Below are 57671 nucleotides of genomic sequence, written 5' to 3'. Positions count from 1 at the left end.
CATGAATATCCCCATCGTGGGCATGAGCCGCAATCCCGAATCGTTGTTGGCCAAATACTCCACCGTTCATATCAAGGTCTGGGTAGACCATGAGGCATGTCCGCTGAACCTTGCGCCAACCTCATCCACCACAGCGGCACTTGTTATGGGCGATGCGTTGGCCATTGCGCTGATGCAAGTGCGCGACTTCCGGCCACACGACTTCGCTCACTTCCACCCCGGTGGCGAGCTTGGCAAGCGACTGCTTACCACTGCTGAAGACGTGATGCATACCGACGACTTGCCCATTATTCCTGAGGAAATGCATCTTGGCGATGCCATTATAGAGGTATCCAGAGGAAAGCTGGGACTGGGTGTGTCGTTGGACGACAGGCGACACGTGACGGGCATCATCACCGACGGAGACATCCGGCGCGCCATGGAGAGATGGCAGGCTGAGTTTTTCAACCATACCGTGGCCGACATCATGACGCGTGAGCCGAAGATGGTGAGATTGAATACTAAGATTACCGAAATACAGCGCATTATGCATAAGTACAAAATACACTCAGTGCTCGTGTGCGATGACCGGATGGAGTTCCGTGGCATTGTGGACAGCTATGCCACAACATTGTTAAACCAATAAAAATGCAGTTTATCCATAAGGCTCACCTCTTATTATTATTTATATCTTTCAGTGTCGGGGCAGTGGCCCAGACGAGCGACTCGCTCATTGTGGATCATCTTGAGGAGTGTGGTGTTACGTTCTCTCATGATAACAGTGTGACCTTGCTGATTGACGGGCAGGAGAAGTTTGACGATATGTTTGAGGCCATCCGACAAGCCAAGTCATCGGTGCATCTCGAATATTTCAATTTCCGCAACGACTCCATAGCCGGACTGCTGTTCGACATCTTGGCCGACAAGGTCAAGGAGGGGGTTGAGGTGCGCGCACTGTACGATGCCTTTGGCAACATGAGCAACAACAAACCGTTAAAGAAAAGACACCTCCGCGATATCAGGAGCAGGGGCATTGAAATCCACGAGTTCGACCCGCTGTGCTTTCCCTGGATAAACCATGTTTTCTCGCGCGACCATCGGAAGATTGTGGTCATCGATGGGAAGATAGCCTATACAGGAGGCATGAATGTGGCCGACTACTATATCACAGGTACGCCGCAAGTGGGCGAGTGGCACGATATACACTGCCGCATACAGGGTACGGAGGTGAACACGCTCCAGGGCATATTCATCGACACTTGGAACAAGGTGACCGGGCAGAATCTACATGGTGCAAAATATTTCCGGGGATTGGGCGACGACAGCTATTTCAACAACCTCAAGCCGGATACGTCGGCCACTGCCGGCCATAAGACCGTGGGTATTATCAACCGCGAACCCCGCAAAACCAACAAGGTGATTCGTGAGTTTTATACCAATGCCATACGTTTTGCCCAGGACAGTATTCGTATTATCAATCCATACTTTACGCTAAACCGACCCATCAAGAACGCTTTGAGACAGGCCGTGAAGCGTGGAGTGAAGGTGGACATTATGCTCAGTGTTCGCAGCGATATTCCGCTAACGCCCGACTGCGGCTTCTACAATGCTCATAAGTTGATGAAGCATGGCTGCAATATCTGGATGTACAAACCTGGATTTCATCACAGCAAGGTAATTATGGTAGACGGGAAATTTTGTACTGTCGGGTCGGCTAATCTCAATGCGCGTAGTCTTTCGTGGGATTATGAGGAAAACGCTGTGATTATCGACCCACACACCACGGCCGAACTCAACAATCTTTTTGACCATGAGAAGAAAGACTGCTTCCTGCTGACGAAGGAACGATGGAATAAATGGCGGAGTCCGTTCAAGAAGTTTGTTGGTTGGGTGGGGCATCTTATCTCGCCGTTCCTGTAAGACGAGGGCGCGTCCAGTTGTTAATATCAGCATTTCGTTCGGCTTTTTCAATGAATTTACGTAAGTTTGCAACATGTTATTTCTCATATTACAAACGCTATGAAGCTCATCTATTTTGTAGTGTCCCTTTTGCTGACACCCATGGTTTTAAATGCACAGACAAGGCAGGAATACAATCTGAAAGCTTGGTCGTTTTCGCGCGATAGCATTCACTGGCAGCAAGTGACGGTGCCTCACGATTGGGCTATAAGCGGGCCCTTTGACAAGAAATGGGACCTGCAAGTGGTGGCCATTGAGCAGAACGGTGAGAAAGAAAAGAGTGAGAAGTCGGGGCGGTCGGGAGCGCTGCCCTGGATAGGCAAGGGCTATTATTCCACGGTTGTCAATGTGGGTAAGGTCGGTGACAAACGTGCCATATTGGAGTTTGACGGTGCCATGGCGGAGCCGACGGTATATGTCAATGGGCGTCGTGCAGGATACTGGGCATACGGCTACACGCCATTTCGGTTGGATATCACGCCTTACCTCAAAAACGGCGATAACAAGATAGACGTGAGTCTGCAAAATGTGGAAGAAAGTAGTCGCTGGTATCCTGGTGCGGGGATATACAGACCAGTAAAACTGGTGATGACTCCTCCGGTAGCCATCGACCCATGGGGTACCTATTTCCGCACATTATCGGTCGGCAAAGAGGAAGCAAAGATAGCTGTCGATACCCGACTGAGAGGATATGAGGGTCAGAAAAACTTGGCAGTAGAGGTGAGGGTGTATCATCCAAAGGGATATGTGGAGCGCGCTTTCCATGCATCGGTGGGAGAGAATGGGTTGGTACACGATGAGATCACACTTCACAATCCGCGTCTATGGTCGCCCGAGACACCCCATATATATAAGGTGGAAACCTGCCTTTATCAAGACAATAAACTGATAGATAGGACTGTTTTGAAAACCGGTGTGCGTACGGTTACAGTAGATTCGATACATGGCTTCCGGCTGAACGGTGTGTCACGGAAGATCAAAGGTGTGTGCCTGCACCACGACCTCGGCCCCTTGGGGACTGCGGTCAATAAGGCTGCATTGATACGTCAGATGAAACAACTCAAGGATATGGGGGCCGACGCCATACGTACGGCTCACAACATGCCTTCACAAATGCAGATGGAGGTTTACGATTCGCTTGGCATGATGGTCATGCCCGAGAGCTTTGACATGTGGATTTATCCGAAATGCAAAAACGGATATGCTCGATTCTTCCAGGAATGGCACGAGCGGGACATCACCAATCTGGTGTTGGCCAATCGCAACCACCCTTCGGTGGTGATGTGGTCTATAGGCAATGAGATTCCCGAACAATGGAGTGAGCAGGGACGTGACATTTCCAAGCAGTTGCAGGAGCACTGCCATCGACTTGACCCTTCGGTGCCTGTAACGCAGGGTATGGATCGTGCTGAGGCTGCCTTGAAGTCTGGTTTTGCTCAAGTTATGGACGTTCCGGGATTTAATTACCGCGTCTATAAATATGATAGAAACATGAAGAGTCTTCCACAGGGGTTCTTGCTTGGTGCGGAAACGGCATCAACGGTGAGCTCGCGCGGTATATACAAATTTCCGGTGACGTTCCGAGTGACCAAGGCTGGGGCTGATGGACAGGTATCGAGTTATGATACGGAGTGGTGTTCATGGAGCAATCTGCCCGAGGAGGACTTTATAGCCGATGAGGATAAGTCTTACACCATTGGACAGTTTGTGTGGACTGGCTACGACTATCTGGGTGAACCAACTCCCTACGATGAATATTGGCCAAGCCGAAGTAGCTATTTTGGTATTATGGATTTGGCCGGATTGCCCAAGGATCGGTTTTATCTCTATCGGTCGGTATGGAACAAGGAGAAACATACTCTGCACATCTTGCCCCATTGGACGTGGCCCGAGCGTAAGGGAAAGGTGACTCCTGTGTTTGTATATACGGATTATCCCGAGGCCGAACTCTTCGTAAACGGCGAGTCACAGGGACGGATACGAAAGGCCTTTGGGTTGCGGGTTGACGATCAGAACCCCTCAACCGGAGTGCTTGCCAAGCAACGTGCACGCAGATACAGGCTCATGTGGGACAATGTGATTTATCAACCGGGAGAGCTAAAGGTGGTGGCATACGATGCACAAGGCATGCCGGCAGCAGAACAGAGAGTGGAAACAGCAGGAGAACCCGCAGCTATTAAGTTGGAAGCTGACCGACAAACGATCCATGCAAACGGCGAAGACTTGTGTTTTATCACGGTGAGTCTGGTGGATGATAAGGGTGTTGAGCTTCCCCGTGCCACCAACGACATTGTGGTGAATGTTACGGGAAACGCCACATTCAGGGCGATGTGTAATGGCGATGCCACCTCCTTGGAATCGTTTGTCAAGCCACAAATGAAACTATTCAGCGGCAAACTCGTTGTCGTGGTGCAGGCTGGCACACAACCAGGAAATGCAGATGTCGAGGTGAGTGCACCGCAGTTGGGACTGAAAAAGCGAATAACCATTGCAACACAATGATGGGATGTGGATTCGAAACCTTCATCATTTGTCAATGCTATGGCGCTTCTGCGTGTTTAGTTTCTTAGGCCATAATGGGCAAGGAGATCATGACGGCCTGTTTGTTAGGCCAGTCATGGAGTTTTATTTTTTTGTAATTGGATAAATAATCGATGAATCGGAACACCACACAATTTCCAGAACGCCGTGCAGAGTCTGCCGAAGCGCCTGTTGTTGGTAAGGAAACGACAGAAGAAACGACGCCTTGGTTTGCCCTCCGTCTCTTTTCCAGCCGCCAGGAGGAGATAGCCAAGATGCTGGAGAATGAGGGCCTTGAGGTGTTTATCCCCATGGAATATGTGGATGTTGAGGATCGAAGAAACCATGTGAAACGCGTGTTACGCCCCGTGGTGCGTAACCTTTTGTTTATCAAGAAAACGGTTTGTCAGAAGATAATGCGCGGTATCATTGCGGCATTGCCCTATCGGGTGAGCATAATAAGGAAGACACCGGGCAGCATTGATTATTATGAGATTCCCGCCCGGGAGATGTTTGAGTTCAGGGCGATGTGTAATCCCGAGATTCTTGCGAGAAAATTTCTTAGTGAAGCACAGGCGAAACTCAAGGCCGGAACCCCCGTTATGGTTACTCATGGTCCCTTGAAAGGGCTACAGGGTAAGCTCGTTCGTTCGAACAAACAGTACTACCTTTTGAAAGAAGTTCCAGGTATAGGAGTGATGCTCAAGGTTACGAAATGGTGCTGCAAGCCTTTGTTGTAAATTCGTACATGTTTTCCTGGGGTGGGGACATGTAAATATGAGCACATGTCCCCTCCTCGGGTTACCTCAACTTACTGATGAAATGACGTAGTTTTGAAACGTCTTTTATGCCTGGTTCTGTCTCAAAGCCGCTGTTCAAGTTGATTCCTGCAAACTGAGGATGACGGAGGTTAAGAATACGATCTGCATCTTCCGGTCCGATATGGCCGCTTAATAAAAAGGGCGTTGTTCCATCGTATTGCTCAAGCAACTGCCAATCGGTTTGCTCTCGGGAGTCGCCTGGCACTTCGTGTGACATGTCAAACATGAACATATCAACGCTTCCCTCGTAATTCTTATAGGAGGATAGATCAGACACGGAGGTAATGTGCAAGGTCTTGATGAATTTGATATCAGGTGAAATGTCAGGCACAAGCGTGCTCTTGAGGTTTTCTATCATCGTTCGATTCTCGCTGCCCTGAAGCTGAATATAGTCGAGAGCATAATTGTAAACACGGGTTACGATGGTTTGTGGCATTTCATCCACAAACACGCCAACGCGATTGAGCTGCGCGATCTGGTCTGCTGAAGACTGCGAATTGTCTTTCCCAGTGACCTTTTTCAAACGCTCTTTGCTGTAATCGGGAATGATCCCGGCCTGCGACGAAATCATGTAGACATAACGGGGGCTGTCTTTATGAAAGTCAAACCCCATCATGTCTATTCCCAGTTTTGTCACTTCGCGAATGTTGTCGGCATCGCGCATGCCACATACTTTGATAATCATTTTCTCTTGTTTTGGAACTATTCAATACGAAGAAGAGGCTGAGTTTACCTTTCCATTTCAAGACTTGCCCATATAAACGGGCCGACACCTTTGGCATCGTTGTCGCGGATAGGTTCGCTCATGTAATAGTCGAAGGAGCCGTCGCGTCTGAAGTTGGGCTTCTTCACGTATGGGCCGGGAGCCGGTCCCAATCCACTCACTGAACAACACTTGGTGAGTGAGATGGTTTTATCGGCATTCACCTTGATAAACTCTTTGATGATCCCGAGGTATGCCTTTATGCCGGCTTCCCTAAAACTCTGGTCGAGATAGCCCAGGCGTGACCCTTTGAGCAGACAATAGGCAAACATTGATGAACAGGTGGACTCCAAATAGTTGCGGTCGTCGGTAACATCGAGCACGTCATACCATACACCTGTTTCTTTGTCCTGATACTTTACAACCTGTGTCATTGCCTTTTGAAACAAATCGATAATCTCATGGCGACGGGCGTAATCTTGCGGCAGCGCATCAAGCACTTCTATCATGGCCATGGTGTACCATCCCAACGCGCGCCCCCAGGTGTGTTTGCTTTTGCCTGTGGCCTTGTCAGCCCAGAACGCAGTGTGGGTCTCATCCCATGCGTGTTTCCACAGTCCGGTCTTGTCATCAAATGTTCGGAAGTCAGTTTTGGTGATCTGATCGACAGCATCAGGCCAATATTTCCTTTCGGCTTTCTTTTGTCCTTTCAGGGCGGGGGCAGCCATTGTGTAGAAGGGTAGTCCCATGTAGATACCGTCAAGCCATACCTGGTTGGCATAGATGGCCTTGTGCCACCACACGCCTTCCTTGGTGCGTGGCTGCTTTTCCAATTGCTTGAACAAGGTTTTGAGAGCCTTCTGAAGATTTTTTTGAGGCTCCATCTGGTTCATGCGGTAGATGAAACGGGCCGTGCGAACGTTGTCGAGATTAAAGTCCTCATATTTATATCCGGTGATGTTACCCTTTTCGTCAATCATCTTGGCAGGATAAGTTTTCAGATAATCCAGGATCTTTTCGTTCTTGTAAGCCAAATAAGTGTCGAGCATGCTTTCCAGTTCGATGCCCATTACATAGCTCCATTTGGGTTTCTTGGAGAAGTCGAGCAAATAGCTTTCGGGCACACGCTTCATCTCTGAGGCCACCATCCATTCGGAGAAGTTTTTGTAGGGGCGATCGGCTTCGTTCAGAACAAGGGATCCGTTGATGAAAAGGTTGTCAAACTTGATGTCTCGGGTCTTGCCGCTGATACTTACCGGAGCCTTGGAAACGCCGTCGAACTTACAGTTCTTGACCGTGATATCATATACATTTTCGATATTGTTCAGTCCAATGATTTGTACACCATATTTGCTCTCCTTACTCGTTACGTTCTCCATATATACCTTGCGCACAGTCGGCTCGAAGCCTCTGTAGCATTCCTCACGGGGCTCGTAGTCGAGATTGATGCGCAACACGGCCTCGTTGCATTGACCTACAGTGACATTGCGCATGTTGATGTTCTCGATGAGTCCACCACGGCAATTGTTGGTCTTGATGCGCAACACGCGATCGAGATGGGGTGAGTCCATGTAGCAATCTTCAGCAAAGACATTCCGGCAGCCACCCGAAATCTCCGAACCAATGACCACACCGCCATGGCCATCGGCCATCTTGCAGTTTCGGATAATAATATTTTGGGAGGGCTTGTTCCATAAGCGCCCATCGTTGTTACGACCACTCTTAATGGCGATACAGTCGTCGCCCGTATCGAATGTGCAGTTCTGAATCAGCACGCCGTCACAAGCTTCTGGGTCGCAGCCGTCGCCATTAGGACCATCATTTTGCACAAACACACCGTCTACGGTGATGTTTTTAGACAGTAGAGGATGGATCACCCAGAAAGGCGAGTTCACCAAATGCAGGTCTTTGATGAGAATGCCATCGCTCTCCACAAAGTTGACCAGCTGCGAACGCAGTCCCTTACCCATGCCAAACTTGCGTTGGTCCCACGGCACATCATTCTCGGCATATTTCAAGAGCTGGGCACGTGAGCCGAGGTTTTGAGCCTCTTTGGTTTCGCCTTTTACAAACCCGTATCGGGGCGCCCCACACATCGGCCACCATGTCTGTTTGCTTCCGTTACCATCGATCGTTCCCTTGCCCGTCAGTGCAACGTCGGTTGCCTGATAGGCATAGATACATGGCGAATAGTTCCAGCATCCAATACCTTCCCATGATGTCTTGACCAATGGGTACAACTCGGGTTCGAAGGCGAACTTCAGGGTTGCGCCTTCTTCCACCACCAAGTTAACATGGCTCTGCATGCGTATGGCTCCGGTGAGCCATTCACCACGAGGCACCACGATGCGCCCCCCGCCTTTTTTGGAACACATGAGAATGGCACGGTTGATCGCTTTCTGGTTTTTGGCAGCCGATGCCTTTGGTGAAGCACCAAATTGTGTAATCGAGTATTCGCGATCGGCAAATTGCGGCATGCGGATGCTCTGTTCAATCTGTTTGTACATCGCCTCATCCCACGATTGAGCTAAAGCGAACAGTGGCAGAAACAGTGCCACCAGCAATGTCGATAATTGTTTCATACTAATTAAGATTCGTTTATTTGTTTGTTTTAATGGATGTTTTTAGAGAGAAAGGCAGGTCCATTATCTTCGCAGACAGAGCCTGCCAGTATTACTACTAAACAAAAAGGGGCTTACAGCCCTATATTGATGTGTACAAAGGTAAGGAACATTTTTTAGAAAAGAAGATTGAAAATGTTAAAAAACAATTCGTTCCTAAACAAGATGATGATAATCTTACTCCATTGAAACTCAACTGCCCCTGTCGCACTGTTGGCCAAGCTGGATTATGCGGCAAGATAGGCCGTAGCTGTTGACAATGCCCGATTTACACAAAAATGATAGGCCATTGGACAGATTTACAAGTTTTATTTAAATACAAGTACTATATTTGTACTGTAAAACCTTCACGAATAAAATAAACTAAAATGGTTAAGACAATGTACTTATTGGGCGGGGTTTCGCTGATCCCCACGGCTGCCATGTCACAGCGCCCTAACATCATCTACGTGATGACTGATCAGCAAACGGCAACAGCGATGAGTTGTGCTGGAAACAAAGAACTGGCCACTCCTACGATGGACAAACTGGCTGGTCATGGCGTACGTTTTGAGAATGCTTATTGTGTGCTCCCACTTAGTGGACCTTCTCGTTCGTCTATGTTCACAGGCTATATGCCGAGTGAGATAGGCATGCAGGAGAACGAGACGCCCCTGCCTGATTCTCTGCGCAACCGCACCTTGGGCAATATGATGAAAGATGCTGGGTATGACTGTGCGTATGCCGGAAAATGGCATGTCAACACAAATTCGCTGCCAGACAAGGAAGCTTTTGGATTCAAGAATCTTCACGGCCATGATGACAATGGGTTGGCAGAATCTGTAGTCAATTATATGCGGAACAGGGATCGAAAGAAACCGTTCTTTCTTGTGGCCTCGTTCAATTCTCCGCACGGAATATGTGAGTATGCCCGTCACCAGAATCCTCCTTTCGGTGAGATTACCGAGCTCGACATCAACAAATGTCCGCAACTGCCATCTAATTTCCATGTGAATCCGTATGACGCTACAGCCTTGGCCTATGAAAAGGTTCAGAACCACCGGCTGTATCCCTCATTGGATTATACGCCTGATGACTGGCGCCGATATCTCAATGCCTATTATAGGCTGACGGAACAGACAGATAGCGAGATAGGCAAAATAGTCGATGAGATAGATCGGCAGAAGCTTTGGGACAACACCGTCATTATCTTCACTTCCGACCATGGCGACGGCGCCGCTCAACACCAATGGAACCAAAAAACCGTGCTCTATGAGAGTGTGGTCAACATTCCCTACATCATATGTTTGCCAAAGGGTAAAAATGCCGGTCGGGTGATGCCACAACTCGTCAGCAACGGCATTGACCTGATGCCAACCGTGTGTGATTTTGCGGGTATCGAGATTCCTGCTCACTGCAAGGGGCAGAGTGTAAGGGCTTTGGCAGAGCAAGGTGAGGCCAAGGCTCCCGGACGTGACTATGTGGTTTCAGAGACGGTTTTTGCACAAACGGCCGGCACTATCGGTTGGATGGTACGCACGAAGAAGTTCAAGTATGTGCTCTATGATACCGGCAGATACCGTGAACAACTCTATGATATGGAGAATGATCGCGGGGAGATGCGCAATCTTGCTTTAGATGCACGATATCAGGAGGTTGTCAAGACCCATCGTAAGCTTCTTGCTGAATGGATGAAAGCTCATCCCTCAAGGCTCACCAGAATGAAAAATAAATATATACCGAAGGATTAAGGAGGCATCAGAGAGGGTTAATTATCTTGACAAAACGCCTTCTCATTTTCGTTTATTCGAAAACCAGTTAGTCTTCGCTCGAAATACGCAAAAAATGCGGCATACTGCAAATATCTGACTGTCAGTGGCTTTTAAAATAACGCTTCTTTTTTGCTATTTCTCCGCCTGCGATTGAATATCGAATGGCATCACGGAAAAGGCCCAACCGCACGGCGGTTGGGCCTTTTCCGCGCTGCCACTAAGGCTTAACCGCACAACGATCAAGCTCCTATCGCAGCAACCTGACGCATTTGGCGCATGCCAAGCTTGATTACGCCGAGAAAAGATGGCGTTTTTTTTCTCTATATGTCTCGAAAATCTTGACCCCAAAACGGTATTTATATTTAACTATTTTCGAAGGTGCAGATATTCACATCGTCACAACTTCATGCCATGTATAGCCTTCCTATGAGAGTGGGACGGTCACATAGCCTTGCTCGAATGCTGAGTCGTTACATTTTGGGCAACTATTGTTAAAAAACGCATTTTACTGCTAAAATATTTGTTTTATTCAAAAATAAAACTTATATTTGCTACAGTTTTTCGATGGTTTCGCAATGTTTTTTGTTAGCGAAATCTATCCCTCGAGGTTGGTAGCATCCTGCACCAACCTCTTTTGTTGCTCAGCTCTGAAAAATAATATGCCCTGAGACCTATTTATCAAAATTTTTAGCTAAGTTTGCATACAGAGTGATGATAGCTTTTGTAATCATATTGACCGTTTGGGCCATCATTTTAATTACGGCCTTTGTATTGATCTCATTGTGGAAGAAGAATCACAATGCAGAGCGAGGACTCTATGAACGTACCCAGGAAGATAACAAGGTGAGTGTGGACGATGCGTTGAGAGCGTTGAACTGTGATGTGAAATGGGAGCATAGCGAGGAGGATCTCGTCGCAAGCTATCGATACCAAAGCGGTCAATTCAATATCCGACTTGAGAAAAACTCGCCCTACGTACGCCTGCTTTATTTGTTCTTCTTTGATGCTGAACTGGACAGATTAGAATTGGTGCGCACTGTGTGTAATCAGTGTAACCTGAATACGGAGACCTGTCGTTTGGTTTATTCGGTGAACGAGGGCAATGGCACGGTGGATGTGCATATTGTGAACGCCTTGTTGATGGGTGACAACATGGCTAAGGATGTTTTGGTACGGGCTATGAGCAACATCTTTCACTGGCAACATGTGTTTGTGATGCGATACAACGCACTGAGCGATGCGAATAAGAATGCTTTCAATCATGATGTTGAAATGCGGGACGCAGCATGGAAGCGAGAGCTCTTTTTGATACGCGAGCAAGAGATTGTTCATCAGGAAGATGGTCCGGAGTGGCATGAGCAACGCGCTGAACCCTTGCGGTTACACCAATTGCTGACCTCTGCCATGGGACTTGCAGATATTGTTCCTGCTCGGTTTGTGTTGACGTGCAATGATCAGGTGACGGTGATTGAAAGTGTGGACGAAATTCTTGATTATAAAATATCATCGCCATTGATTGATGATGATAGGTTTGCGAATACGTCTGCGTCTGCCTTGCTGAGTTACTATGACCCGCGCAATCCGGTCATGTTGCGCCAACTCATGATTTGCTTTGAGCAACAGGAGAAAACGGACGAAACTTTATACTATCGTGTCACGTTAGCCCTGACTCCGCCACCCATAAGCAAAACGATTGGTTTCAACGACTTGCAACGGCAAAGGCTCTCCACCAGTATCTTGTTGGGACACGACCTGATTCCTGCTGACAAACGTCTGGCTAAATTCAGATATATTTGGAAAGAGGCTCTGGCCAAACAAAAGAGCGGCAGGGAGAATGAACTCACCGATGATGAAAGGCTGCTGTGCGAGTTGCAGAACACGGGTCATGGGCACGACTTACTGCGTGGCAAGGCATTATTTGAGCAGAAGCGTTTTTATGAAAGTGTGCTTATTTTGGAGAATATCTTCCGGCAGTTGCAGTCTTCGTTTGATGAAATGGGAACAGCAACCCGCGAGGCATTCATAGAAATATGTTATTTGGTGGGTGCTTGCTACACGCATCTGCACCAATATTACAGGGCGAACTATTACCTCCAACTCACCCTACCAGCTCGCCGGATTACATATATGCAGACATTCATCAATTGTCTGGTCAACGGTCATGACTTTCGGGCTATGACTTTCATCGATTCATTTCTGCATGAGTTATCCCCAGTGGTGGGCGAGGATGGCTTGGAAAATAGTATGGCTGAGATGCATGAGATAATATCGTTTGTGGGATTTCTGAAGCGACGGAAGGCATATTTGCTGGTCAGATCGGAACGATATGACGAGGCTGAAAAATTATTAAAACAGCTTCTCGACGACCCTGCCAACACTGATTTCGCATTGAAGGAGTTGGCCTATATTCAAAGGAAGAAAATGAAATAAGCAGAAAGTGCTCGTAATAGTTCATGTTCCTATGAGGTAAAGCTAAGTTGATATGACATACATGCATTGGGGATGGGGAGTCATCTATGGCCTGATAGTCGTAGGTGTCATGATAAAGGTGCTGCTCGACAACCGACAACCTGCCAAGACGATGGCATGGATATTGGTGTTGTGGTTTCTCCCTTTATTTGGCCTGATACTTTATATATTTTTCGGCCAGAACACAAGGAAGGAAAGGATGATCAGTCAGGGTTCACTCGACCAGTTAACCAAACGTTCAATGACCGGGTTTGTAGAGCAACAGAATCTTCGTCTGCCCAAGTCACATCAACCGCTGATGCATCTTTTTAAAAACCAGAACATGGCCTTGCCGTTTAAGAACAGCGAGGTGGAAATATTTACCGATGGCTATCAATTTTTCCCTGCACTACTGTATGAGATACTCAAGGCACAGCATCATATACATCTTCTATCCTATATTTTCAACGATGACGAATTAGGCAATCTTGTAGCCGATGCTCTGATTGACAAGGCGCGCGAGGGTGTCGAGGTTCGAGTGATTTATGATGATGTTGGGTGCTGGCGGGTGAGCGGGTCTTTTTTTGAACGTATGCGGAATGGCGGAGTAGATGTGCATGCCTTCATGCCAGTGAAGTTTCCGGCATTTACTTCGAAAGTAAACTATAGGAACCACCGCAAGTTGATTGTGATCGACGGTCAGGTAGGATTTATTGGAGGTTTCAACATTGCCACACGATATGTCAAGGGAACAAAGAAACAAAAGTGGCGTGATACCCATTTGCTGGTAAGGGGAGGGGCTGTGTATGGCATACAGCGGGCCTTCTTGGTGGACTGGTACTTTGTAGACCGCACGCTGATAACGTCAAGAGCATATTATCCGGAACAAGATTCGCGTATTAATAATAATTGCTTGGCACAAGTGGTGACGAGCAGTCCCATTTCTCCTTGGCCCGACATCATGCAGGGTTATGTTCGGGTGCTGTTCGAAGCCCGTCGATATGTTTATATGGAAAGCCCCTATTTTCTGCCCAAGGAGCCGGTTATGTTTGCGCTGCGAACAGCTGCTTTGACAGGAGTAGACGTCAGGCTGATGATTCCCAAGAGAGGAGACTCAAGGATTGTGGAGTGGGCAAGTACCTCCTACGTCATGGAGACCATTGGGGCTGGGGTTAAGGTTTATCTTTATAAAGATGGATTTAATCATTCCAAATTGCTTGTCAGCGACGACTGCATATCCACCTGTGGCAGCACCAACATCGATGCGCGGAGCTTTGAACATAATTTCGAATCGAATATTTTTTTCTACGACGAGGCGATGGCACTACGAATGAAGAAGGTTTTTCTTGACGACATGCAGCATTGTGTTCTTATCGACGAAATAAGAAAAGTAAAAAACCGTTCGTTTTTAAGGCGGTTGTGGGAAAGCGTGTTAAGAGTTGTCAGTCCGTTATTATAGTTCTTGAAAGTTTCCGGAGCTCATTTGGATATACAGTCATGTCACTCCTCTTCTCCAATGACCATGTTTTTCACTGCGGTGGGTCTGAAGATACTAAAGTTCACGCTGCCATATTTTCGGTGTTCCATGAAGTTAGGGTGGTTGCTGAAATCAAGTTGCTTGCCATGCTCAACAACAAGGAAACCGTTGTCTTTCAGCAGACCGTTTTCAATGATGAGGTCAGGGATCGTGGGCAACTGTTCCAGCGCATAGGGAGGATCGGCAAAAATGAAATCGAACAACCGGTGACATGATTTCAAAAATTTAAAGACATCACCTTTAACCAAAATGTTTTGGGCTGTTCCGAGTTTTTGCATACATTGACTGATAAAACGCACATGGTCTCTGTCAGCTTCCACGCTCACGACAGAGGAGCATCCGCGTGATAACAACTCGAGTGAAATACTGCCTGTTCCTGCAAACAGGTCGAGTGCTTCAATGCCTTCAAAGTCAATATATCCTTTCATCACATTGAAGATACTTTCCTTTGCGAAATCGGTCGTTGGGCGAGCCTTGAAGGTGCGAGGTATCTCGAAATGACGCCCTTTGTATTTTCCTGTAATGATTCTCATGTCTGTCTTACTTTGAAATCATTGGTTTTATTTAATTTATCTATATCGATCAACCAAGATATAATGTGAGCAAATCCATTGTGATGCCCTGTATTTTTGTCATTGGCGCACGGTTAAAGTCGGCAGAGGGGTTAATCACGGTTACTTTTCTCAGATGAGCCAACAGTTGTTCAACCAACGCCTCGCGGTCTATGATGTCGCCAGAAAGATAGAGCTCGTCTTTTTGTTGGTCGAGTGCCAGTTCTCTCCATACAAAGAGGATGAAATAAAGTGCATCTTTTGCATGTTTCACATCATATCGATTACTGAAAACAAAGCGGTTGCGCTCAAAACTAAACAGTTCCAGCTGGTGGTCATGAAAATGAGCATAGAGCTTTCTGCGGATGCCAATAAAGCTTCGTTGATGCATGTAGCGCCACACGGGTAGCATCAAAGTCGTGATTTTGATATCTGAATAGTGATCCTCGACTACAAGCTTCAGGTCTTTGTTGATTGCAAAAAGAGCCACCGCATTCAGGTCGGGCAAGACGTTACTCATCATACTGCATCCTTCCGTGTCTGGGAAACTGTGCATGTATAGAGTCTCGCAGTTTTTCTCGTCATATTCCTCAATTGGCAACAGCAGTACGGGAGCGTTCACCAATACCCTTGCACGGGTGGTCGGGTGTTGCAACAGGTCTTCTGTCTTGAATGCCTCACGTAAATTGGCAGAGATAGAAACACCACTTTTAATGGTGTAGGGTCTGAAAATCAACTGGTCTTCAGATTGCTTGTCAGCGATGGCAAAAGCCAACGAGCCTTTGCTTACGCGAATGGTCATACGCGGCAACTTACTGTAATTCATAATCTCCAATTCATATTTTATAACGGGTAAAGGGTCAAGGTTGAGAGCTATTCCCAGTTGCCTGCATTACTGTTTGGCTCGGCAATGTCACCAATCTTGAGTCCCGGAAATTGGCCGGAGGAATTGGCCTTCTCTATCAGTTCTGCTATGGCATTGGTATCAAGCCCATATAGATATTCTTCATAGCCGGCACTGCATTCCATCAGTGGAATGTTTTTTCCGCTTTTCCCAATGACCACAGATGTGGTGAGTGTGAACTCTTTGTTGTCTGAAAAAGGAATGTATCTTGCTGAATCAGGAAGCAGGCGAGCTTTGACCAGGGAGTCCATGCAATGTGTATATGTACCGCGAGAAGCCATGTATTTTTCCTCGGCGCCCCTGATCATCACCAACCGGCGTTTCACAGCTTCTTCTCTTCGAGTCTGTTCCGTTCTAAATTCCATTGGACTGTAGATGCTCAGAAAACAGAGTGCTACTAATACCAGTACACACGCTGCCAAAAGATATTTATTTCTGAGATTACACCTCATTTCTCGCGTTTTATTGTTAACTTTGTCTCATAGGCAAGACAGATCTGCGTTGCAAAGATACTAAAAACTCAATAGATAACCCCAGATGTAGCTGGTCTTTAACAAAACATAATTCATCTTCTTCCACTTCATTTCCAATGACACAAGCAGAGTTTATCAATTATATCAGAAAAGAATTTGATAGGATTCCCACGGCGGATCAACAGGAGGCCATGGAGACCTTTGCACGTTTCCTGGCCGACCGCAGCGATCGGGTGGTGATGATACTTCGGGGTTCTGCGGGAACTGGAAAGACTACTTTGGCTGGAGCTATGGTTCGCACGCTCCACCGCTTGGGACAGAAGCTCACACTGATGGCACCCACTGGTCGCGCTGCAAAGGTGTTCTCACTGACCAGTGGTCTGCCAGCTCATACCATTCATCGACGCATTTATCGGGAAAAGTCGTACCAGGGACTTGATGGCCAGTTCAACCTGAACAACAATCTATATCGGAACATGCTCTTCGTGGTAGATGAGGCTTCTATGGTGAGCAATATTCCCTCGTATGATAGCTCGTTTGGTTCAGGCAGCTTGCTCGACGACCTCATGCAATATGTCTACAGTGGCGACAATTGCCGCTTATTGCTGATTGGCGACTGTGCACAGCTTCCTCCGGTTGGTGAGAAGGAGGCTCCGGCACTTAGCGCAGGGATTATTGAGGGTTACGGCATGAGGGTGTATCAATGCGATTTGAACGAGGTGTTGCGTCAGGAGCGCGACTCCGGCATTCTCTATAATGCAACCTATATTCGGCAACTCATCACGCATGACATGGCTACTGAACTGCCAAAGATAAGATTTCGAGGATTTGACGATATTGAGATGATATCGGGCACTGAACTTATTGATAGCTTGGAGTCGAGTTATAGCCAAGCCGGACTTGACGAAACGATAGTGGTCACACGTTCAAACAAACATGCCAACGTTTATAATCAGGGCATTCGCAGTAGGGTTCTCGACCGTGAAGAGATGTTGTGCCCGGGTGATATGCTGATGATTGTGCGTAACAATTATTTCTGGACTGAGCAGATCAAGCATGAGGAGCACTCTTCTGTGCCTGGAGGACAGCAACTCGACAACACCCCATCCTTCCTTGCCAACGGTGACCGTGCTAAGGTGTTGCGTGTATGGAATGAGCGTGAGTTCTATGGTTTTCACTTTGCTGACGTGTGGCTTCAGTTCCCCGACTACGACAACTTTGAAATGCAAGCCACGATTATTCTTGACTCGCTTACCACTGATGCTCCGGCACTCACTCGGGAAGAGAACGAGAAGTTATTTATCAATGTGATGGAAGATTATGCAGACTTACCCACAAAGGCAGAGCGACTGAAAGCCTTGCGTAAGGACATCCATTTCAATGCCCTGCAGGTGAAGTTTGCTTACGCGGTGACATGCCACAAAGCGCAGGGCGGACAGTGGCAGTATGTGTATGTTGACCAAGGTTATATGACGGCCGACATGCTCACCCCCGACTATATTCATTGGCTCTACACGGCTTTTACACGTGCCACCGACAAACTTTTCCTGGTGAACTGGCCCGAAGTTCAGATTGCAGAAGGACAATCCTGATTCCGAAGGCAGCGGCGACACTTCTGCCAACAATATACAGATACAAGCATCCCATTGCTTTTCGGGCAATGGGATGCAATATTCGATAATCTTCCCTGGCTTTTCTATTTTCCCATGTTGCAGACGGGCTGAGGCTTTAATTCCTTAAAGAAGTCGTTACCCTTGTCGTCCACGAGGATGAAAGCTGGGAAATCCTCAACCTTTATCTTCCAAATAGCCTCCATGCCGAGCTCAGGATATTCCACGCATTCAATGCTTTTAATGCTGCTCTGCGATAGAACGGCAGCCACGCCACCAATGGTTCCTAAATAGAATCCACCGTGTTTGCGACAGGCATCGGTCACTGTTTGGGTGCGGTTGCCCTTGGCAATCATCACGAGCGAGCCGCCATGCTGCTGGAACTCGTCTACGTAGGGATCCATGCGGTTGGCCGTTGTGGGTCCCATGGAGCCGCAGGGGAATCCTTCAGGAGTTTTGGCAGGACCGGCGTAGAGCACAGGATGATCCTTGAAATACTGTGGTAATTCTTCGCCGGCATCAAGTCTGGCCTTAAGCTTGGCGTGAGCGATGTCGCGTGCCACGATGATTGTTCCCTTGAGGCTCACGCGAGTAGACACGGGATATTTGGTGAGCTCGGAGCGCACAGAGTCCATGCCCTTGTCGAGATCAATCTCAATTCCCTTGGTGCCTTCGCCCGGCTTGCGGTATTCTTCCGGTATCAGTTCTGTTGGGTTGCTGTCCATTTTTTCCAGCCAAATGCCGTCCTTGTTGATTTTCCCCTTAATGTTGCGGTCGGCCGAGCAGCTCACGCCCATGCCGATGGGGCAGCTGGCACCATGGCGTGGCAGGCGGATGACGCGGATGTCGTGGGCAAGATATTTGCCGCCGAACTGCGCACCAAGTCCGATTTTCTGTGCTTCGACAAGAAGTTTCTTCTCTAATTCTGTGTCGCGGAAAGCGCGCCCGGTCTCATCTCCGGTGGTGGGCAACTCGTCATAGTATTTTACGGAGCCGAGTTTCACGGTGAGGAGATTCTTTTCGGGTGATGTGCCACCAATGACAAAGCAGATGTGATAGGGTGGGCAGGCAGCTGTGCCGAGACTCTTCATCTTTTCTACGAGGAAAGGCAGGAGTGTTGCCTCGTTCTGAATGGTGGCTTTGGTCATGGGGTAGAAGTACGTCTTGTTGGCTGAACCGCCACCTTTGGCTACCATCACGAATCTGTATTCATCACCCTCGGTAGCTTCAATGTCAATTTGTGCAGGCAGATTGCAACGGGTGTTCACCTCGTCATACATGTTCAGGGGAGCATTCTGCGAATAGCGTAGGCTCTCTTGTGTGAATGTGTTAAACACGCCTAAGCTTAGAGCTTCCTCGTCATTGAAGTCTGTCCATACGCGTTGTCCCTTTTCACCATGGATGATAGCGGTTCCCGTGTCCTGGCAGAAAGGCAACACACCCTTGCAGGCTGTCTCTGCATTACGCAGGAACTGAAGGGCTACATACTTGTCGTTTTCGGAAGCCTCGGGGTCTTTCAGAATGGAGGCCACTTGCTCATTGTGCTCGCGACGGAGCATGAATTCCACGTCGTGGAAACCTTGCTGAGCAAGCAGTGTGAGTGCTTCGGGTGCGACTTTGAGGATGGTTTTACCCTCAAACGCTGTAGTGCTCACGCCTTCCTTGCTCAGTAGACGATACTCGGTTTTGTCCTTGCCCACCTGGAACATGGGCGCATACTTAAATTCTACTGGATTTGCCATAATATAATGTTTCTGTAATGATGTTGTCAGTTTTTTCTATGTTATAAACTTGGGGGTGTTGTCATTTGTTGATGGGCTTAGTAGCCGAAAATCTCCTTGGTCGATACGCGGCGGATCGGTGCTATTTTCTCCAAGGCTTTCATGTCGAGACTCTTTTCGTCGCCGAGAATCAAATACTTGTAAGGTTTGTTTGCGATTCGTTCGGATGCAAATTTTACAAGGTCGTCGATCGTCAGCGCAGGGAGTTGATCGTATATTCTCTGGGCAATGTCGTAGTTCAGCCCTAAATCTTGTGCTCTCATGTAATAGTTGAGTACGTTGAAACGCGTGGTCCGACTGGTCGACAGCGATTTCAGTAAGCTTTGCTTGGCAAGGTCAAAGCCTGCCTGTCGTTTGGGCATGTTGTTGATCAGGCTTTTAAATTCGCCTACGCAATCCATCATCTTGTCGCTTTGCGTGATAATAAAAGTGCGGAAATCCTCTGTATCCTTCAGTCGCTTGGGTTCGTTATACCTTGCAGCAGCCGAATAGGCAAGACCGCGTGCCTCACGCATTTCCTGGAATACGATCGCATTCATGCCACCTCCGAAATATTCGTTGAACAAAGCGTTGATGGCAGCATTTTGAGGCGACCATGTGCGGTTCTCGTTATGATATTGCACCATATAGATGTTCTTGGCATCGTATGGCGCTAACAGCACTTCCGTCTTGGGTGTGGTCTGCGCCTTGTACTCCACGCTGTTCGTCGGCTTGGAAGTCACGACGTTTTTCTTTCTTGGGTATGTCTTCCTGACGATCGATGCCAAATCTTTTTCTGCCGTCGGTCCATAATACATGATGGTCATGGGGTTGAGGTGCCGCACGTTTCTCAATACTCGAAGTAAGGCGTTGCCGTCAGTTTTATTCAGCTGTGCTGCTGTCATAAAATTGAGTGTGGGACTCGCTGCTCCATAAATGCCATAGTTTTGCAATGCGGAGAAGTTTTCCCTTTGGTTTTGCTTTTTGTCCTCGCGATCCTTCAATATAAGACTCACCACATTATTATATTCTGTCTTGCTAATCCTTGCATTCTCCATTAGGTTGGCAAACAACCTCAGTGCAGCAGGCATGTTCTCGTTGAGGCCGCTCAGGGCAAAGCGAGTGTGGTTTCTGTCCACCCTCACGCTGAAGTCACATGCCAGGCTATAGAAAGCTTCCTTCACATCCGAGGATTTCATCTTAGCCGTGCCTGCATAGTCGAGCAGGGTTTGAGCGACATCAAGGCGGTTGTCGTTTTCGTGTCCCACGGGGAAGTCAAACTCTAAGTTGAAAAGATCGTCGCTGGTGTTTTCCTTGTACAGCATCTGTGTGTTGACATCCAGACTGCTCTTGCTCATGTCCTTGCTGAAGTCTACAAAGCGAGGCTCAATAGGTGTGGGTTTGGTATTGACAATTTCTTTCAGGAAATCACTTTGCATGTCGTTGTTGGTAGGAATAGGCGTGATGGCCGGCTTGTCTATCTTCTTGATACTTGTGTCGGTGCCCTGCTTCTTGTACACCAATACATAGTTGTTACTCAAATGCCGGTTGGCAAAGGCCACCACCTGCTCCTTGGTCATTTTCGAGATACGGGCAAGGGCATGCACTTGGTCTTCCCATTTTTGGTCGTTGATAAAGGCATCAACAAACTTGTCTGCCCGCGATTTGTTGTTCTGTAGCGAACGATAATACGCCAGCTTCATGTTGTTTACCACGGATTGCAACAGATTGTCGCCAAAATCTCCTTTCCTGAATTTCTCAATTTCAGCAAGAAGCAAATTCTTCACAGCCTCGGTAGTCTGTCCCTGTTTGGGCATGCCCACCAAGACGAGTTGCCCATAGTCGTGCATTCCCTCATAGAAAGCTTCAGAACCCTGTATCTTCATGGGCATATTCAGGTTGACATCGAACAGTCCGGCCTTTCCGTTCTGCAGCATGTCGGCAATCACGCGGAGTGTGTCGGCCTGGTAGCTGGCGGCTCCCCGGGTTCTCCATCCCATCATCACGTATTCGGCCTCCTGACCTATGACTGTTGTGTCCACGGGCTGGGTGCTGTCGGCAATGGGTGCGTATTCTGGTCGGGAAAGACTATTGTCTTTCTTCCAATCCCCAAAATATTTATTGATAATATCCATCACCTTGTCCGGATCGAAATCGCCCGCCATGCAGATAGCGATGTTGTTGGGCACGTAGTAGCGGTTGTAGTAGTTCTTGATGTTAACAATCGAGGGATTTTTCAAATGTTCCTGCGTGCCAATGGTGGTTTGCGTGCCGTAGGGGTGTTTGGGGTAGAGTTTCTTGTTGAGGGCTGCCCACGATTTCCGTATGTCGTTGGTCAGTCCGATGTTATATTCTTCGTACACCGCTTCCAACTCTGTATGGAATCCGCGGATAACCATATTCTTGAAACGATCGCTTTGAATCTTAGCCCAGGTCTCTATCTCGTTGGACGGGATGTCCTCCACGTAGCAGGTCACATCGTTGGATGTATAGGCGTTGCTCCCTTCCGACCCGATAGACGACATCAGCTTGTCATATTCGTTCGGGATGTTGTATTGTGCGGCCAACTGCGATATGGAATCTATCTCATGGTAGGCTTTCTTCCTGGCTTGGGGGTCCGTGAGCAGGCGGTAACGTTCATATCGGTTTTGTATGGAGTCGAGCAGGGGTGCTTCTGCCTGAACGTTGCTCGATCCAAAATGTGTGGTGCCCTTAAACATGAGGTGCTCCAAATAGTGAGCTAGCCCTGTGGTTTCGGCCGGGTCGTTGCGCGAGCCTGTCCGCACGGCGATATAGGTTTGCAGACGTGGCTTCTCCTTGTTGACAGACAGATACACCTTCAGTCCGTTGTCCAAGGTATAGATTCGGGTTTGCATGGGGTCGCCCTCCACCGATTCATATTGATAAGCTTGCGCTGTTGTACTCGTTGCGAGCACCGTGGCCATGGCAGCCAAAAAGATTTTTATTTTCATTGTTGCTTGTAATGAATACCGTTTTTATTCTTAGTTCTAATCTTCGTAGTCCACTTCGTGGTCGAGACTGTTTACAAAATTATCGAACACGTCTTGTTCAACGTCTCCCATCTCAAATTCCCTCTCGGCATCTTTGCGAATCTCTGCTATCCATGATCGCCGGGCAGAGATATAGTCTTTCTTGATTCTGGCGGCATCTTCCTCGGTCAACTCGGTCAATCCATAATAGTCGAGAATCAACCTGTAGGTCCAAGCCCATTGGTAAGCACGATAGTTTTGGTCGATTTCCACAAATCGTTCGACAATCTTGTCCACCGTGTCGAGCGTGCCGTTCTTGATGTCCTGGATGATGCGCTGTTCCTCGGTGTCAGGCAGCAACAATCCCGACAGGTCGTTCCAGTCGCCCAATCCGATGTCGGTTGTTGGCGGTACGACGCTGTCATAGCGTTTGCGCACGCGCTTGAGCACTGCTCCCATGTAGATGCGCAGGGCAATGTCGTAGTATTTTATTCCTTTTTTCAGTGATGATCCTCTGATCACATATTCGTGGAAGTTATAGCTTGAAACGTCTTCACCCGATGCGGCACGAAGATCTTCGAGAATTTTCTTTCCCTTGATAATCTCGCCGACTGAGAATGGCGACAGCCAGTCCAGGTTCACGATGCTCTTTTGTGAAGTTTTCGGGCGCAGGTCGCGCTTGGGCCATTTCTGAATGTCGCGATACAGCCCCACTGTCGTTATGTTTCGTCCCGGCGAGAGGTACATCGTGTCTCCGTATGCAACGAGATAGGAGAAGGGCAGGCTGCGCGTGTTGGGGTGGTGCATCAGCTTACCAAAGCACACGCTGAACGTGCCGATGGTGGCCGGCATCAGCACGTAGGCCCCACTCGCGGTTTTGGTGCCCCGTTCCAGAGTTCCCCAATGCATGGGTCCCATTTTGTAGGCATGGTTGGAGAAGTTGGTGGCCGACCCCGCATTGTAGAAGCTGAACATGCAGCCAATGAGCAATGAACTCTTGTGGTGACTGGCTGAGAACGGGCCGCAGAAGGCAGCACATGCCTCGCCGTTGCTCATGTAGCTGTTGGCAAAGAACACACTGCCCGATGCCGTAAAGCCATTGCTGATGTGGCAAGCCTCGCCCACGAAGCAGTCTTGCATCTTCACCGAATTGACGATGGACGAGCCGTCGCAGATGATGGAGTTTTCACAGATGACTCCCGTGCCGATATATACGCTGGCGTCTGGAGAGCCTATAATGGTGGTGTCGCTCAGGCGGGCCGCACCGTTAACCTCGCAGTCATCGCTGATAACCGTGTTGGTTATCTCCTTGGTGTTTACAATCTTCACGCGGCTGCCTATGGTTCCCCTGTCCGGACTTGTGGTCGCAATTTCTTCGCGGATGATGCGGCGGATGGCCTTCTTGAGTTCCTTGTCGTGGAAATGTTTCACCATGAACGAGGCAAATTGGCTGTTCAATCCCTTGAACAGCACCACATTGCCATCGCCCACCTCGTTGAGCACCGACACGAGGTTGCCCTCTCCGAATGTAGCTCCCTCGGTGGTCTCGATAGTCGAAATGTTGGAGATGAGGCAATCGTCACCAATGGTGTAGTTGTTGATGTAGTTGCCTATGTTCTCGATGAGACAGTTGTCGCCAATGGTTACATTGCGCAGGGTGGCATTGTTGATGCCCGAGTGTTTGAAGAAGTCCTTGGTCACCTCAACGTTTTTCTCGAAGGCACCGATATTGACCTCGCCGTAGAGCATGACCCTGTGCATATAGTTGGGCTTGAAGTCTTCGGCCACATGGACGTTGCTCCAGTCTTCGGCCCAGCAGCTACGGTCTTCAAGCGTGATGATTTCCTTGTCAGTAAGATTTCTGTATTCCATTTTCATAAAGAGCTAACGTTTCTGTATTCTATTTTTTTATTAATCCACCATTGGATACAGAAAGTCGTTGTAGGGATATTTCTGTACATGCAGCATGCGCACCTGGCGATAGAGCGTATTGCGAAACTCGTCGATGTTATCTTTATTCTTGGCAGAGATGAACAGGCAGTTCTCATCGAGTTTGGCCATCCAGGTTTTCTGAAGGTCGTCAAGCGAGAGGTTTTCCTTGGTCTCAGGTGTAAGGTCGTCAGGCTCTTTCTCCACCCATTGATAGTTGTCCGTCTTGTTGAAGACCACGATCTGGGGTTTGTCAGAGCATCCGAGGTCTTTCAGCGTCTCGTTCACCACACTGATCTGCTCCTCGAAGTCGGGGTGCGAGATATCTACCACGTGCAGCAACAGGTCGGCCTCGCGCACCTCATCGAGCGTCGACTTGAATGAGTCTACCAGGTCGGTGGGCAGTTTCCGGATAAAGCCTACGGTGTCGGCCAGCAGGAACGGCAGGTTCCCGATGACCACCTTACGCACGGTGGTATCGAGCGTGGCAAAAAGCTTGTTCTCGGCAAACACGTCGCTCTTGGACAGCAGGTTCATGATGGTGGACTTGCCCACGTTGGTGTAGCCCACAAGAGCCACGCGAATGAGCCGTCCGCGGTTTTTTCGCTGCGTGGCCTTCTGCTTGTCAATGTCGACAAGGCGCTGCTTCAGCAACGTGATGCGTTGCAGGATAATACGGCGGTCCATCTCCAGCTGGGTTTCGCCCGGGCCGCGGAGTCCCACCGAACCGTTGCCCGATCCGCCACCCTGACGTTCGAGGTGAGTCCACAGGCGTTGCAGTCGGGGCAGCATGTATCGGTATTGCGCCAGTTCCACCTGCGTCTTGGCATTGGCTGTTTGTGCACGCATGGCAAAAATATCAAGGATGAGCGATGTGCGGTCGAGTATTTTCACCTTCAGTTCGGCTTCGATGTTGCGCAGCTGTCTGGCCGACAGTTCATCGTCGAAGATCACCATACCCACTTCGCGTTCATTGTCTTCCTCTTCTTGTATATATTGTTTGATTTCTGCAAGTTTCCCTTTACCCACATAGGTCGTCTGGTTTACCCCTCCTACTTTTTGCGTGAATCTTTTCACGGTAACGGCTCCTGCGGTGTCTGCCAGAAATTCCAGTTCGTCAAGATACTCCTTGGTTCTGGCCTCGTTTTGCTGGGGAGTAACGAGTCCCACGAGAACGGCGGTTTCGGCCTTGGCCTCGGAAATCACAAATTCCTTCATCTAATACGGTATTATATCTATAGTTGTGGTGATCATCTATGCACCTCACCATCAGTGCAAAGATACTGAAAAGATTGGAATATATGGGTTAGGGCATGCGCTTTTTTAATACAACTTTATTTTTTCATTCTTAATAGTATGGCGCCCATACTTTCTTTGAGTTGTTGATTCGTGTCTGGAAATCGTCATCGATTCAAGTTCACGGGTAAGCTGTCTTGGTATTTCGGAATCACGACTTTAGCGTGTTGCAGGTCGAATTAGAAATCTCTCGTAAACGTTTTCGTTGTTTTTCGTCGAAAAGCTATAACAATTTTTGACATGCACTGGTTTAATCCTTATCTTTGCAATATTATTAGAAATAATGAGCAAATGTGATTTCTAAAGATCATAACTACATAAAGACAAATTGCTAAAACATTCGAGAAGTGAAAAGGTCGCCTGGACGTGATGTCCGGGCGACTTTGCATATATAGGTGTTTGGGCAAGGCTTGCACTTGCCTTGCAGCGCTCGGCACTGTATGTGCAAGCCATTTTCCTTACACCTTTCAGCTTTCGCCGTGTCGTATCGCGTTCGGCGTACGCGCGTCTGTCGGTTGCCAGACGCTTGTCTTTCGGCCGTGAAGCACTTGTCCGTCGGCCGCGATACGCTAAACATGAACTCCTATGATGACATCTTTCCTTGCTTTATGCGCTCCGGGCCTTCCCCGCGACAGTGTGGGTTGCATGATGTTTGGGCGGAATCTTTCACAGCTTGAGTGCTGAAATGTGACTATGTGAGCATTTCAAAAAAGAAAACGTGGCTTTTAATTGTACCTTTGATACTTTTTTGTATATTTGCAAACGATATAACCAAATTTATCAGATCAACCGGATTAACCCCATTTCTCGAAAATACCTAATTTGTTCGTATTGAAAGAATTACGGAATGAAAACCTGTCATGAAGAAAACATTTATCCTATCACTCTCTATGATGGTTGCCTTGTCATCATGGGCAACAGAAAAGAATTTTGCCTCGCCCAACGGAAAATTGGTTGTTACCGTGTCTGACGACGGTGGAAGGGCAACTTACCAACTAACTTACGACGGCAAGCAAATGCTTGGTACATCATCGCTCGGCCTGAAGACCAATATCGGTGATTTCACGCAGGGGCTCACCATGACGGTGAAGACGGATGAAGAGTTCACCAATAAATACTCGATGACGCGAACCAAGACATCCCGAGTGGAGCAGCAGGCACGGCGGGTTACGCTGTCGTTTACCAATAAGAAGGAACGAACGATAGAGGTCGATTTCTATATTGCTAACAATGACGTGGCTTATCGCTACCGGCTCCTTCGCCCCAAGCAGAATAATCCCAAGTGTGCTGTGATCTATGGTGAGGTCAGCAGCTTTAACCTGCCCACTCATACCACCACATTTCTGTCTCCCCAGATACAACCGATGACGGGTTGGGAGCGCACCAAGCCCAGTTATGAGGAGGTGTTCAGCTCCGATGCTCCTATGGATAAGAAATCGCAATATGGGGTGGGCTACACTTTTCCGGCCTTGTTCCATGTGGGTACGGACGGATGGGTGCTTGTCTCGGAGACGGGCGTGTCCGGAGAATATGTGGGTGCCCGCCTGAGCGACTACCAGGCAGGCAAGGGTTATACCATTGCCTATCCGCAGGAGGGAGAGATGAACGGCAACGGCACACCGTGGGCAGCCATCTCCTTGCCCGGCGAAACGCCTTGGAGAACCATCACCGTGGGGGCGACGTTGGCTCCAATCGTAGAGACGACCATTCCCTATGATGTGGTGGAGGAACAGTATGCCTCTTCCGAAAACTACAAGCCGGGTCGCTACACGTGGAGCTGGCTGATATGGCAGGACGGGAGTATCAATTATGACGACCAGGTGAAGTTTGTCGACCTGGCAGCCAAGATGGGCTATGAATACAACCTTGTGGATAATTGGTGGGACACGCAGATAGGCCGTGAACGCATCGAACAGTTATCTAAATATGCGCAAAGCAAGGGCGTGAGTCTGATGCTCTGGTATAATTCAAACGGATTTGAGAACGACGCACCGCAGGGACCGCGAAACATCATGCATCGTGCCATCAACCGAAAGAAGGAAATGGCATGGCTGCAGAAAATTGGTGTAAAGGGTATCAAGGTGGACTTCTTTGCCGGCGACAAACAGCAAACCATGCAACTCTATGAAGATATTCTCAGCGATGCCAACGATTTCGGTCTGCAAGTCATCTTCCATGGTTGCACGTTGCCACGTGGGTGGGAGCGCATGTATCCCAACTTCGTGGCCTCGGAAGCTGCTCTGGCATCCGAGAATGTGTTTTTTACCTCCGAGCATGCACAGCGCGAGGGCTACGACATGGCTCTGCATCCGTTTGGCCGAAACGCTGTGGCAAGTTTCGATTGGGGCGGCGTCATGATGAACCGCATGATGAGCAAGGACAACAAAAGCCGTCATCGGCGCTACACCTCCGACGTGTTCGAGATGGCGACCGGCATCACCAATCAGTGCAGCGTGAACTGTGTGGAAGTCACCCCCAACGTGGTGGACGAGCTTCCGCAGCATCAGATAGACTTCTTGAGGCAGTTGCCGACCACGTGGGACGAAACCAAGTTTATAGACGGATACCCCACCAAGTATGCCGTTGTGGCCCGCAAGTCGGGCGGCAAATGGTATGTCGGCGGAATTAATGGCACCAACGAAGCCAAACACCTCAACTTGAACCTGCCCATGTTGGCTGGCAAGACCGTACAATATTATCTTGACAAGAAAGCCAAAAAGGGGCAGATGTGGCCTGATTCGGAGTTGCGCACCCTCAAGGTAGACCGGAATGGAAAGGTCAAGGTGACGATACAGCCGATGGGCGGCATTGTTTTGGTAGGGGAATAGGAAATCTTATTCAGGCTATCCTCATAAAAAATGGGGCGAGAAACTCTCTGATTAAATACACAACAAGGGTATACTGTGACGGCATACCCTTGTTTGTAAACCTTTTGTCAGTTCAGCTATGTGTTAATTTATAATACTTCATCCAAGCGTAGCGCTTGCGCCGCTGCAGATAGTACTTATCGTACATGTGGTCGTAGGCTTCGCGCTCAAAACTAATGTTGTAATAAGCGTTGCCTTTCATGGGTAAGCGAATGAGCCACTCGATGAAATACCAGATATAAAAACCGATGAACAGCAACTCTATCATCTGACGGGTATGGATCTGTTCATGACGAACAATGGCGGGGGTAATCTCTGTGGACTTACGACAGAAGAGCATGCCCATGATGTTGATGGCATTGAAGTTTTTTGGGGGCAATAAGTTGTTGCGTATAATCTTCATCTTTGCAAAGATAAGATTTTATGATGAATTTTTGGTGTTGTCCTAACCATGTTTTGCAAAAAATGAGTATGTTTGTAAAAACTTTGGACCATGAAGCAAAATCGAAGTATGGGGTGGATACCCGATACCACGCAGCAGGAAATCATTGATATCAACGATGGATGCCACCTTGTTTTGGCTCCTCCGGGCTGTGGAAAGACTCAGATTCTGGCCGAGCGCATACGTCGGGCACATGCCCTTGGTGTGGCATACGAGGACATGCTTTGTCTTACGTTTACCAACCGAGCCGCCCGAGGCATGCGTGAGCGTATCTCCGAAAATATAGACGATCATGCCACCGGGGACGTTTTCGTGGGCAATGTGCACCGTTTCTGCTCACGATTTCTGTTCGAGAATGCTGTGGTTCCGGCCGACAGCGCGATTATAGACGACGACACGGTGATGAGCATACTTGCGATGTATCTTCAGGAAGACGAGGAACGAGCACTGGCCAATAACCAGCGCCGACGGTATTACAGCCAGATTATGTTTTTCTCTCACCTGATGTATGAGGTGCAACATGGCATTCCCAAGCCGCTGCGCCTGCATCCGGAGTGTGCCACCAAGGAAGACGTGACCGTGATGTGTGCTATTTGCAAGATGCAGGATCGTCCGTTCACGGCTGAAACCATGATTGACATCTACGAACATACGGATTTTTATCTTGACTTTATACGTTCGGAAGATTTCGACTTGGCCTTGCGACACGTGGCGGAGCAAACCATAATGAAGATGCGCTATGCACATGCCTACGAGGCGTATAAACTTCAAAACAACCTTCTCGACTTTGAAGACCTGTTGCAGAAAACCTACATTGCATTGAGAGAAGATGCTTCGTACAAACGCTATCCGTGGATTCAGGTGGACGAAGTGCAGGACTTGAACATGATGCAACTGGCTATTATCGATGCGCTTTCGACGTTCAAGTTTGATGATAGGGGTGGCAACGCTGCTGCCAACAAGGGCGCTGTTATGTATCTGGGCGACGAGATGCAGGCTATTTTTTCGTTTATGGGTGCCAAGTTGCAGATATTGGAGTTGCTGAAACATCGTTGCAAGGGCAGCCTACATCATCTGGGTATCAACCACCGCTCGCCCAAATATCTGGTCGATTTGCTCAACACCTATGCCGTTCGAGAATTGCATTTCGACCCCGAACTGCTGCCCGAAGCCAAGAAGGACAATACAGCGGTGGGCAACGAATTGCGTATTGTGGCGAGCGACAACATCGAGGCTGAGTTTGATGATGTAGTGCGTATGGCATCAGGCTTTTTTGATAACTATCCCAATGAAACCACAGCCGTCATCGTGAATGCCAACAACGATGCCGACATGATTAGCAAGAAACTGGCGGAGCGTGCGCAGACCCATTTCAAGGTGTCGGGCACCGACCTCTTTGCCACACCGGAAGTGAAGCTCATCATGGCTCATCTGAGCGTGTTGGCCAACGAGCACAACTTCTTGGCATGGTCGCGATTGCTCAAGGGACTGATGGTTTTCCAGAGCAATGCCTCCGCGCGGCAGTTCGTTCATCGGTTGGAAGTGCGCGGCATCACACCGTCCGACTTCTTCGATTACGAGGATTCGACCTATATACAGGAGTTTTTGCGCATCTATAATGAGCAAGAGATAGTGGTGTTCGACACCGAAACCACCGGACTCAACGTGTTTGATGATGATGTGATTCAGATTGCGGCCGAGCGCATCAGAAACGGCAAGACCGTGGACAAGTTCTCTGTTCATATCGAGACCGGGCGCGAAATTCCCAAGATGTTGGGCGATATCCCCAATCCAATCATCGGCGAGCGCGAGCACCAAACCATTCGTCCGCACGAGGAAGGCTTGCAAATGTTTCTCGACTTTGTGGGTAGCGATGTGCTGATAGGGCATAATGCAGAATATGATTATCGCATCATGGACTATAACCTGCGACGTTATTTGCCTCATGTTGATTGGCAAAAGGAACATCCCGTTTGCTTGGACTCCTTGAAAATCATTCGTTTGTTAAGACCCGAACTGAAAGCGTTCAAGCTGAAGTTACTGTTGCAGGAACTGCACTTGGAGGGTACAAACTCCCACTTGGCCGATGACGACGTGAATGCGACAGTGTCTCTTTTGAGGTATTGCAACACGCGGGCACAGGAGCTTCTCAACTCGCAAAAGGAGTTTCTGGGTCGCAAAACCACACGGGAACGCATCCGCCTGTTGCGCCAAAACTACCACGAGCTCTATGCCACGGGTCGTGAACGTCTATACTCTCGTGAGCAAAACACGGAAGAACCTGCTGTCGTGACGGAGGCAAAACGTTTCTATGCGCAGATGAGGAGCAACGGGTGGATGCGCGAGATACCTAAGATTGAATATATTTTCAGATTCCTGACCGATGACGTTATTGATGAGCGGCGCGACCCTTCTTTGAAAGAGCAGCTCAATCGCCATATCATGGAGATAAACACTTTCAAGGAAGCCGATCTCTGTGGGTCGTCAACCATTGATGATCGCATATTTGTCACCACCATTCACAAGGCTAAAGGGCTTGAGTTCGACAATGTCATTGTCTTCGATGTGGTGGACGGCCGCATTCCCAATTACTATAACGAGAACAATCCGAAAGGCTTGGCCGAGGACGCGCGGAAGCTCTATGTGGCCATGTCGAGAGCCAAGAAGCGGCTCGTTATCACTTACAGCAAGTCCAGACTGGTGGGTCGAGACACCAAGCCGCAACACCTCTCGCGATTCCTTAGCTCTGTTTTGCCGATGTTCAGGCAGCAGTAAGGCGTCCGATGCCGATGCTCTTTTCCATGTCTCAGCGTCACATTCCAGCGGTTTGGAAATGTTAAGCCCCTGATATTCACGTCGAACATCAGGGGCTTAACCGTCTCTTTAACAGTCTGGCAGCTGCCTTTTTATGCCTTGGTCTTCACCTTGGTGGCCCATATAAAGTAGCCAATCAGGCAGACGTAGGCCAGGAGCGAGCATATCTCCGACAGCGGGTTGGCCCACCAGCTTTCGGCGATGGAAAGCTCCAGTCCGCCGAATTTCAGCAGCGCGCTCACCACACCCATTAATGCGCCACCGGCAATGAACCCGCTGGCAACGAGTGTACCCTTCTCGCCACGAGCCTTGTTTACAGCCTCGTCCTTGCTGCGCGAGGTGACATACCAGTTCACACCACCGCCCACAATCAGCGGGATATTGAGTTCCAACGGAATGAACATACCCAGCGCGAAGGGTAGGGCAGGGATGTGCAGGCGGTCGAGCACAATGGCGATGACTGCACCGATGGCATAGAGCACCCATGGTGCACCCACACCGTTCATCAGAGGATCGATCACGGCGGCCATGGCGTTGGCCTGAGGAGCGGCGAGCTTGCCGCTGGCAAAGCCGTAGGTCTTGTTCAACACAATCATCACACCCACCACCGTAGCCGCGCTGACCAATGTGCCGAGAAACTTCCAGGTCTCCTGTTTCTTAGGCGTGGTGCCAAGCCAATAACCAATTTTGAGGTCGGTGATAAAACTTCCGGCCATCGATAGAGCCGTGCACACCACACCGCCCATGACCAATGCTGCCACCATGCCGGCCGTACCTTTCAGCCCGACAGCCACCATCACCACGCTGGCGAGTATCAAGGTCATAAGCGTCATGCCCGAAACGGGGTTGCTGCCCACAATGGCGATAGCATTGGCAGCCACGGTGGTAAAGAGAAAGGCAATGAACGTAACAAGCAGTATGCCCACAACGGCAAACAGCAGGTTGCCTTTCATCACGCCCAACCAGAAGAAAATAAACGTGAGCAGGATAACGAGAATGCTCCCGATGCCGATAATCTTAAACGAAATGTCGCGTTGGGTGCGTTTCACATCTTCTATACTGCCACCCTTGCCTTTGAGTTCTTTGGCAGCCAAACCCACGGCATCCTTGATGATTCCCCAGCTCTTCACAATACCGATAACACCGGCCATGGCAATGCCGCCAATGCCGATACTGCGGGCGTAGGCCTTAAAAATTTGTTCCGGACTCATGTCGCCCACGGCCGTTGTAATGGCCGGGTCCCACATATTGAGCACCTGGTCGTGGAAAACAATCGACATGCCCGGCACGATGAGCCACCATACGGCCAGCGAGCCGAGACAGATGTAAAGGGCATATTTCAGTCCGATGATATAGCCCAAGCCCAACACGGCGGCACCCGTGTTCACCTTGAATACGAGCTTGGCTTTGTCGGCAAGGTCTTGCCCAATGCCAATGAACCGGCTGGTGAAGTTCTCGTTCCACCACCCGAAGCTGGCAACGACGAAGTCGTAAAGTCCGCCCACCAGTCCTGCGAGCAGCAATGGTTTAGCCTGGTCGCCGCCCTTGGCTCCCGACACGAGCACCTGCGTGGTGGCCGTGGCCTCTGGGAAGGGGTACTTGCCGTGCATGTCGCTCACGAAATATTTGCGGAAGGGGATGAGAAACAAGATGCCCAACACGCCTCCCAAGGCCGAAGCCAAAAACATATTGAGAAACGAAGTGGTCATCTCGGGATATTTGTTTTGCAAAATATAGATAGCCGGCAGCGTGAAGATACATCCGGCCACCACAGCACCCGAACAGGCTCCGATGCTCTGGATAATGACATTCTCGCCCAATGCCTTATGACGCTTGGTGGCTGTGGATACGCCGACGGCGATAATGGCAATGGGTATGGCAGCCTCGAACACCTGTCCTACTTTCAGGCCTAAGTAGGCAGCGGCAGCCGAAAACAGCATGGCCATGAGTATGCCCCAGGTCACCGACCAGGCGTTGACCTCCGGATATGCCTGCGAGGGTTTCATGACGGGTTCGTATTCCTCGCCTTCTTTCAATTCTCTAAATGCGTTGTCGGGCAGCTGAATAGCCTCTCTTTCTTTTTCGTCCATGATTTAAGTTTTGTTATTCAATAGTTGCAAAGATAATGAAAAAGGTGTAATTATCGCGCAACAAAGCGGAGTTTTCAATTCACAATTATTCGCAAGCTCATCAACTCGTCACAATTTTCAATTCACAATTAGGCTACGCAGTGCAATTCAAAATTCATAATTCATAATTCACAATTAGCTGCGCGATGCAATTCAAAATTCATAATTCAAAATTGGCTGCGCGTTGCAATTCAAAAATTATTCGCAAGCACATCAACTCATCACAATTTTCATTTCACATTTGGCTACGCAGTGAGGGTGAGCAGATATTCTAAGATTATCTTGCGAAGCAAGAGTGTAAGATTTTCTGCGATAAGCTTTATATTTATGAAAAGATATTCTCTATATATTCTAAGATTCGGCATAGCCGAGCGGAGGATTTTTTCAATTCAAAATTCACAATTCATAATTCAAAATTAAGCTGCGCAGTTGATTTCTCGCAACGACTTTCACGACTTTTCACGACATGAGCAGGAAGTCGTGTGCAGTCGTGGGTGTCGATGCAGGACAGCAACAGGACAATCGATGCATAAGACCACAAACATGCCGATGCAAGTAACTGCAAACATGCTGATGCCCGCGTGAATACAAGAAAAGCTGCTTGGTGTAAAAAATATGTACCGTTTTTCGGGTCATTCTTTTCGGAACATATAGAGAAAAATGCGCTATGTTTTTGCCCAAATATTCTGTTGCGACAACAAGAAAAATTCAAAGACGTTGCGATGACAGTCTATTCGTCGTACGGTTAAGGCCTCATCACCGTGCGGTTGAAGCCTACACGCTGCGCGACTAAGCTTTAATCGTTGCGCCATTCGATATCCAATCGCAGGTGATAAAACCGTAGCCAAACGGGCTACATGGCTAAACGCCTGGTAATCAATATGCTACAAACACCCTCAAAATTCGCGAATTTCAGACTGCGGGATAATTATTTTCAAATACGCGAAGCATGGAGAGGTTTTTGTCAAGATAATCTACAAGAAATCATGGAAAACACCACACCGCTGCACATAGGTTCCAACCAACTGGGAAAAATATAAGGTGGCCACGTCTTTATACGCTATTATTTTGTAACTATCCCCTGAAACTTTTCAAGAATTAGGGCCGATAACACAACAAGGGGATATGCTATCGTGGCATATCCCCTTGCATAATCATTAGCTTTCAACCGTTAGTTGCGAAACACCAAGCCGTTGGCGTTGGCATCTACCACTATGGGTTTCTCGCGGTTCACTTCTTCTGCCAGAATCTTCTTGGACAGCTTGTTGAGCATATACTCCTGAATGGCTCGCTTCACGGGGCGTGCACCAAACTCCGGATTGTAGCCCACGCCGGCCAGCCAGTCGACGGCATCGGGTGTCCACTCTATCCGTATGCCCTGTGGTTCGAGCATGTTGCGCACATGTTGCAGCTGCAATGTCACCACTTGGCCAATCTCCTGCTTGGTGAGTGGCAGGAACATGATGATGTCGTCGATGCGGTTGAGAAACTCCGGACGTATGGTCTTCTTGAGCATCTCCATGACGTTGTGGCGCGTGTCGCTGATGACTTCCTCGCGGTTGTAGTCGTTGAGGTCGGCAAAGCGTTCCTGGATATACTGGCTGCCGAGGTTGGAGGTCATGATGATAATGGTGTTCTTGAAGTTCACCGTGCGCCCCTTGTTGTCGGTCAGGCGGCCGTCGTCGAGCACCTGCAACAAGATATTAAACACGTCGGGATGTGCCTTCTCGATTTCGTCGAACAGCACCACGCTGTAAGGCTTGCGCCGCACGGCCTCGGTGAGTTGTCCGCCCTCGTCATAGCCCACGTATCCCGGAGGTGCGCCGATGAGCCGCGATACGCTGAACTTCTCCTGATACTCGCTCATATCGATACGTGTCATCATGTTTTCATCGTTGAAGAGATATTCTGCCAAGGCCTTGGCCAGCTCGGTCTTACCCGTTCCGGTGGTGCCGAGGAAGATGAACGAGGCGATGGGTTTCTTCGGATCTTGCAGCCCGGCCCGGCTCCGGCGCACGGCGTCGGCAACGGCCTGTATGGCTTCGTCCTGACCTATCACACGGTTGTGCAGTTCCTTTTCGAGGTGCAGCAGCTTCTCGCGCTCGCTCTGCATCATTCGTGCCACGGGTATTCCGGTCCACCGGCTCACCACCTCGGCAATGTCGTCGGCCGTCACTTCCTCGCGAATCAGGCCCGCTCCGCCTTGTGTAGCCTTGAGCTGTAGCTGTATGTTGTCGATATCGTCTTGCAGTTGTTTCAACTTGCCGTAGCGTATCTCGGCCACCCGCTCGTAGTTGCCCTCGCGCTCAGCACGATCGGCTTCAAACCGCAGGTTCTCCATCTCCTGCTTGTCCTGCTGTATCTTGTTGACAAGTCCCTTCTCGGTTTCCCACTTCGCGCGGTACTGTCGCTCCTGCTCTTTCAGTTCGGCGATGTCCTTGTCGAGCTGTTGTATTTTGCCCTCGTCGTTCTCACGCTTAATGGCTTCGCGCTCAATCTCGAGCTGCATGAGCCGGCGGGTAATCTCGTCGAGTTCCTCGGGCACGGAGTCGCGCTCCATTCTCAGCTTGGCAGCAGCCTCGTCCATCAGGTCGATGGCCTTGTCGGGCAGGAACCGGTCGGATATATACCGCTCGGAAAGTCGCACGGCAGCAATGCAGGCATCGTCCTGAATACGCACCTTGTGGTGGTTCTCGTAGCGCTCTTTCAGTCCGCGGAGAATCGAGATGGCATCCATTTCGTCCGGCTCGTCCACCATAACGGTTTGGAAACGCCGCTCCAATGCCGCGTCCTTCTCAAAATATTTCTGATACTCGTTCAGCGTTGTTGCACCGATAGCACGCAGTTCGCCACGTGCCAAGGCGGGCTTCAAGATGTTGGCCGCGTCCATGGCTCCCTCGCCGCCGCCGGCTCCCACGAGCGTGTGTATCTCGTCGATGAAGAGAATGATGTTGCCTTCGGCGCCGGTAACCTCCTTGATAACGCTCTTCAGTCGCTCCTCAAACTCACCCTTATACTTCGCTCCGGCCACCAATGCGCCCATGTCGAGCGAGTAGAGTTGTTTGTTTTTCAGGTTCTCCGGCACGTCTCCCCGCACGATGCGTTGTGCCAAACCCTCGGCAATGGCAGTCTTGCCCGTGCCCGGTTCACCTATTAATATAGGATTGTTCTTGGTGCGGCGCGACAGAATTTGCAGCACACGGCGTATCTCCTCATCGCGCCCGATCACCGGGTCGAGCTTGCCCTTGCGGGCCTCGTCTACCAGATTTTTGGCATATTTCGATAGTGCCTGAAAATTCTCGTCGCCACTCTGGCTATGCACTTGCTGGCCTTGGCGCAGCTCCTGTATGGCTTTCTGCATCTCTTGCTCCGTGCATCCGGCATCTTTCAGAATGCGGCCGGCAGGAGAGTTGCTCTGCAAAATGGCCAGCAGCATAGGCTCTACGGACACGAACTCGTCGCCCATTTTCTGTGCATAATCCATGGCACGCTGCAACACTTGGTTGGTCTCGTTGGAAAAATAAGGCTGTCCGCCCTCCACGCGCGGCAGATGTTGCAACTCCTGCTGCACTAAATTCTCGATTTGCATGGCATTGATGGCCAACTTCTGAAACACGAAAGTGGTAACGTCCTTGCCTTTTTGCATGATGCCCTGCAGCAGATGTATCGGCTCGATAGCCTGCTGATTGGCCTGCCGGGCGATGTTCACCGCCTCTTGCACGGCCTCTTGGGCTTTGATAGTAAATTTGTCAAATGTCATGATTTGCTCCTTTCTTTATTTTTGTTTTTGCTTGTCAATATGATGGGTAGTTTTCTGCTACCATACCTTTCAACTCAAATCACATGCCTGATCGATGTTTATGACAAAATGGCAGATAAAAAACGGAGATGCTGTTGGTTAAGGAGCGCGATGTTTGTCGCGAGAGCAACCGACAATTCAGTTGATAAACACCTGTAGAGTTAAAGAAGAGACAGTTTCAAAAAATAAAAAAGGCAAGCAGAAATTTTTCTTGTTGAGATGATTAATGTTTGAGAATGGCATCCCGACATTCCTCCATCAGCCATTTTGGCGTACTCGTGGCTCCACAAATACCAATGGTTTTCACGCCTTCAAACCATTTGAAGTCAATCTCATCTGCACTCTCGATCTGGTAACTATTGGCGTTTACACGCTGGCATTCTTTGAAAAGCACCTTGCCGTTGGAGCTTTTCCGACCACTCACAAACAGAATCAGGTCGTGCTTGGAAGCAAACTCGGCAATGTTAGGCATGCGGTTGGCCACCTGCCGGCATATCGTGTCGAATCTTTTGAAGGTGGCCTTGGGCGAGATATGCTGTTGGATGTAGTTGATGATTCGGTGGAACTCATCGAGACTTTTGGTGGTCTGGGAGTAAAGGTAGATGCTGCGGTTGAAGTCAAGACGCTTTACATCTTCAATGTTTTCCACCACGATAGCATCCGACCGCGTTTGTCCCACCAGTCCGAGAACCTCCGCATGACCGCTCTTGCCAAAAATAACGATTTGGCTTTCGGGATTAGCATCATACTTTCGCTTGATTCTGCTCTGCAGGGCCAGTACCACGGGGCATGTTGCATCGATGATCTCGATGTTGTTTTTCCTGGCCAGTTCGTAGGTTTCGGGCGGTTCACCATGGGCGCGGAGCAGCACCTTCACGTTGTGAAGCTGTTTCATCTGCTCATGGTTAATGGTAATCAGGCCATGCTTATGGAGCCTGTTTACCTCCATACTGTTGTGCACGATGTCGCCTAAGCAATATAATGTCTTGCCGGAAGCAAGCTCTTCCTCGGCTTTCTTAATGGCTGTGGTCACTCCAAAACAGAAACCGCTACCACCGTCTATTTCAACTTGTACATTCATGTTCGTATGGGATGTTCGGTATTGCGGACAATGCTATTGGTCGACAAGAATATTGATGACCACCTTTGTGTTCTCCGGATCGTTGGTTATCATGAGCACACGTGGTTTGGAACGGGCTTTCTTCAATGCTGCAGCAACTGCCGTTACTTTCAGTTTAGCTTTCTCTCCCGGTTGGATTTTTGTCTTGTTGAGCGACACTTCCAGTCCGGTGGTAAACATTTGCAAACGGTTAATCTTCAGTGTCGAGCGACCTTCGTTGGTGATTTCAATCGTTCCTTTTTTCCTGGCCTTACCGTTAAAGCTGCCCAGTTCGAGGCTCCCGGCTGACAGACGCATCTTGGGTGCATACATTTTCACAGCGTCTGTCATGTTCTCAAAGCCGGGAAGTAATACCGTAGACACAGAAATTTCTTTCTCCGGAGTCACTTTGTCGCCGAGGAATGAACCTAAGTATACAGAAGTTTGGGTAAGTCCAAGGTCGCGCAGGCGGTATGAATCCAAAATGATTTTGATCGTGCCACTGTGTCCCGGAGCAATGCGGGAGGGCGAGATTTCAGCCTTGAGATAGTCGGGCAGATGCATAACAACGGGTTGAGCTGTTACCGAACCCACGTTCTTGATGTGTATTTTCTGAGTGGGTCGGTCGCCGCGGTTTACGTTATCAAACTCAATATCGTTGATATCGACCATTAATCCGCCTAAACGATAAGAATATTGGCCAGCGAAATCCACGACCTCTTTCACAACGACACCACGTATAGAAAGCATCATTGGTTTTGCCGAGCTATTGCTGTAGATACCTATTTGTTTGTTGAAATGTCCCATTTGCTTGGCATCGTAGGTGGCTTTGACCACAAACTTCTCACCAGGTGCGATTGAATTCTTTGGATAGTCCACAGTGGTGCATCCACAACTGGTGCGCACATCGCTGATGACAAGCGCTCGTCCGCCACTGTTTTTAACTTCAAATTCGGCAGTGACAGGATTCTTGAAAACAACCTGTCCACAGTCTATAATTTCATTTTCGGTGGTAATCTCCTGTGCCTGCGCAGTCCAAACGGAGAGTGCAAGCAAGAGGCCCGTGATATATTTCATATTCATAGTCCTATTCTTATATTCTTCAGTAGACGTTGACGCGTGATGCTATTTGCTGACGTTCAGTTTTTTTGCGGCTTCCCGGGCTGAAAATTCAGGACTGTATGCGCATTGTGCGGTACAGATACCGGTGGCATAATTGCCCTCTCGGTCTACGTAATATTGGGTTTCTACAACGTGCGTTCCTTTGCTCATACGGTCAAAATAGTAGGAAGTTACATTGTCTTGAGGACTGCAATAGTAGCTCCAATGATATCCGCTGATTTGTCCGACTGGCTCCAAGCAGGCGGCTCGCTTGTCCTGCACTTGCACGAAGTCATAGTCGCGATCGGCCTTGATGGTGATGCGTACCGTGATTTTGTCGCCCACTTGAAGTCTTGTGGCATTTTTCTTGCCGTTGGCAGATAGGATTTCGCGACGAACTGTCAGTCCTGACGATGCAGACTTTACTTCTGTATTTTCCTGCCAGAACTGTGCATAGAGTGCCCCCCAAGAAGTGCCTTCGCTCGTCTTTTCGGCCGTAAATGTAGCGTTGTTGCCGGCAAAAGCAGAGGTCTTGACATAGCCCAGTCCAGCTGTGGCCTGTGGCAACGCCAGCGGTTGACCGTCGATTTTGAGCGTGGTCTGTGCTCCGGAGGTGAACTTATCCTTATCCACTTTGCTGCGTTCATCGGTTAAGAATGCAAAGACAGCATCTGTGGCATTGATTGGCGTGTTCCAGCCGGTGGTGCGTTTCTCTTGCAACAGCCATCGAAGCATTTCTTCGATGGTCTTGCTATCGTTCGGCTTAATGAGTTTCATAGCCTCTATGGCTGCCACCTGCGTGGGTATTTTGTGGTCTGCCCAACTATATTGTGCACGTGGGGTGTCAAAGTACCGACCCATTGCTTCGGTGTAAACGGAATACTCGTTGATACTTTGCAAGTATTCCCCAGCGCGTTGTTTTCTGCCATATTGAGCAAGAATGACGGCTGATCCTGCTTTTCCGTAGATGGTGAGTTGGGTTGGCATCTTCTCCAACACTCCCACAAGATACGTCATGGTCTTGGTCTCTTTGCGATTAGCCAATGCGTTGCAATACAGATAATTGCAGGCCAATTCGCTGGGTATGAGATTCTTTTCTCCTTTTTTCTCCTGTTTTTTAAGTTCGATTACTTCTTCAGCAATGCGACGGTCGAGATATTCAAAGGCATTGTCGAGAATTGCCGATGTAGCTTGAACAGTGCCCATCATGGTGTTGAGACGGGTCAAAATCTTGGTCACGGCTATGGTTACATAGGCACTTCCATGCATACCCGGCCACCAACTGAATGACCCGTCAGCGTTTTGCAAGCTCCGGAGCTTTTGGATAAAATTATCCGTCCTGTAACCGATAGTTGATTCGTCGAGGAAGTTGACAAGCTGATGCTTCTGGTCGGTTTCCTTTTCGGCAGCGGCCAGCCAAGGTGTTTCAGAGAGTACCATCGTCTTGAGGCTTTCGTTTTTCTCAAGATTGCTCATCATAGAGGTCTCCTTGCCTTGCTCCTGTTGCCATAGCTTAATAGTCTGCTTAATTTTCGGCACAGACTTAACAATGCCGTATCCGATGCTGTTGGCATAGATGGCAGCGGCTAACGAAATGGCATCCTTTTCGTAAGGATTGGCTACCGATGGCAGGGCCTGTATCATGAGCCATACCGGATTGTTGGTATATTCTACGGTAAGCTTGTTTTGCGCACTGTTGGTTGGGAACAGTTTGCTCAGGTCTATGGTTTTAACGCCGGGACCGTTCTGTGTGAAAGGCACGGTGGTAGTGACGTATTCACGATTGGGCAGCAAAGGTAAGTAATGCTGCTCGCCATCACTATATCCGTCACCTTCTGCCGTGATGCGTGCAATATAAAGTTCCGCACCCTTGCCGAGATCGGCGAGTTTGTTACCATCCACATTAAAGTCCACATGACCGGTCTTGCCTTTTTCTATGGCGTAGGGTTTGCTCCATTCGCAGACAACGACTTCTGTTTCCGGATTAATAATTTGCAAACGTGCTGTTCCGGTTATGTTTTTGTCGGAGGTATTCACGATACGGCTGCTGATATTGGCCTTGTCTCCCATACGAATAAAGCGTGGAAGATTGGGCTGCACCATCACCGTTTTCTTGGCAACGACGTCGGCGCTGATCATGCCGTAGTCGACTTGCTCGTTGTGGGCAAGTCCCATGAAATGCCAAGTGGTTACACTTTCGGGTAAGGTAAACTTAATCTTGACATTGCCTTGTGAGTCAGCGAGGAGTGCGGGGAAGAAGAAGGCGGTCTCATTAAAGTTCACACGCAATTGCACAGGTCCATTTTGGCCATTCTTACCGTATTGCTGATCAGTGACTTCAGTATTCTCGCTTTTCTTCATCTCCGATGTCTGGTCATAACTTCCGTCCATCTCCGCATTGTCAACGGTAGTGTCTGCCAACATCTCCGCTTCTTGCGCCATAGCTACTTTGGCCAGTGATTTTGTACCCCGTATTCTGACATTGGCAGAACTTAGTTTCCCCAATGGCTGTGCCCGGGTATATAAGTTGATTAATGGCGAAGCAAACTCAAACATGGTTTTGTCGAAATGGCTGAATTTCAGCGGATGCTCGGCAAGGCTCTTGAAATTTTGGAAGCCGTAAAGCCCTAATGCTTCGTTGCTGCCGCCGTACCATCTTACGTAGGGGAGTTCAAGGTTAAAGTTCACCGTGAAGTCCCAATGATGCATGATAATATCATCCAAACTCTTGTCATACATGGTGGCAAGAAGCTGCGACCTTGACGGTTTTCCGTCCGGTCCGAGTATCTGCAAAGTCCATTCCTCTTTCTGGCCGGGGGTAAGCTTGTTGCGGAAAGTCTTCCAAGACAGTGTCAGTTCTTTTTTGGGTACAGGTCGTTCCAGCATGAAATTGTGAGTGTACAGTCGTCCTTGCTTCACCCACGCGATGTTCACAGTGATGCCATCGCCGTAGGCTTCTTGATAAGTCAGCTTTTCGGTCATCACACTGTTGCTCAAAACTTTCCTGCCTTGACTTAATATCTTGTCGCCAGTGAATACGGAATAATAGATATTCACATCTTCGTCGGAGCTACCCAGTTGTATATAGACCGGTTTGCCATCGTCGCTAAACCGGTTGTCGGATATATAAAACCAATCGTGAGTTTCCACGGCCGGTCTCTTGTCGTTGTAGGAGAAGATGATGAAGTCGTGCGTTACAGTATCATTTTCGCAGATGCCCACAATTCGGTGTTTGCCCGACGCGAGCTTCCGGTCGATGGTAATCTGCTGATTAGCCTTTGCTGTTTTCCATGCATTGTCGTCAATTTGGTAACGGATGGTGCCTGAAATATTTTGTCCTGCAATATTCTTCCGGGTGAAAGTGAAGGTCTTCAGACTGTTTCTGAGCGATTTCTCCGGTAAGTTACAAAGGAGTATTGCTGACTTGTTGCTCAGTGGGAGCGAGAATGAACCTTCGTGGGTCTCGCCGGCTCCATCGGTAACTTTGGCGTTTACCACTACATTATAATATAAGGGCATACCCGGCTCTATGTCGTCGGGGAACAGCATGGGCATCTTGGCCGTGAATGTTCCGTCGTCTGCGGTGATGGTGCTGTCGGTGATGAGAATGGGCGACGATTCGTCAATTCTCCAATGCCACCAGATGCTCCGATGACGCTCGACGGTATATTCCACTTTGGCTCCCTGCACTGGAACGCCTGCATAGCTTTCTACTCTGCCTTGCACTTTCACGGTGTCGCCGGGCGTATATTTCTCGTTGTAGGCGTCAAACCTTACTTGGAACGTTGGGCGTTTGTACTGCTCCACATTCAAGGATGTTCCGCCATACAAGCGTTCCCCCTTTGCATAGATGCTAAATCTTCCGGTAAGGCCGTTTTGAGGTAATGCGAATGTGGTCGCAGCCGTACCATAATCATCGGTCATCACATCCTTCGTGATAACCTCCTTGCCATTGGCATCGTGCAGAGAAAACGTGATTTTCCGACTGCCGATGGCTTTGGAGCGCAGCGTCTTGCTATTGGTTTCATAGGCGATGGCCGTGACATGGACCTGCTGACCAGGTCTGTAAATAGAGCGGTCGGTATATACATTCAGAATCTGCTGCACGGAGTTACCGTCCCAATGTGAATAGTAGCCGTTCATGTCGAAGTTGCCACAAGCATGGTCTTCGTTGGTATAGGCATATATTTGGTACGGAGTTCTATCATCGCAGCGATGGATAACCTCCCCGTATTTATCGCTGGTAAGGTTTATCTTCTTTGCTTTTTCATAACGATCTCCCCATTTTATGCTCAAAACGATATGTGCACCGGGTACCGGTTTGCCGGTGGTCGCATTCACCACAACGAAGCGTATGCGCTTGCCGGGTTGTCCTTCGTGCATCACGTAGAGGTTGCTCACGCGGAGCAGCGCTCGTTGCGGGGCAATGTCCTTGTTGTCGGTCGTGGCCTCCATGAGATACACGCCTATGGGTAGTCCTTTCAGCGTGATGGAGTCGGAGTTTTCTTTCCATGCCGGCTGACCGATATATTTCCTTGTGACGCTTTGCACAGTGCCGGGCAAAATGAGTTTTTGAAGTTTGGCGTAGTCTTCCTTTCTATCGGGATTCAGTTCGGTGTTACCCTTAACATTGAGCCTGTATAGGCTGACGTTCAACTCGTTGATATTGCGGACGGAGTTGATGCGCACTTCGCGTTCCATGTTGGGCAGCAGCATATAGTCGCCGATGTTGATGTTGAACGAGGGCTGCTCCAAGTCTCTCTGGGCATTGCGCAGAATGTTCATCCGTGCCCACGCCCCCCATCGGCTCAGGGCATAGTTGATGTAGTTGACACGATCTTCCGCCGTGACATCAACGCATTCGGACATATTTTGGTAGTACTCGATAGCCAATTCGCCAGCTTCCCTGAGATCACCGTAGGCTTTGATCAGTGAGTCTACGGACTGGAGGTATTTTGACTTGCTTCTTCTCGTGGCATCCATCCGGTGGTTTTGCCGCAGCTCGTACAGTGCCGTGATGCATTCCGCGGCCCGATTCCCGTGCTTAGCGTAATAGTTGCGTAGGGTTGCGTAGGCCTCAGCCTCAAAGCCAATGACGTGTAGCAGGTCGTCGTAGAAGATTTTGCTATCGATGCTACTGATGACAGCTGGCTCGTATTCTGTGCTTTTGTGCTCAGCCAGCAGAGCAGGTTTTTCCATCGATTGGGCAAACCACGCCTTGCTCTTGGCTTGAGCATCATCGTTGTCTTGTGCTTGATACACCTTGCCCAGAGCCGAGGCGTAGACCGCACGAAGCACATCGTCCTTGGCTGTCAGAGCCTTGTGCTCAAGTTGTCTGGTTACTGTCTCTAACGAATCCGGTGAAATCTGGGTTTGTACAGCCGCGTATCGGAGCTGCGCCTTGAGCAACTGCCCATATGTCTTTTCCTTTTCGGCTTTGCTGATAATGCTTTTCAGACATTCTATTTGTGTTTTGGGGAGGTCTTTGGCCTCTGCTTCGGCCACCTTTTTCCACAACGACGTGAAGCTGTCGGCAAACATTGGAACAGTCATAACCAGTAGCATAAGTAGGTTTATGATTTTTTTCATCTTGTTTTCTTATTGTATATGAGTATTGCAAATTTACATAAAAATCGTGATATATAAGCCGATCGAAATAAAAATCCGGAAATAAATTCCCAAAAGCTTTTTCCTTTTGGTGTAAAAAGGAGTCAGGGCTCTAAAGATTTCTTGTTCTGAATGTGTGCTCGTGCCAAATAGGTATGACCAACCTTGGATCATCTTTTTTATGGTTCATCCGACATTTCGAGTGATACGTCAGTCATGTAGTGCATATTCTTCATTCTTCACTTTATAAAATATTATTACCGTTTCCGGCCATTTCCTTTCGTCTCATCTGGACAGAAATGCGCCATGTTTTTGCGGATAACTTTGTTCTTGAAGAACATCAGAAACACAAGACCTATGCGGTTACAGCCTTGTGGCACCGCGATTTGAGCTTATTGATTGCACAACCGAGCTTTTGTCGCATCGTGATTAGAGTTTAACCGCAGTGGCATTTGATATCTAATCGTAGACGACAAAAATCGTATAGTAAAATCATATTAATTAAAATCCTGATTGTCAAACCTCTACAAATTCTCTCAAATTTTTCGAATTTCAAACCAATGGATTCTTATTTTTAAATTCGCGAAATATAGAGAGATGTTTGTCAGAAAAAATATCAGCATCTGTTGTCTCAGGATTCATCCCGGACAACTGTTGATGAGAACAAAACTGCATGGATGAACGATGATTCATTTTAGTTGATGTAATAGGACACTGGAGGCATCCTCGTCAGGAATAATCTTGCATCTCGTGTTAAATAAGAGTTATCACTCTAAATGTCGGATGAACCTTTTTTATTGCATTTAAGTTGTTAAAAATTTGGTCATACTATAGAAAAATTATATATTTGCAGTTGATAATAACAAAAAATAACCATTTATTGATAAGCCTATTGACTGACATTTACTTAATCAACAATAATTAAGAAAATGAAGAATCTTGCAAAAATGTCCGACGAGGAGTTGGCATTATGCTATATGGATGGTAACAATCGTGCATTCGATCTGTTATTATCACGTAATCAGACGAAACTATTTTCATATATTTTATTCGTAGTCCGAGACCAGGATAAGGCCAATGACTTGTTTCAGGAGACATTCGTGAAAATCATAGTCAAGTTGCAGGGACACAAATATGCACCGATCGGCAAGTTCAGTGCGTGGTGTATGCGTATTGCCCACAATGTGATCATGGACTGGTATCGTGAGCAAAAAGCTGAGCGGATAGTCGAACCTACTGAGGACAACGATCTTTCCAATATAAGCAACGACAGTCTGCTGGACTCGAATATCGAAAACCGATTTACCAGCGACCAGGTGCTCAGTGATGTCAAGAAGATGATGAACCATTTGCCCGCTGCCCAGCGCGAAGTGGTGTTCATGCGATTCTATCAAGTCATGTCATTTAAGGAAATTGCAGCAACGACCAATGTTAGCATCAACACTGCATTGGGTCGTATGCGGTATGCCCTACTGAACATGCGCAAGATGGCTCGTGAAAACAACATGCAACTGCAAATTGATTAGTCCAGCTGACTGACGCCATTCTTGGTTTACAAATCAAATACCATCTAACACAACGCCTTGCATTTCTTGGAGATGCAAGGCGTTGTGTAATCTTGACGTGACGTTGCTGCCAAGAAACGCTGACATTTACAAGGAAACCATCCAAAACAGGCTTTCTTGTACTTGGAAAAGTCTTCCTGTTTCGAATGGTTACCTTGTTCTTGAGACGTTACCGGTTATGGTCGGTTGTGTTTTTTGGCAGACGCCGATCCAAATTCAAGATGACATGCGTCGATGGTGAATGCAAAGTTGAGATCGTCTACGTCTACGGTGTTCAGTCCAAGATAATAGAGCCTGTAGTCCTTACCGTCTGAACCCTTGATTACTGCCTGAACATCAGCTGTGCCGTTGTTGCAGTTGGTGACATAGACGGTTATCTTGGCTCCGTTCATGGCTGCCAGCCAAGTTGCCCAATCACTTGGCGGCGTACTGGATCTTACCGCCGCATAACCGTTGCCCCATCCGTAATTGTCCGATCGCAATACTCCATATTCTGTGGCATTGTCGTGGGTACGCAATACTACAACAAAGTTGTTCCAGTTTTTGGCCATGCTGCTGTAATTGGTGAAGTTCACCGCGCGCGTCTTGCCTGCCGGAACGAAAATATTATCCGTATGGGCTGACCACCATGCACCACTGTTGTCTGTTGGTCCGAGAACTCCCGGGGTAGCCTCTACGGTCGTCACCTCGGATTCTGAAACCGTGATATTGACAGAGGCTTCCTTGCCGTTCTTGGTAGTGATTGTCATGCGATGTACACCCGCGGTGGCAGGGATGGGCGAGAACTTAAGTTTGGCATTGTTCATGACGCTTGTGCTACCATCGGCATAAGTGGCCGTGACCTCCAAGCCGGCGGGATCGAATGCCAGTGTGCGATCAGTAAGATCGTTGGTAGCAGCTGTCTTGCAGAAGTAGTAGTGAGTAAGGAAAGGTGACTGGGTGACGGCAATGGCAGAGATTTTGTCCACCACGTTGAAGTCGGCATGACTCACGACCGGCTTAGCAGCATTCTCGCCCTTGAAGGTCTTGTTGTAAATGGCCACCAATGTTTTCTTGCCAATGTTTTCCATGTCAGGAATGGCAGAGAAATAGAGTTCTGCCGCGGGAACGGTTTTGGTTACTTCTTCCTCGAAGGTAACAAGTGCTGACACGTTGGCCATGGCAGAGTCGAGCGGTGTACCACGATCTACCTCGTCGGGCACATTCTGCAACTCCATGGATATGGGAGCCTTGTCCATGGCTGATGTGGTTCCACCAATGGGGACAATGTTGGTTTGCATAAAATCGATATATGAACCATCCACACAAATGAAACAACGAATATTGTTGTTGTCTGCGTTGGTATTGAGATTGGGCAGTTTGTAGGGTTGTGTGTAGGTCTTGGTTGCTACACCGTTGGTTATTTTGATGAGAAAAGTGTCAGGCTTGGAACGGTCTACTGTGAGCGTGATCTTGCCGCCAAGTTTCTGCACGTTAGCATCAGTGTTGCTCTTGTCGGGCGACAGCAGTAGGGTGCTGTTGGTATATTTGAAGAAGAGGTGGTTGCCCCACTGCGAGTTATATTTTGCAGAGTCGCCGGTAGCATCAAATCTGTAAGCTCCATATTCCACATATCCGGCTTCGCCACGTGCAGCGTCACTGCAGACGATAAGGGCGAAATTCTTGTAGTACGTGTTGTCTCCGGGATTGATGTTGAGGTTGAATACTGCGTTCCATTTTTCCCCATCAGGGACAACATAATACTTGGAGAATGCCTGCCAGAATCCAGAGGAGAAGTCGGTTGCACCAAAGGTGTAGACGTCTTCCTGCATGCCCACCAGGGGTTCTTCCTCACCCGTGCTCTTGGCACTTTCTATCGAATCTATCTTCTGGGAAATCCAGTCGGGGGCGTTCACATCGTATAAGTCGCCTCCCTCACAGCCTGTCATAGACCATAGCCCAATGAGGGCAGTACAGCAGGCGATTGCTATTCTATTTAGATGTCTCATATTCTTGATATAAATAATTTTTGGCTCCCCATGATCATTGCAGCGTGTTCACGGGGAGTAATTTTTGTATTTCTATTTGTTCAAATTCACCACGGGACGGACTTTCCACCCATTCTGTCTGAAGTATTCAGCATTGTCAGTTCCCTCGTTGGCCGAATTGCCTTTGAGGTTGGGATTCTTGTTGGTAAGTGTCTGGACGATAGGCAGGAACTCATGTCCTGGCAAGTAGGTGTCGTAAGAACTCTTCAGCTGTGGATCGATGCCGACATCAGTATACTTCACTGGCTCTTTGGCCTTGTAGAGCGAGCGTCGGAATGTGCCATGCTCCTTGAGCTGCTGCAGACGATCAGCACTGTAGAAGAATCCCCAGCGTATGAGGTCAAAGCCTCGACCAAACTCGCATCCGAATTCCTTGGGCCGCTCCACATTGGCTATCTGTTCGAAGAGCTTGTCGGCCGTAGGGAAATCGGACAGCTTTAAGTTAGCCAAGCCGGCACGCGTGCGCACTTCGTTAATCCAATTGATAGCTTGCTGTGTGGGGCCGTTCACCTCATTCTCACATTCGGCAGCAAGAAGTAGCACGTCGGCATAGCGCATCATGCGCAGATTGATGCCATCGTGAAGTCCGGTCACGACTTTGTCATAAATGCCGGTGCGGAAATTGGTGTATTTGGCAATGGGCAAGCCTCCGTTGATGTTGTTCGTCACCACGGTATCCGTTGCAGTCAAGGGCCTGGTAAAGGCCACATTGCCATATTCGAATCCCTCCCAGTCAGCCTCGTATGTACCGATGGTCCAATAGAGACGTGGGTCGAGCTTCCCAGTCGTGGTGCGCTCTTGTTTAAAAAGGTGGTAGAGCCAGGGCGACGCGGAGATGTCGGCCCAGCCTCCAAATTCTCCAGGGGCGAAGTTGCTCTCGATGGCAGAACCTTGTGTAGCATTAGGACTTGTGTTGACTGGTGTCCACTCGTCGTCGGTGCCCTGAGATCCATAGTCGAGGAATTGCACCTCGAACAGGCTTTCGGCATTATTCTCAAACTCTGGTCCTTGGCGGAAGTTGTCACCATAGTTGGCGACAAGTTTATAAGTGCCATATTTTTTGTTGATAATATCCTTAAGAACAGACAGAGCCTCGGCATACTTGTGGCGTTGCATCAGCGTACGTGCGTAGTAGCCGGCTGCAGATCCATTCGTGGCACGTCCACCGGCCCACTCGCCTCCTTCATCGCGCGAGGGTAGAAGAGTCATAGCCTCCGTTAGGTCTCTTTCTACCTGGTCGAGTATCTCGTCATACGTGCTGTTGGTACCATAGAGTCCATCAAGTGTTGAATAACTGGCATAGTCTGTAATGAGCGGAGGATTTTGATAATATCCGGCGAGATTATAATAGGCGAGTGCCCGAAAGAACAGAACTTGACCCTTGATGCGGCGCATTTGTTCGGAGAGCTGGGTGTTGTCCTCGTCACAACGAGATATGGCGAAGTTGCACACATTGATGGTATAATACCACTCGCGCCATGGCCACCACGTGATGTCGCTGGTAGCCGAGGCATTTAGGTCGTCGAAGGGCAAATACCAGACTTGGGAGGAGTTCCAGGCTTCGTCCCCACGGCAGACATCGATAGTATAGCCTACACGGGCATACGAGCCTTCCATGCGAATATGGTTGTAGGCTGCTATGACGCTTTCCTCCAAATCATCGGCATTGAAGCCGAAGGTTCCTGTAGTCTGCTGGTTGGGGTTGACCAGCTCCAGCTTATCGTTGCAAGAGGTGAATGTGGCAAGCCCCAGGAAAAGGGCAAGGAAAAAATGATATAGTTTCATATTGAAATGATTCATGTTAAGTAATTAGGTGCAGGGTTAGAACGTGAAGTGCAGGCCACACATGAAGCTGCGTGTGCTGGGGAATGAACAGAAGTTATATCCTGGAGTGAAAGTTCCTCCGGCATAATCTACATTATACCCATGGTATCCTGTAAAGGTGTAAATGTTTTGGCCTGATACGTAGGCACGCACATTTGTTACAAGTCCGCCAAACCATTTGTCAGGGAAGTTGTAGCCCAGTTCCAGATTGGCGATTTTCCAATATGCAGCATTCTGTATCTTACGCGAGCTGAATAGGTCGTTCCATGGTAATGTTGCATTGTTTGTGGCATACGTGCGCGGCACACTGGAAAGATAAGTAAGTCCATCCTCTGAATACCTGTTGGCATCGAGCATGGCGACATCCCTGTTTCCCCATCCGTATGCAGAGTTCAGACTGTTGTAGATATCGTCGGACACATGGAAGTTGAGTGCGCCGTAGGTGGCAATACTCATATCGAATCCTTTATACTCCAAGTGTGCGTTGATGCCAAAGTTCACCTTGGGAAGGCCACTTCCGAGGACGACTTGGTCGTGCTCGTCGATCTTTCCGTCAGGAACTCCGTCTATGCCGCTCACATCCTTATACAGGCAGTCGCCAATATTGGCTCCTTGCTGGGTGGCGTGGTTGTCCAAGTCGTCCTGTGTTCGGGCTATTCCTTCGAACTCCCATCCATAGAACTGTCCAATCTCCTGTCCTACGTATGTGGCATATGCACCTGTGATGAAAGAAGTTGTGCCGAAGCCCAGGGATGTCACTTTGTTTTTCAGGGTGCTGAGGTTGGCACTGATCTCGTATTTCAGAGCATGGTCGCGATTGCGATAGAGTGCAGAAAATTCAAAGCCACTGTTGTCCATTGATGCTGCGTTCATGGTGACGCTTGTGTTGGACACACCAGCTTGTTCCGGAACGGGAACTCCATAGAGCAAGTCTTCGGAGCGGTTTTTATACCATTCGGCAGTAAACTCGAGACGATTGCTGAACATGGCTACATCAATACCAATATTGGTAGTTTTCTTCTTTTCCCAAGCAATATTTGTATTTACGAAAGTCGAAACCGCAGAACCGGTAACGGGGGAGTTGTTGAAGCTGTAGGTCATGTTGTTGCGAATCATTGTGGCCTGGTACTGGTATTCACCAATATTCTCGTTTCCAAGCACACCGTAGCTTCCGCGCAACTTGAACATGCTGACAATGTCATGGCTGATGGGGAAGAAGCTCTCCTTGTCGAAGCGCCATCCCAGTGAGACGGAAGGAAAGGTTCCCCAGCGTATGTCCTTGGAGAGACGAGAGCTTCCGTCTCGGCGAACGATGGCTGATAGGAGATATTTTTCGTCGTAGTTGTAGTTGACACGGGCTATGTATGAAGCCAGTGCATGCTTGTATTCGTAAGATTCTGCGTATGTATTGGCTGCGTTCTGGATCTGGAGGAAGTAAGGCTCGGGGAAGTTAATACCCCGTCCGGAAAGAATGCTGGTGTTTTCTTCCTCATAGGTCTGCCCAGCAACGAAGTTGATGTGGTGCTTGCCGATCTTACCATCGTATGTCAGCGTGTTCTCAATCAATGCGTCAGAATAGCTTCGTGCGCCTTTCGTGAGGCGTTCGTTAGTTTTATCAAGATAAACGCGGTTACTCTGTGCCCATGCCGAAATCCATGTGTGGTCTTTGGCGTGGGTTTTACTGTATGAGAGATTGAGATTGTAATGAAGGCTGTGGTCTTTGGTATTCAGCCCAGTCATTTTAAAAAGGTCTACGTCGGCTGAGGCACTACCCACGAAACGATCTACCAAGGTGTTACGTACCAAGAGGTTGTTGACCAGAAGTGGATTTGATGCCGAAATGTCACCATGGATATTATCATAATATACTCCATAACCGTATGCGTCATATCTATAGTTATTGGCCAAGCCCACTCGATCATCAAGCACCCATGTGGAGCGGTCGTAAGCCTTGATGGTGGGTTGCATCAGCAAAGTGCCACGCAAGACATTGGTCACGTCGCCGTAAAGCCCCTGAACATATTCAGAAGCGTTGGAAAGTCCCATGTTGTCTTGATCCGAGTGAGAATACACGAGACTGGTGCGGAATTTGATGAACTTGGTGTCCATCGTATTGTTTACACGTGCTGTATAGCGTTTATAGTTGGGGCCGGCACCCTCCAACGTGCCTCTTTGGTCGAAATAGTCAAGAGCGACATTATAAGTATTGTGTGCTCCGCCACCACTGAGGTTTACATTGTGATTCTGACGGATTCCGGTCTTAAAAACTTCATTGAACCAGTCAGTATTGGTGTCGTCCATGAAACGATAGTTACCCGTGCTGGCATCCTTGCTGTAGCCTCCGGGCAGGGGCGTACCTGAATTGGCAGTTGCCTGCCCAATATACTGGCTATATTGATCAGCATTCATAACATCGTAGACGCCACTGGAAACATTGTCTATACCCACATAGCCGGAATAGTCTACCTTTAATGGTTGCTCCTTCATACCACTTTTGGTGGTGATGATAATGACGCCATTGGCAGCACGCGATCCGTAGATGGCACCAGCGGCAGCATCCTTCAGCACTTGAATGGTAGCAATATCATTGGGCGAGAAATCACGTATGGTGGTTCCCATTGGAACACCGTCGATAACATACAAGGGTGCAGTGCTGCCAAATGAGCCAATACCACGGATGCGCACGGAGGGGTCGGCACCTGGCTGCCCGTCGGTGGTAATCTGTACACCAGGCACTTTACCCTCAAGCATGGTAGAAATATTAGAATTTGAAGTCTTTTTTAATTCATCTGCATTCACGACAGAGACCGAACCGGTCAGATCGGCTTTCTTTTGCGTACCATAGCCAACGACCACAACTTGCTCGAGGATATTATCATCGGCAGTAAGTTGGATTTGTTCGATAATGGCTCGGCCCCGCACGGCTATTTCACGGTCGGTAAATCCTACATAACTCACCACGAGTGTTGCATTGGAGGGAACTTCTAATTGGAAATTACCATCAAGGTCTGTCACCGAACCTCCTTTGGAGTCTTTCACCTTGACCGTTGCTCCTACGAGGGGCAGTCCGTCTTGGTCAACAACTTGGCCTTTGACCGTGATGGTCTGTGCTTGTGCTATGGAGGCCATGGCTGGCATCGGGCACATGGAAGCCCCGCCCATGATACCCAGACATAGCATCACAGTGAATAGTTGTTTTCTCATTTTACTTGTTTTTAGGTTATTATAATTCAGATACATTCTTATGAGTTATTAGTGATCTGTTTGACTGCTTAGGTATGCAGTTTTGATTTGATTTAATGCATGCAAATTTAAAGAAGCCAACTCTACACGAGGTGGACAAAACGTTTTATTAGGTGGATAAAACGTAAAGATGTGTGTTTACTTGGCCATGTAGGCAGACGGCGAAACGCCGTACAGCTTGGTAAAACACCGCGTGAAATACTTGGGATCATTGAAACCCACGCTGAATGCTATTTCGGTTATATTTCTTCCGCCTGGATTCTTCGTGATGAGCTTGCGTGCAACGTCAAGTCTGTAGTTTCGGATAAACTGATTGGTGGATAGTCCAACGGCAGCATTAACTTTTTTGCTGAGCACGGCTCTGCTTATGCCCATGGCCTCACAAAGCTCTGTCACTCCAAAATCTGCGTCAGTGTAGTTGCGCTCAGTAATTTCCATTAACCGATCCACGAATGGTTTTTGGGAGTGGTCGACAGTACGCTTATCAGCTTCTAAGCTTTTCTCTTGGCTCTCTTGATATTTCTTGTGATTGCCCAAGATGGACTCTATTCGCTTTTGTAGCAACTGTGGAGTGTCGCTCTCGTTCAGTGCCTTCTTGATAGGCATCAGAATGAGTTCGCGTTCATATCGCTTCATGCTTTCCATACGACGGCGGTATAACCATTGTATAACATATACAGCCGCAAGAAGGCACAAAAGTATAAACCACCAACTTTTCCAGAAATATGGCGAAACTTGTACATGGAGCGCAATTATTTGCGGTTTTCCATTGCCAACAGCTGGATTGTATCTGACCTCCAACAGATATTTGCCAGCGGGCAATGAGGTGTAGTGAGCGGAATGTAAGCCAGACTGAAGTGTTATCCAGTCTTCATTATATCCTTTTAGTCGATAACTGTAGCTTCCTTGGTGAGCCCCCATATAACTCAGCGTGGCAAAGTCGATATCGAGCGATTTATCACTCTCATGAAGTGATATTCGCTCAGCGCAACTGATATCTTTTTCGAGATATTTGCTCCCTGTTCTTACATCCTGGTTGTTGACTTTGACGTGCGTGAAGGTCAGCTTTCCAGGTACTTCGGCTTTCTTGTGGCGACTGTTGATAGCCGTCAGTCCCTTTTCCGATCCCAAAAGAATCCATCCCCCAGGGCCAGCCAGAGCCCCGTTCCAATAAAACTGTGAACATACAAGCCCATCCTCCTCACTGTAATTGGCAAAGGTTTCCCGCTTGGGGTTCATCTGTGAGAGACCGTTTGCCGTGGCAATCCACAGCGTACCGTCGGGTGCTTCGGCAATACCTTTGATGCAGTTGCTGGGCAATCCGTCATTTGCCGTATATACTTTAAAGGTTTCATGCCCTTTCCCATCAAGCTGGCGACGATATAAACCATAAACATTGCTGCCCAACCATAGGGTGCCATCTTGGGTTTGGCAGAAGCAACTGATTTTCTCTATAATCCCACTTTCCGGTTTATCCAGCTTGGTCGTCACCCACTTTGCGCGAAATTGCTTTTTAGCGCGGTTTTTCAACGACACCCTAACCACACCTGCGATACAGCCCATCCATAGCACGCCGTCACGGTCTATGATGGAACCTATACAGCCCCTTATCTCTCTGTTGCCGGGAAACGGGTCGGATATTGTTTTGTCCTTAATGTCATAATAGAATATTCCATCGTTACTCCCAATCCACAGTGCATCGTTATATGGGTCATAGGCCAAGGCTCCTATAAAGCGTAACGCTTCGGCATAGGGTCTGTCCACGTGCAGGGGACGCGGCCCAGACCTGCCGTTCATGTTCATTACGTTGACACCTCCGGCCCACGTTCCGATCCACAGATTGCCATGTGTGTCTGCAGTGAGTGCAGACACAGAGTTGTGGCTCAATGATGAGTTGGAGGTGGTGTAATGGGTAAAATGCCCAGTCCCCCATGCAGTACGGTTCAGCCCTCCCTCCACAGTACCCACCCAAACGGTGGCATTGGGCTCGATATACATGGCATTTACAGCATTGGGTGATATGGAATTGATATCGGTGCTGTGTAAGTAGTTAATAATGTCAAGATGGCGGGGTGACAATGCCGTTATGCCACCCGCTTCGGTTCCAACCCAAACCAATCCATTTTTACTCAAGATGCAGTTGACAAAATTGTTGCCAAGGGGAGTGGTGGGTGAACTGGTGTTCCAGTGCTCAAAGCCATGACCGTCATAGATATCAACCCCGGCAAGCGTACCCACCAGCAATTTCCCGTCAGGGGCTATGGAGAGGCAGCTTATAAACTCATGGCTTATGGAGCGTGGATCTGCAGAATGATGAAATTCCTTGATTTCCCGACCACAGAGCATGAGTCCCTGATTCGTGCCGAGCCAAATTTTTTGTCCTTGGCGTAGAATGGCTGTTATGTAGGTGTTTTTCGGAATGGCAACGTGAGACGGGGAAGCTTGCTCTTTGAGTTTGGCTATACCCCTGACTGCTCCATTCGGAACAACATACCTGTGCAAGGTGCCACCAAATGCTATCCAGACTCCGATGCCATCTATATATTCGATGGCAACGTCAGGGGTGCTCGGAATACAGTTGGCCTGTAGAATGCCACAAATTGATCCCTGTTCGTCGAACGAGAGCATATAAATATGTGCTGTGGTGATGATCCAGATATGTTGATGCCCGTCGTTGTACGTTCTGATGCAGTTTTCAGCAAGAATACCCTTTAGTTTATGGTTGATCACTTCCGACGTGCAGGGTGGTATACAACTACTCATCAGTCGCAAATCGAGTACGTCGGTGTATTCCTCAAAGGCCACCCACAGCCGTCGGAAATCGTCCTCGCAGATATTTCGGCACGAATTACTTTTCAGAGGATAATCAGAGTGCCCAATACCGTAATAGGAATACGCATAACCATCATATCTGACAAGACCTCCTCCTTGACTTGCTATCCATACAAAGCCGTTGCTGTCTTGGTAAATGTCGTCTATGAAATTATTGGGCATACCATTTCGTATCGTCAGATATGTTGCATTATATCGGTCTGTAAATGATGCGAGAACGTTTACCGGACAAGTCAACAATGCTACCGTCAAAAATACAAATATATACCTCATTTGAAAGATGATGTGTAAATGCTTTAGGATCGTGCTTGGTACACCTTTACAAAGATAAAGAAAAAAAGGAGGTTTACATCGGAAATTGTATTAAAAATGAGATTGTCCGACTATGGCGACTGTTCCTGTATCAATGCAAATTGGCTTTCAACTATCAATTTTTTGGTTCATCCGACATATGGAGTGATAACCCTTAT

At 48.5% G+C, this 57671-nt stretch carries 30 protein-coding genes (1 of these 30 cut by a window edge); 11 read left to right on the top strand and 19 right to left on the bottom strand.

Annotated elements, in window-relative coordinates; translation table 11 throughout:
• From HMPREF0645_RS07215 to HMPREF0645_RS07200, 4 genes are all read left to right on the top strand, one after another.
• Window positions 1-625 carry the 3' portion of a KpsF/GutQ family sugar-phosphate isomerase gene (locus HMPREF0645_RS07215; protein ID WP_007174280.1) on the top strand. Its footprint begins 362 nt before the window's first position, so only the last 625 of its 987 coding nucleotides appear in the window; the start codon falls outside the window, past its left edge; the stop codon is at window positions 623-625.
• Window positions 626-627: 2 nt separating this feature from the next.
• The gene (locus HMPREF0645_RS07210; protein WP_007174279.1) at window positions 628-1899 is read left to right on the top strand and encodes a phospholipase D-like domain-containing protein; all 1272 of its coding nucleotides are present in this window, start codon (window positions 628-630) and stop codon (window positions 1897-1899) included.
• Window positions 1900-1998: 99 nt separating this feature from the next.
• Complete coding sequence (locus tag HMPREF0645_RS07205; protein ID WP_007174278.1) at window positions 1999-4440, top strand: DUF4982 domain-containing protein; 2442 nt, start codon at window positions 1999-2001, stop codon at window positions 4438-4440.
• 152 nt (window positions 4441-4592) lie between these two features.
• Complete coding sequence (locus HMPREF0645_RS07200; protein ID WP_007174277.1) at window positions 4593-5198, top strand: UpxY family transcription antiterminator; 606 nt, start codon at window positions 4593-4595, stop codon at window positions 5196-5198.
• 61 nt (window positions 5199-5259) lie between these two features.
• Here HMPREF0645_RS07200 and HMPREF0645_RS07195 read toward each other — a convergent pair whose 3' ends face one another.
• Window positions 5260-5964 (bottom strand): phosphoribosylanthranilate isomerase, encoded by a 705-nt coding sequence (locus HMPREF0645_RS07195; RefSeq protein WP_007174276.1) that lies wholly within the window; start codon window positions 5962-5964, stop codon window positions 5260-5262.
• A 44-nt stretch (window positions 5965-6008) separates the two neighbouring features.
• On the bottom strand, window positions 6009-8564 hold the full coding sequence (locus HMPREF0645_RS07190; protein WP_007174275.1) for a glycoside hydrolase family 88 protein: 2556 nt from the start codon (window positions 8562-8564) through the stop codon (window positions 6009-6011).
• Between the two features lie 407 nt (window positions 8565-8971).
• Here HMPREF0645_RS07190 and HMPREF0645_RS07185 point away from each other — a divergent pair, with 407 nt between their 5' ends.
• The 3 genes from HMPREF0645_RS07185 to cls all read left to right on the top strand — a co-directional run bounded on the left by HMPREF0645_RS07185 (window position 8972) and on the right by cls (window position 14261).
• The gene (locus tag HMPREF0645_RS07185; protein WP_007174274.1) at window positions 8972-10333 is read left to right on the top strand and encodes a sulfatase family protein; all 1362 of its coding nucleotides are present in this window, start codon (window positions 8972-8974) and stop codon (window positions 10331-10333) included.
• A 732-nt stretch (window positions 10334-11065) separates the two neighbouring features.
• A complete protein-coding gene (locus tag HMPREF0645_RS07180; protein WP_007174273.1) occupies window positions 11066-12784 on the top strand; it encodes a hypothetical protein in 1719 nt (572 codons plus the stop codon).
• 52 nt (window positions 12785-12836) lie between these two features.
• Complete coding sequence (cls, locus tag HMPREF0645_RS07175; RefSeq protein WP_007174272.1) at window positions 12837-14261, top strand: cardiolipin synthase; 1425 nt, start codon at window positions 12837-12839, stop codon at window positions 14259-14261.
• Window positions 14262-14302: 41 nt separating this feature from the next.
• Here cls and rsmD read toward each other — a convergent pair whose 3' ends face one another.
• Genes rsmD through HMPREF0645_RS07160 form a run of 3 tightly spaced genes read right to left on the bottom strand, consistent with a single transcriptional unit; the run spans window position 14303 to window position 16159 of the window.
• Entirely contained in the window at window positions 14303-14872 is a 570-nt protein-coding gene (gene rsmD / locus HMPREF0645_RS07170) for a 16S rRNA (guanine(966)-N(2))-methyltransferase RsmD (RefSeq protein ID WP_007174271.1), read from the bottom strand.
• A 49-nt stretch (window positions 14873-14921) separates the two neighbouring features.
• On the bottom strand, window positions 14922-15716 hold the full coding sequence (locus HMPREF0645_RS07165; protein WP_007174270.1) for a DUF3822 family protein: 795 nt from the start codon (window positions 15714-15716) through the stop codon (window positions 14922-14924).
• A 47-nt stretch (window positions 15717-15763) separates the two neighbouring features.
• Entirely contained in the window at window positions 15764-16159 is a 396-nt protein-coding gene (locus tag HMPREF0645_RS07160; RefSeq protein WP_007174269.1) for a hypothetical protein, read from the bottom strand.
• A gap of 224 nt (window positions 16160-16383) precedes the next feature.
• Between HMPREF0645_RS07160 and HMPREF0645_RS07155 the strand changes: the two genes are divergently transcribed.
• Window positions 16384-17859, top strand: coding sequence for an ATP-dependent DNA helicase (locus HMPREF0645_RS07155; RefSeq protein ID WP_007174268.1), 1476 nt, complete (start codon window positions 16384-16386; stop codon window positions 17857-17859).
• Between the two features lie 104 nt (window positions 17860-17963).
• On the opposite strand, the gene HMPREF0645_RS07150 is transcribed toward HMPREF0645_RS07155, so the two are convergent.
• From HMPREF0645_RS07150 to hflX, 4 genes are all read right to left on the bottom strand, one after another.
• Window positions 17964-19619, bottom strand: a complete 1656-nt coding sequence (locus HMPREF0645_RS07150; protein WP_007174267.1) for a fumarate hydratase — start codon at window positions 19617-19619, stop codon at window positions 17964-17966.
• A 77-nt stretch (window positions 19620-19696) separates the two neighbouring features.
• Window positions 19697-22609, bottom strand: coding sequence for a M16 family metallopeptidase (locus HMPREF0645_RS07145; RefSeq protein ID WP_007174266.1), 2913 nt, complete (start codon window positions 22607-22609; stop codon window positions 19697-19699).
• A 36-nt stretch (window positions 22610-22645) separates the two neighbouring features.
• Window positions 22646-24499, bottom strand: coding sequence for a DUF4954 family protein (locus HMPREF0645_RS07140; RefSeq protein ID WP_044123363.1), 1854 nt, complete (start codon window positions 24497-24499; stop codon window positions 22646-22648).
• Between the two features lie 39 nt (window positions 24500-24538).
• Window positions 24539-25774: a GTPase HflX gene (gene hflX / locus HMPREF0645_RS07135; protein WP_007174264.1), complete on the bottom strand. Its 1236-nt coding sequence runs from the start codon at window positions 25772-25774 to the stop codon at window positions 24539-24541.
• A gap of 938 nt (window positions 25775-26712) precedes the next feature.
• Between hflX and HMPREF0645_RS07130 the strand changes: the two genes are divergently transcribed.
• On the top strand, window positions 26713-28680 hold the full coding sequence (locus HMPREF0645_RS07130; RefSeq protein WP_007174263.1) for a glycoside hydrolase family 97 protein: 1968 nt from the start codon (window positions 26713-26715) through the stop codon (window positions 28678-28680).
• Window positions 28681-28792: 112 nt separating this feature from the next.
• Here HMPREF0645_RS07130 and HMPREF0645_RS07125 read toward each other — a convergent pair whose 3' ends face one another.
• Window positions 28793-29122, bottom strand: coding sequence for a hypothetical protein (locus tag HMPREF0645_RS07125; protein ID WP_007174262.1), 330 nt, complete (start codon window positions 29120-29122; stop codon window positions 28793-28795).
• 90 nt (window positions 29123-29212) lie between these two features.
• Here HMPREF0645_RS07125 and HMPREF0645_RS07120 point away from each other — a divergent pair, with 90 nt between their 5' ends.
• Window positions 29213-31936 carry a 3'-5' exonuclease gene (locus tag HMPREF0645_RS07120; RefSeq protein ID WP_007174261.1) on the top strand — a complete coding sequence of 908 codons (2724 nt, stop codon included), beginning with the start codon at window positions 29213-29215 and terminating at the stop codon, window positions 31934-31936.
• Between the two features lie 131 nt (window positions 31937-32067).
• Here the strand turns inward: HMPREF0645_RS07120 and HMPREF0645_RS07115 are convergent, their stop codons facing one another.
• The 5 genes from HMPREF0645_RS07115 to HMPREF0645_RS07095 form a co-directional block, all read right to left on the bottom strand.
• Window positions 32068-34065, bottom strand: coding sequence for an OPT family oligopeptide transporter (locus tag HMPREF0645_RS07115; protein WP_007174260.1), 1998 nt, complete (start codon window positions 34063-34065; stop codon window positions 32068-32070).
• A 1210-nt stretch (window positions 34066-35275) separates the two neighbouring features.
• Window positions 35276-37864 carry an ATP-dependent chaperone ClpB gene (clpB, locus tag HMPREF0645_RS07110; protein WP_007174257.1) on the bottom strand — a complete coding sequence of 863 codons (2589 nt, stop codon included), beginning with the start codon at window positions 37862-37864 and terminating at the stop codon, window positions 35276-35278.
• Window positions 37865-38126: 262 nt separating this feature from the next.
• Complete coding sequence (locus HMPREF0645_RS07105) at window positions 38127-38984, bottom strand: 4-hydroxy-3-methylbut-2-enyl diphosphate reductase (RefSeq protein ID WP_007174256.1); 858 nt, start codon at window positions 38982-38984, stop codon at window positions 38127-38129.
• Window positions 38985-39017: 33 nt separating this feature from the next.
• Window positions 39018-40085, bottom strand: a complete 1068-nt coding sequence (locus HMPREF0645_RS07100) for a DUF1573 domain-containing protein (RefSeq protein ID WP_007174255.1) — start codon at window positions 40083-40085, stop codon at window positions 39018-39020.
• A 42-nt stretch (window positions 40086-40127) separates the two neighbouring features.
• On the bottom strand, window positions 40128-45692 hold the full coding sequence (locus tag HMPREF0645_RS07095) for an alpha-2-macroglobulin family protein (protein WP_007174254.1): 5565 nt from the start codon (window positions 45690-45692) through the stop codon (window positions 40128-40130).
• A 947-nt stretch (window positions 45693-46639) separates the two neighbouring features.
• Here HMPREF0645_RS07095 and HMPREF0645_RS07090 point away from each other — a divergent pair.
• A complete protein-coding gene (locus HMPREF0645_RS07090) occupies window positions 46640-47236 on the top strand; it encodes an RNA polymerase sigma factor (protein WP_007174251.1) in 597 nt (198 codons plus the stop codon).
• A gap of 215 nt (window positions 47237-47451) precedes the next feature.
• Here the strand turns inward: HMPREF0645_RS07090 and HMPREF0645_RS07085 are convergent, their stop codons facing one another.
• From HMPREF0645_RS07085 to HMPREF0645_RS07070, 4 genes are all read right to left on the bottom strand, one after another.
• Window positions 47452-49263, bottom strand: a complete 1812-nt coding sequence (locus tag HMPREF0645_RS07085; RefSeq protein WP_044123362.1) for a hypothetical protein — start codon at window positions 49261-49263, stop codon at window positions 47452-47454.
• 72 nt (window positions 49264-49335) lie between these two features.
• Complete coding sequence (locus HMPREF0645_RS07080) at window positions 49336-51087, bottom strand: RagB/SusD family nutrient uptake outer membrane protein (protein WP_044123361.1); 1752 nt, start codon at window positions 51085-51087, stop codon at window positions 49336-49338.
• Window positions 51088-51123: 36 nt separating this feature from the next.
• Complete coding sequence (locus tag HMPREF0645_RS07075; RefSeq protein ID WP_044123360.1) at window positions 51124-54330, bottom strand: SusC/RagA family TonB-linked outer membrane protein; 3207 nt, start codon at window positions 54328-54330, stop codon at window positions 51124-51126.
• A 177-nt stretch (window positions 54331-54507) separates the two neighbouring features.
• A complete protein-coding gene (locus HMPREF0645_RS07070; protein WP_007174247.1) occupies window positions 54508-57363 on the bottom strand; it encodes a ligand-binding sensor domain-containing protein in 2856 nt (951 codons plus the stop codon).
• Window positions 57364-57671: the final 308 nt, after the last annotated feature.

Source organism: Hallella bergensis DSM 17361 (assembly GCF_000160535.1).
In the GTDB taxonomy this organism is placed as follows: domain Bacteria; phylum Bacteroidota; class Bacteroidia; order Bacteroidales; family Bacteroidaceae; genus Prevotella; species Prevotella bergensis.
Note: the sequence above shows the minus strand (reverse complement) of the source record. Positions and strands in the feature narration are given on the sequence as shown.

Excerpts from the sequence above, each read along its gene's own strand:
- rsmD (WP_007174271.1), bottom strand. The coding sequence starts at position 14,872 with ATGAGAATCATTACAGGAAAATACAAAGGGCGTCATTTCGAGATACCT.
- HMPREF0645_RS07195 (WP_007174276.1), bottom strand. The coding sequence starts at position 5,964 with ATGATTATCAAAGTATGTGGCATGCGCGATGCCGACAACATTCGCGAA.
- HMPREF0645_RS07090 (WP_007174251.1), top strand. The coding sequence starts at position 46,640 with ATGAAGAATCTTGCAAAAATGTCCGACGAGGAGTTGGCATTATGCTAT.
- HMPREF0645_RS07125 (WP_007174262.1), bottom strand. The coding sequence starts at position 29,122 with ATGAAGATTATACGCAACAACTTATTGCCCCCAAAAAACTTCAATGCC.
- HMPREF0645_RS07140 (WP_044123363.1), bottom strand. The coding sequence starts at position 24,499 with ATGGAATACAGAAATCTTACTGACAAGGAAATCATCACGCTTGAAGAC.
- HMPREF0645_RS07210 (WP_007174279.1), top strand. The coding sequence starts at position 628 with ATGCAGTTTATCCATAAGGCTCACCTCTTATTATTATTTATATCTTTC.
- HMPREF0645_RS07190 (WP_007174275.1), bottom strand. The coding sequence starts at position 8,564 with ATGAAACAATTATCGACATTGCTGGTGGCACTGTTTCTGCCACTGTTC.
- HMPREF0645_RS07120 (WP_007174261.1), top strand. The coding sequence starts at position 29,213 with ATGAAGCAAAATCGAAGTATGGGGTGGATACCCGATACCACGCAGCAG.
- HMPREF0645_RS07200 (WP_007174277.1), top strand. The coding sequence starts at position 4,593 with ATGAATCGGAACACCACACAATTTCCAGAACGCCGTGCAGAGTCTGCC.
- HMPREF0645_RS07160 (WP_007174269.1), bottom strand. The coding sequence starts at position 16,159 with ATGGAATTTAGAACGGAACAGACTCGAAGAGAAGAAGCTGTGAAACGC.
- HMPREF0645_RS07180 (WP_007174273.1), top strand. The coding sequence starts at position 11,066 with ATGATAGCTTTTGTAATCATATTGACCGTTTGGGCCATCATTTTAATT.
- HMPREF0645_RS07105 (WP_007174256.1), bottom strand. The coding sequence starts at position 38,984 with ATGAATGTACAAGTTGAAATAGACGGTGGTAGCGGTTTCTGTTTTGGA.
- HMPREF0645_RS07155 (WP_007174268.1), top strand. The coding sequence starts at position 16,384 with ATGACACAAGCAGAGTTTATCAATTATATCAGAAAAGAATTTGATAGG.
- HMPREF0645_RS07145 (WP_007174266.1), bottom strand. The coding sequence starts at position 22,609 with ATGAAAATAAAAATCTTTTTGGCTGCCATGGCCACGGTGCTCGCAACG.
- HMPREF0645_RS07185 (WP_007174274.1), top strand. The coding sequence starts at position 8,972 with ATGGTTAAGACAATGTACTTATTGGGCGGGGTTTCGCTGATCCCCACG.
- HMPREF0645_RS07075 (WP_044123360.1), bottom strand. The coding sequence starts at position 54,330 with ATGAGAAAACAACTATTCACTGTGATGCTATGTCTGGGTATCATGGGC.
- HMPREF0645_RS07080 (WP_044123361.1), bottom strand. The coding sequence starts at position 51,087 with ATGAAACTATATCATTTTTTCCTTGCCCTTTTCCTGGGGCTTGCCACA.
- HMPREF0645_RS07085 (WP_044123362.1), bottom strand. The coding sequence starts at position 49,263 with ATGAGACATCTAAATAGAATAGCAATCGCCTGCTGTACTGCCCTCATT.
- HMPREF0645_RS07115 (WP_007174260.1), bottom strand. The coding sequence starts at position 34,065 with ATGGACGAAAAAGAAAGAGAGGCTATTCAGCTGCCCGACAACGCATTT.
- cls (WP_007174272.1), top strand. The coding sequence starts at position 12,837 with ATGACATACATGCATTGGGGATGGGGAGTCATCTATGGCCTGATAGTC.
- HMPREF0645_RS07150 (WP_007174267.1), bottom strand. The coding sequence starts at position 19,619 with ATGGCAAATCCAGTAGAATTTAAGTATGCGCCCATGTTCCAGGTGGGC.
- HMPREF0645_RS07095 (WP_007174254.1), bottom strand. The coding sequence starts at position 45,692 with ATGAAAAAAATCATAAACCTACTTATGCTACTGGTTATGACTGTTCCA.
- HMPREF0645_RS07100 (WP_007174255.1), bottom strand. The coding sequence starts at position 40,085 with ATGAATATGAAATATATCACGGGCCTCTTGCTTGCACTCTCCGTTTGG.
- HMPREF0645_RS07205 (WP_007174278.1), top strand. The coding sequence starts at position 1,999 with ATGAAGCTCATCTATTTTGTAGTGTCCCTTTTGCTGACACCCATGGTT.
- HMPREF0645_RS07130 (WP_007174263.1), top strand. The coding sequence starts at position 26,713 with ATGAAGAAAACATTTATCCTATCACTCTCTATGATGGTTGCCTTGTCA.
- clpB (WP_007174257.1), bottom strand. The coding sequence starts at position 37,864 with ATGACATTTGACAAATTTACTATCAAAGCCCAAGAGGCCGTGCAAGAG.
- HMPREF0645_RS07165 (WP_007174270.1), bottom strand. The coding sequence starts at position 15,716 with ATGAATTACAGTAAGTTGCCGCGTATGACCATTCGCGTAAGCAAAGGC.
- hflX (WP_007174264.1), bottom strand. The coding sequence starts at position 25,774 with ATGAAGGAATTTGTGATTTCCGAGGCCAAGGCCGAAACCGCCGTTCTC.
- HMPREF0645_RS07070 (WP_007174247.1), bottom strand. The coding sequence starts at position 57,363 with ATGCCCAATAATTTCATAGACGACATTTACCAAGACAGCAACGGCTTT.